The organism is Pseudomonas sp. D2002 (genome assembly GCF_013385735.1).
Classification (GTDB): domain Bacteria; phylum Pseudomonadota; class Gammaproteobacteria; order Pseudomonadales; family Pseudomonadaceae; genus Aquipseudomonas.
Genome location: NZ_JACAPL010000009.1, coordinates 156849 through 211751 on the forward strand (window position 1 = coordinate 156849; position 54903 = coordinate 211751).

Here is a 54903-nt window from a genome sequence, read left to right on the forward strand (position 1 = left end):
ACGAACAGCACCTTGGCGCCTTCGGTGGTAGTCCAGGTTTGCACGTCGAGCTTGCGGTTGGTCGGCGCCTTGCCGTCCAGCTCTGCCAGGGATTGCAGCTTGTTGGCCGATTCAGCTTTATCCAACGCCTGGCTGGCGACAGATTCGCTCGGGCGCAGCAAGTACACGGCACTGGCGGCGATCAGGGTAACGACGACCAGGCCAGGGAAGATCAGGCGGCTGCTTTTACGATCACTCATGAGCGGTCTCCTCAGGCAAAACATGGGCGACGCTCAAACGTTCGCGGGTGAAATAAGTACGTGCGGCCTTCTGGATATCTTCCGGGGTCACGCTTTGCAAGTCGGCCAGTTCGGTGTCCATCAGTTTCCAGGACAGCCCGACGGTTTCCAGGGAACCGATGGCCGTGGCCTGGCTAGTGATGGAATCACGCTGGTAGACCACGCCGGCAATCACCTGGGCGCGGATGCGCTCCAGTTCTTCGGTAGTGGGCGGCTTGGCCTTCAACTCATCGAGCAGGCGCCACAGCCCGGCTTCGGCTTGGGCAATGGTCTTTTTCTTCTGCTGATTCGGTGTGGCCGTCAGGGTGAACAGGCTGTCACCACGGGTGTAGGCGTCGTAGCTGGTGGAGGCGGCGGAAACCAGCTCTTCACCGCGTTCCAATTGCTCCGAAATACGCGCGCTGTAGCCGCCATCGAGCAGCGCCGAGAGCAGGCGCAAGGCCTGTACCGAGCGTTTGTCTTCGGCGGTGGCCAGGCCGGGCACGTTGAAGCCAAGGATCACGCTTGGCAGTTGGGTTTGCACGTGCATGGTCAGCAGGCGCTCGCCCGGCTCGGCGAGTTCCAGCGGGATCTTCGCTGGCGGTACGTCACGCTTGGGGATCGGGCCGAAGTAGCGCTGGGCGAGGTTTTTCACCTCGTCCGGGGTGACGTCGCCGACTACCACCAGGGTGGCGTTGTTCGGCACGTACCAGGATTGATACCAGTGGCGCAGCTCTTCGACTTTCATGCGCTCAAGGTCGGCCATCCAGCCGATGGTCGGCGTGTGGTAGCCGCTGGCCGGGTAGGCCATCGCCTTGAAGCGCTCGTAGGCCTTGGACATCGGGTTGTCGTCGGTGCGCAGGCGGCGCTCTTCTTTGATCACCTCGATCTCGCGGCTGAACTCGTCGGCCGGCAGGCGCAGGCTGGCCATGCGGTCGGCTTCCAGCTCAAAGGCGACGCCCAGGCGGTCACGTGCGAGCACTTGGTAATAGGCGGTGTAGTCATCGCTGGTGAACGCATTTTCTTCGGCGCCCAGGTCGCGCAGGATCAGCGAGGCTTCGCCGGGGCCGACCTTGGCGCTGCCCTTGAACATCATGTGTTCCAGGGCGTGGGACAAACCGGTCTGGCCCGGGGTTTCGTAGCTCGAACCCACCTTGTACCAGACCTGGGAAACCACCACCGGCGCGCGATGGTCTTCGCGCACGACCACTTTAAGGCCGTTATCCAGGGTGAATTCGTGGGTGGGTTGTGGGTCGGCAGCCAAAGCTGAAAGGGGCAGACAAACTGTGCTGAGCAGCAGGCCTGCAGCGCGGCGGGCTAGAGCATTCATTCGTTTTTAAACCTGTTGGGCTGCCCGCTTGGTCTTAGCGTCGGCGGGCGAGGAGGTGCTAGGATACTGATCCGATTTGGACACGGCCACTGCGGCGGTCATCTTGTTCCGGATCCAGTCGTAGGAATGTGGCAGTACAGGGTGGTTTTCCCCGACAATCTTCCACTTTTCGCCGATGTTATCGCTTCAGTCCTTTATTGAAACGATTTGTTGAGGCCTTTATTTACGCCTTACAAAATGTTGCGCATGAACAAGCGAGCGTTAAAGCAGTCTGTTCTGCATCGAATTTATTTACCGAGGCGCCCTGGCGCATCGCTACTTTGAGATAGCCGTCCTCCATGTTTGGTTCCAACGACGACAAGAAGAGCCCAGCTGCGGCTGGCGAGAAAAAAGGCCTGTTCGGATGGCTGCGCAAAAAGCCGCAGGAAACCGTCGTCGAACAGCCGCAGGTTCAGCCTGAACCTATCCCCGAGCCAATTGTAGAAGCCGAGCCGGTTGCTGAAACCCCGGCGCCGGTGATTTTGCCGATGGCTGAACCGGTGTTGCAGCCGGTGGCTGAGGTCGAGCCGGAACCTGAGCCCGAGCAAACGCCATGGCTCGAGCTGCCGGTGGCAGAGGAGCCCGTGGCACTGGTTGAAGATGTGCAGGCCGAGCACGTGGTGCCGCCGATTCCGGTCGTGGTTGAGCCCGTGGCCGTTGTGGTTGAAGCCCCGCCCGTCATCGAAACGCCTGCTCCGGTGGTTGTCGAGCCAACGCCAACGCCTGCGCCAGTCGTAGTTGCCGCTCCCGTCGTGATCGAGCCGCCTGTCGTGCAAGAGCCTGTTGCTGCGCCGGCTGAAACCAGCAAAACCGGCTTCTTCGCCCGCCTCAAGCAAGGCCTGAGCAAAACCAGCGCCAGCATCGGCGAAGGCATGGCCAGCCTGTTCCTGGGCAAGAAAGTCATCGATGACGAATTGCTGGAAGACATCGAAACCCGTCTGCTGACCGCTGATGTGGGCGTTGAAGCCACCGCCGTCATCATTCAGAGCCTGACCCAAAAGGTCGCGCGCAAGCAGCTGACCGATGCGGACGCTCTCTACAAGTCCCTGCAGGCCGAGCTGGCTGCCATGCTCAAGCCCGTCGAGGCGCCGCTGGTAATCACGCCGAAAAAACCGTTCGTGATCCTGGTTGTTGGCGTCAACGGCGCCGGTAAAACCACCACAATCGGCAAGCTGGCGAAAAAGCTGCAGTCGGAAGGCAAAAAAGTCATGCTCGCCGCTGGCGATACCTTCCGCGCGGCTGCCGTGGAGCAGTTGCAGGTCTGGGGTGAGCGTAACAAGATCCCGGTCATCGCCCAGCACACCGGTGCTGACTCCGCCTCGGTGATCTTCGATGCCGTGCAAGCCGCCAAGGCACGTAACATCGACGTGCTGATCGCCGATACCGCCGGTCGCCTGCACACCAAAGACAATTTGATGGAAGAGCTGAAGAAAGTCCGCCGCGTGATCGGCAAGCTCGACGCAGACGCGCCGCACGAAGTCTTGCTGGTGCTCGACGCCGGCACCGGCCAGAACGCCATCAGCCAGGCCAAACAATTCAACCAGACGGTGCAACTCACCGGCCTGGCATTGACTAAGCTCGACGGCACGGCCAAGGGCGGCGTGATCTTTGCCCTGGCCAAACAGTTCGGGTTGCCGATTCGTTATATCGGCGTCGGTGAAGGCATCGACGACCTGCGCACCTTTGAAGCCGAACCCTTTGTACAGGCACTCTTTGCCGAGCGGGAGCGTTCATGATTCGATTCGAACAGGTCGGTAAACGCTACGCCAACGGGCATGTGGGCTTGCATGAGCTGAGCTTTCGAGTGCGTCGCGGCGAATTCTTGTTCGTGACCGGTCACTCGGGCGCGGGCAAAAGTACCTTGTTGCGGCTGCTGCTGGCCATGGAGCGCCCGACCACCGGCAAGTTGCTGTTGGCGGGGCAGGATTTGGCCACTATCAGCAATGCACAGATTCCGTTCCTGCGCCGCCAGATCGGCGTGGTGTTCCAGAACCACCAGTTGCTGTTCGATCGCACGGTGTTCAACAACATTGCCTTGCCGTTGCAGATCCTTGGGCTGTCCAAGGCTGAGATCGTCAAGCGTGTGGATTCGGCCCTGGAGCGTGTGGCGCTGTCGGATAAAACCGATCTGTACCCCGGCGACCTGTCCACCGGCCAGCAACAGCGCGTCGGTATTGCCCGCGCCATCGTCCACCGCCCGGCCTTGCTGCTGGCGGACGAACCTACCGGTAACCTCGACCCGCGTTTGGCGGCCGAGATCATGGGCGTGTTCGAAGACATCAACCGCCTGGGCACCAGCGTGCTGATCGCCAGTCACGACCTGGCGCTGATCGCACGCATGCGCCATCGCATGCTGACGCTGCAACGCGGCCGCCTGATCGGTGACGGGGAGGCTGGCGTATGAGTGCAACACGCAGCCCTAAAGTCTCCGAGCGTGTGGCGCCGAAAGCCGCCGACCCGCAACCGCAGAAGAAAAAACGCGACGAAGACGACGGCCCGGACTTCGGCACGCTGCTGCGCGCCTGGATCGAAAGCCATCGCGCCAGCCTGCTCGACAGCCTGCGCCGCCTGGGCAAGCAGCCGGTCGGCAGCTTTTTCACCTGCCTGGTGATGGCTGTAGCGCTGAGCCTGCCGATGGGTTTGTCGCTGCTGCTTAATAATGTCGAGCGCCTGGGCGGTTCCTGGCAGCGCGCGGCACAGATTTCCCTGTACCTGAACCTCGACGCCAGCGCCAAAGACGGCGAAAACTTGCGCGATGACATCAAGAACCTGCCAGGCGTGGCGGATGCCGAGTACATCAGCCGCGATCAGGCGCTTGAGGAGTTCCAGCAGCAATCCGGCCTGGGTGAGGCGCTCAAGGAGCTGCCGCAGAACCCGCTGCCGGGCGTGGTGCTGGTGACGCCGAACGAAGTCGACAAGGCCGCCCTTGAGGCCCTGCGACAAAAACTCGCAGAGATGCCCAAGGTGCAACAGGCGCAGCTTGATCTAGTCTGGGTAGAGCGCCTGGCGGCGATTCTCAAGCTGGGCGACCGCTTTGTGTTCGGTCTGACGGTGTTGTTGGTGTCTGCATTACTTTTGGTGATAGGTAATACCATTCGTCTTCATATTGAAAACCGTCGCACCGAGATAGAAGTGATTAAACTGGTCGGCGGCACAGACAGCTATGTGCGTCGTCCCTTTCTGTACATGGGCGCGCTTTATGGCTTCGGTGCCGGGATTTTGTCCTGGGGCGTGCTGGCGTTTGGCCTGGACTGGCTGAACGACGCGGTGGTTGGGCTTGCCGGCTTGTACGGCAGTGATTTCGCCTTGGCTGGCGTGCCGGTTGCCGATGGTCTGTCACTCTTGCTTGGCGCGGTCTTGTTGGGGTATATCGGTGCTTGGATTGCGGTCGCACGGCATTTACGTGAGCTGGCGCCCAAGTAGTTAATGTCAGGGTAATGTGGTTTCGTTTGTATTGACCGTATCAGTGGTTTAGGGAACTTGTCCTACGGTTCCCGGTCAATTTTCGCAGTGCTGAACTGCACGAGTTATGTGAGTCGGAGGTTTTTTCGTATGACCACTTCTTTGCAACCTGCTTATGCCTTGGTCCCGGGTGCGAACCTGGAAGCCTATGTGCACACGGTTAACAGCATTCCATTGCTGACGCCCGAGCAGGAGCGTGAACTGGCCGAGAGTCTCTACTATGAGCAGGATTTGGGGGCGGCTCGGCAGATGGTGCTCGCCCACCTGCGTTTTGTCGTACATATCGCCCGTAGCTATAGCGGCTACGGTCTGGCCCAGGCCGACCTGATTCAGGAAGGCAATGTTGGCCTGATGAAGGCTGTAAAGCGCTTCAACCCGGAAATGGGTGTGCGCCTGGTGTCGTTTGCTGTGCACTGGATCAAGGCGGAAATTCACGAGTTCATCCTGCGCAACTGGCGCATTGTGAAAGTCGCGACCACCAAGGCTCAGCGCAAGCTGTTCTTCAACCTGCGCAGCCAAAAGAAACGCCTGGCGTGGCTGAACAACGAGGAAGTCCACCGCGTGGCTGAAAGCCTCGGGGTGGAGCCGCGTGAAGTGCGCGAGATGGAAAGCCGCCTGACCGGCCATGACATGGCCTTCGACCCGGCCGCTGAAGCGGACGACGACAGCGCCTTCCAATCGCCGGCCAACTACCTGGAAGACCACCGGTACGACCCGGCGCGTCAACTGGAAGACGCCGACTGGAGCGACAACTCCAATCACAACCTGCACGAAGCGCTGGAAGTTTTGGACGACCGTAGCCGTGACATCCTCTACCAGCGCTGGCTGGCAGAAGAAAAAGCCACGCTGCACGACCTCGCGCAAAAGTACAACGTGTCGGCCGAGCGGATTCGTCAGCTTGAGAAAAGCGCGATGAACAAGCTGAAGTTGTCGATCGCGGCCTAAAGCGCAGAGTTCGAAAACAACGCGATCGAATGTGGGAGCGGGCTTGCTCGCGAAAGCGGAGTGTCAGTCAACGGAAATGTTGATTGAAACATCGCATTCGCGAGCAAGCCCGCTCCCACATTTGTTTCTGTGTTCTTTCAGTTAGATCAACGCGTATTGCGGTGGTTTTTAAGAAAATTTCAAATCCAACCCGGTCCAATGTGGGAGCTGGCTTGCCTGCGATGAGGCCCTGTCAGTCAGCTCATTTGCAGGCTGACCCACAGCTCCCACATTTTGTCTTTTTTTGTGGTGTCAGTCGGACCACGGAGCCTTGCGCGAGTTGTTCAGCTCCACCAAGTAACCATCCCCACCCAACTGGCTCATCTGCTGACGAATCCACGCAGCCCGGCGTGCCACATACGCCGTCGGATGGCTGGCACTCCACACCCGCGGATTCGGCAACACCGCCGCCAAATAGCTGGCCTGCTGACGCGAAAGCCCCTTGGCACTCACCCCAAAGTGATGCCGCGCCGCTGCTTCGGCGCCAAACACGCCTTCATCCCATTCCACGCTGTTGAGGTACACCTCAAGAATCCGCTGCTTGGGCCAAAATATCTCGATCAACCCGGTAAACCAGGCCTCCAGCCCTTTGCGCAAATAGCTGCGGCCGGTCCACAGGAACAGGTTTTTCGACACCTGCTGGCTCAACGTACTGGCGCCTCGAATCGAGCCGCCGCGCTCGTTGTGCAGCAATGCCGCCTGAATCGCGCCAAAATCAAAGCCCCAGTGCTGCGGGAAGCGCTGGTCTTCACCGGCCATCACCGCCACTTTAAGGTCATCGGCGATCTCATCCCACGGCACCCACGTGCGTTGCAGGTCAATCGGCTCGCCGTCGACCCAGGATTCAACCTTGCGCTCCACCATCAACGCGGTGAACGGTGGCGGGATGACACGAAACAGCAGCACCAGCAGCACACTGCCGATGGCAAACCATTTCACGACTTTGAGAAAACGCTTGAAGAGGAGACGCAGCATAGAGATGGCTTGGCCGAACCCGTTGAGCGGGCCATTATACAGACCCGGCCCTTTGAGTCTGACTGGAGTTCCTCATGCTGCGTAGCTTTCTGATGCTGGCTGCCTTTTTCGGCTTCACCGGCGTCGCCCTCGGCGCCTTTGCTGCTCATGGCCTGAAAAACCGCCTGAGCGCCGAGTACCTGGCGATCTTCCACACCGGCGTGACCTACCAGCTGGTGCACGCCCTGGCGTTGTTCGGCGTGGCACTGCTGGCGGCGCATATTCCTGGCCGGCTGGTCAGCTGGGCGGGCATTTCCTTTACCGTCGGCATCCTGCTGTTTTCCGGCAGCTTGTATGCGCTGACCCTGACCGGCGTTAGCAAGCTCGGCATCATCACGCCGTTTGGTGGGCTGGCGTTCCTGCTCGGCTGGTTCTTTCTGGGGCTCACCGCCTGGCGCCTGCAGGTCATCTGACCGAGGGGCTTGGGCCGACAACGCCAATCGGGCTAGAATGCTGGCCCCTAAAAACGATGGCGGCCTGTGGCATGCGCATTCAGTTGAACGGCGACCCCTTTGAACTGCCCGACGGTGAAACCGTTGCGGCCCTGCTGACCCGTCTGGACTTGACCGGGCGTCGCGTCGCAGTGGAACTCAACCTGGATATCGTCCCGCGTAGCCAACATGCCGACACCGCGCTCACCGAAGGTGACCAGGTCGAAGTGGTCCACGCCATCGGCGGCGGCTAGCCATCCGGCGCTCAAGGGCGCCAACCCGCATTCTGCAGAACCTCACCCCAACTCGAGGATTTTCCATGAGCATCGTTCGTAGCGACAAGCCCTTCGTATTGGCCGGTCGTACCTACCAGTCCCGTTTGCTGGTCGGCACCGGCAAGTACCGCGACATGGAAGAAACCCGCCTGGCCATCGAGGCCTCGGGGGCCGAGATCGTCACCTTTGCCGTACGCCGCACCAACCTTGGCCAGATCGAAGGCGAGCCGAACCTGCTCGAAGTGCTGTCGCCGGATCGCTACACCTTCTTGCCGAACACTGCCGGTTGCTACGACGCCATCGAAGCCGTGCGCACCTGCCGCCTGGCCCGTGAGCTGCTCGACGGCCACAATCTGGTGAAGCTGGAAGTGCTGGCCGACCAGAAAACCCTGTTCCCCAACGTGATCGAAACCCTCAAGGCCGCCGAAACGCTGGTCAAGGAAGGCTTCGACGTGATGGTCTACACCAGTGATGACCCGATCATTGCCCGTCAATTGGCGGACATCGGCTGCATCGCGGTGATGCCGCTGGCGGGTCTGATCGGTTCCGGCCTGGGCATCTGCAACCCGTATAACCTGCAGATCATCCTTGAAGAAGCCAAGATTCCTGTGTTGGTGGACGCCGGTGTCGGTACTGCCTCCGACGCCACTATTGCGATGGAACTGGGCTGCGACGCGGTGCTGATGAACTCGGCCATCGCCCATGCCCAGCAACCGATCATGATGGCCGAAGCCATGAACCACGCCATCGTCGCGGGCCGCCTGGCCTACCTCGCCGGCCGCATGCCGAAAAAACTCTACGCCAGCGCCTCTTCGCCGCTGGATGGTCTGATCAAGTAAGAGCCATTGATGACTGAATCAAACGAAACGCCGAACACCGTGGAAGAAGGCGACGAGTCCAAGCACCGCCGCATCAAGAGTTTTGTGATGCGCGCCGGTCGCATGACCGAAGGCCAGCAAAAGGGCCTGGAACAAGGTACGCCGCTGTTCGTGTTGCCGCTGGCCGATGCGCCGGTGGACTACGACCAGGTGTTTGGCCGTTCCGCCCCGCGTTCCCTGGAAATCGGTTTTGGCATGGGCCACTCCCTGCTGGAAATGGCTGCGGCGTCGCCGGAGCAGGATTTCATTGGTGTGGAAGTGCACCGCCCAGGCGTCGGCGCGCTGCTCAATGGTGTGCTGACCCAAGGCCTGACGAACCTGCGCGTCTACGACTGCGACGCGATCGAAGTGCTCAACCGCTGCATCGCCGACAACAGCCTCGACCGCCTGATGCTGTTCTTCCCAGACCCATGGCACAAAGCCCGTCACCACAAGCGCCGCATCGTCCAGGCGTCCTTCGCGGAGCTGGTGCGCAGCAAGCTCAAAGTCGGCGGCATCCTGCACATGGCCACCGACTGGGAACCGTATGCCGAATACATGCTGGAAGTGATGAACGTCGCCCCTGGCTACCGCAACCTGGCCGAAGACGGCAAATGCGTGCCACGCCCGGCTGAGCGTCCGATCACCAAGTTCGAACGCCGCGGCGAGCGGTTGGGGCATGGGGTGTGGGATTTGAAGTTCGAGAAGCTGGCTTAAACAGCTAGAAATCTGAAATGCAATCAACTGTGGGAGCTGGCTTGCCCGCGATAGCATCACCTGGGTATCACTGATACACCGAGGTGTCTGCATCGCAGGCAAGCCAGCTCCCACATTTGTTTTGTGGTGTGCCGGAATTCAGCGGCGGTCGGCGACTACGCCAATCAACACCAGCACTACCACCAACACCGGCGCCAGGCTGTAGTTATTGAACTGGCTCAACCCCCGCACAATCCACGGCGTCGCGTAGATCAATGCCGCGCCGCTACCAATCATGCACACCAGCGCCATCAACGGTACGCGCAACGCCCCGGCGATGCTGCCCAGGCGGGCTTCGATCCAGCCTTTGATATCGGCGCCGAACAGCACCAGCAAGCAGCCGACAAGCGCCAGGGAGATTTCCGACAGGTTGCTACGGCTCCAGCGGGATACGGTGGCGAGCAGGTCGAGTACCAAATCCATTCGATTTCCTTAAGAGCGTCAGCTCAAAAACTTCTGCAACAGGTCATTGAGAAAGAGTTGCCCGCGGTCAGTCGCCGCCAGGCGTGACGGTTCGACCTGCATTAAGCCACTTTGTTCTGCCTCCTTGCGGCCTTCGTCCAGGCTCGCCAAGTCGAGGCCGGTGCGCTCGGCATAGAGCCTGGCGTCGACACCGTCGGTGAGGCGCAACGCGTTCATCAGGAACTCGAACGGCAGTTCTTCATTGGTCAGTTCTTTCGCCCCGGCCTGGAAACTTTTGGCCGGGTTGAGGTAGTCCTTCGGTGCACGCGTCTTCCACGTGCGCACGATGCGCCCGTCGGGGTGGCTCAGCTTGCCGTGGGCGCCCGCGCCGATGCCGATAAAGTCGCCGAAGCTCCAGTAATTGAGGTTATGCCGTGCCGGGCGGCCCGCTTGGGCATAGGCCGACACTTCATATTGCGCGTAACCGTGTTCGGCCAGCAGCGCCTGGCCGGCTTCCTGAATGTCCCACAGCGTGTCGTCTTCCGGCAGCGCGGGCGGCTGGTTCCAGAACACAGTGTTGGGCTCCAGGGTCAGCTGATACCAGGACAGGTGCGTCGGCTTCAGGGCGATGGCTTGGCGCAAGTCGCTCAAGGCATCGTCCAGGGATTGATCGGGCAAGCCGTGCATCAAGTCCAGGTTGAAGTTATCGAACCCGGCCTGGCGTGCCATGCCCGCCGCGCGTACGGCTTCGTCGCCGTTATGAATGCGGCCCAAGGCCTCAAGTTTTTGCTGCTGGAAGCTCTGGATACCGATGGACAGGCGATTGATCCCCAGCTTGCGGTACGCCACGAACTTCTCTTGCTCGAAGGTCCCGGGGTTGGCTTCCAGGGTGATCTCGATATCGCTGGCAAATGGGATGCGTGCTTCCACACCCTTGAGCAAGCGGCCCAACGCAGCGGCGCTGAACAGGCTCGGCGTGCCGCCACCGAAAAAGATCGAGCTGAGTTCACGGCCATAAACCGCGTGCAGGTCTTGATCAAGGTCAGCCAGCAGCGCGTCCACGTACTCTTCTTCCGGCAGCACTTTGCTCGCGGTGTGGGAGTTGAAGTCGCAATAAGGGCATTTGCGTACACACCACGGGATGTGGATGTACAGCGCCAGGGGCGGCAGCACAGGCAGGGCCGCCCGAGGTGTTTGCGCGCCGCCGTGGATCAGCGGCTGCGCAGAGGTGTTCTGGGTCATTTCAGGCTCAGGCGTTGGCGCAGCAAATCCATTGCGCGGGCGCGGTGGCTGATCTGGTTCTTGTCGGCCGGGCTCAGTTCGGCGCTGGAGACATTGCGCTCCGGCACCCAGAACAACGGGTCGTAGCCGAAACCATGCTCGCCGCTGGCCGCATGCAGGATGCGCCCGTGCCATAACCCTTCGCAGAGGATCGGCAGCGGGTCATCGGCATGCCGTACCAGCGCCAGCACGCAGACGAACTGCGCGCCGCGCATCGCGTCCGGCACATCCTTGAGCGCGTCCAACAGCTTGGCGTTGTTGGCCGCGTCGCCCTTGCCATCGGCGTAGCGTGCCGAGTAAATGCCAGGGGCGCCGCCGAGGAAGTCCACGGCCAGGCCCGAGTCATCCGCCAACGCCGGCAGGCCGGAAATGCGTGCGGCATTGCGCGCCTTGAGAATGGCGTTCTCGACGAACGACAGGCCGGTTTCTTCCGGCTCGACCTGGCTGAACTCGCCAATCGAGCGCAGTTGCACGGAGTCACCGAGCATGGCCTGCAGTTCTTTGAGTTTGCCGGCGTTATGGCTGGCCAGTACGAGTTGGGTGAGGTTCATCATTCAGCCGGGAAAAGTTCTTGGACAAAACTGAAGCCGTGGGCCTTGCCGCCGGTTTCAACGTTGATGGTGAAGGTCTTGAATTCCTGTTGCGGCACGGAGTAGGGCGCGAGGTAATTGGTCACACCTTTTTCGGTGATCTGCTTGAACGTCAGTACTTCACTCTTGCCGAGCGAGTCCTTGATGGTGCCGGTGACTTGCGCCACTACCGGTGTCACACCTTTAAACACCGATACGTTGATCAGCCCCTTGTTCTTGCTGCGTACCACGCCAACGGCCTGGGCCGTCTCGGGTTGCAGGAAGCTCGAGGTGAACGTGTTGTAGCGTACGGTGATATCACCAAATTCCTTGGTGCGGTTAGGGTCGATTACGTCGGCAGCCATAGCGTTTGCGCCAAGCAGTGCGGTCAATAAAAAAACAGCCAAACGACTCATGAGCGTCCCTCTTGAAAATGATTAGACGGCAATCTTGTGGTCGGTCAGGCCAGGACTGCTGACCCGGTAAATACCAATTTCGCCCAACAGGTTAGGCCATAGCTTACTCGCCCAGCCGTGGCGGTGCTGTTGATCGACAGCAAGGCGGTTGATCACCTTGGCCTCACGCTCTCCGCACAAGGCTTCGAAGTCTTCGAAGGTGCAGAAGTGGATGTTCGGCGTGTTGTACCACGTGTACGGCAGGAAATCGGACACCGGCATGCGACCCTTGGTGGCCAGGTACCAGCGGCAGCGCCAGTGGCCGAAGTTGGGGAACGTGATGATGCACTGGCGGCCTACACGCAGCATTTCGTCGAGGATGCGGTCCGGGTAGTGCACCGCTTGCAAGGCCTGGGTCATCACCACGATGTCGAAGCTGTTGCTGGCAAAGTTGCCCAGGCCCTTGTCCAGGTCCTGCTCGATCACGTTGATGCCTTTGGCAACACACTGGGCGATGTTGTCCGGGTCGTTTTCCAGGCCATAACCGGTGACTTGCTTGTTGTCGCGTAGCCAACTCAGCAGTTCGCCATCACCGCAGCCAAGGTCGAGCACGCGGCTGCCAGCGGGGATCCAGTCTTGGATGATTTCCAGGTCGGCTCTCATGGCGTTCTCACAGAGTAATTCGGTTCATGTAATTGCCGAACGCCTGCAGGTAACGCGGGATCGGAATCAGAAAGGCGTCATGGCCTTGCGGAGCATCGATCTCCAGGTAGCAGACGTCTTTGCGCGCGGCCATCAGGGCGTCCACCAGCTCACGGGAGCGCGCCGGCGAGAACCGCCAGTCGGTGGTGAACGACATCACGCAGAACTTGGCCGTGGCACCTTCGAAGGTTTTCGCCAGGTCGTCGTTGAAGTTGGCGGCCGGGTCGAAGTAGTCCAGCGCCTTGGTCATCAGCAGGTAGGTGTTGGCATCGAAACGCCCGGAAAATTCCTCGCCCTGATAACGCAGGTAGCTTTCGACCTGGAACTCGACGCTGTGGAAGTCGTAGTTGAGCTTTTCACTCTTGAGCCCACGGCCGAATTTCTCGCCCATGGAGTCATCGGACAGGTAGGTGATGTGCCCGACCATGCGCGCGAGCATCAAGCCGCGCTTGGGGATTACGCCAGCTTCCTGGAACGAACCGCCGTGGAACTCGGGGTCGGTGAGGATCGCCTGGCGCGCCACTTCGTTGAAGGCGATGTTCTGCGCCGACAGCTTGGGGGCCGAGGCGATGGCCAGGCAGTGGCGCACGCGGTCCGGGTAGGTGATGGTCCATTGCAACGCTTGCATGCCGCCGAGGCTGCCGCCGATCACGGCGGCCCATTGCTGGATGCCCAGCAGGTCGGCCAGGCGTGCCTGGCTGTGCACCCAGTCTTCCACGGTCAGCACCGGGAAGTCAGCGCCGAACGGCTTGCCGGTTTCCGGGTTGAGGCTGCTCGGGCCAGTGGAACCGTTGCAGCCGCCGAGGTTATTCAGGCTGACCACAAAGAACTTGTTGGTGTCGATGGGTTTGCCTGGGCCGATGCAGCTGTCCCACCAGCCGGGCTTGCGCTCGTCGGCACTGTGGAAACCTGCAGCATGGTGATGGCCGGACAGGGCGTGGCAGATCAGCACGGCGTTGCTCGCCGTGGCGTTCAGTTGGCCGTAGGTTTCATAGATCAGGTCATAGGCAGGCAGCGAACGGCCGCAGGCCAGGGCCAGCGGTTCGCTGAAGTGCGCCACTTGGGGCACGACCAGTCCAACAGAATCGGGGGGGAAGGCAGTTGGCATCGACCCTGCTCTCGTTTAAATGAGGCGTAAGTCTAAAGAGCGGTGACCCCAGCGGCAAGCAAACCCTGAGCCAGATGATCGTTCCTACGCTCCGCGTGGGAACGCAGCCGGTGACGCTCCGCGTCGCATCCTGCATGAGGGGACGCAGAGCGTCCCAAGAGGCGTTCCCACGCAGAGCGTGGGAACGATCATGCGGTCAGATCAGGCCAAACAGCTCTTTGGGCATGAACGCATAGTAAGCCAGACGCGGAATCACCCAGCTTTGCAGCAGCTGAATCGCGATGAACGCGAAGATCGGCGAGATATCCAGGCCGCCCAGGTTCGGGATCAACCGACGGAACGGCGCCAGCACCGGCTCGGTGATCTGGGTAACCAGCTCAGCGCCCGGGCTGCGGCTGCCGGGTGCGACCCACGACAGGATCACGCTGATGATCATCGACCAGAAGATGATCTTCAAAAACAGCGAGAAGATGCCGATCAGGCCCCATGGCAGCAGCAGTACGGTGAACGCCGCATAGCCGTTGAGCATCAGGATCACCACAAACAGCAGGATCTGCAGCAGCAGCGCCAGCACCAGCGACGACATGTCCAGCCCGAACAGGCTTGGGATCACGCGGCGCAACGGCTTGAGCAGCGGCTGGGTGGCCTTCACCACGAATTGGCAGAGCGGGTTGTAGAAGTTCGCCCGCACCAGTTGCAGGATAAAACGCATCAGCACGATCAGCAGGTACAGGCTGCCCAGGGTCTGGATGATGAAAATGGCAGCGTCATTGATTCCGAGCATGGTGTATTCCTATCTAACCCAGTTGCATGTAGGGGACGACTATTTGCCCAGTTGCTCGGCCATTTCAGCCGAACGCTGCGCCGCGGCGCCGAGGGCCTTTTCGACCAGAGCTTCAAAGCCTCCGGCCTGGAACGATTCGATGGCCGCTTGGGTAGTACCGCCCGGCGAAGTGACGCGGCGGCGCAGTTCTGCGGCGTCCACGTCGCTGCCCACGGCCATCTTCGCAGCGCCCAGCGCGGTTTGCTCGGCCAGTTGCTCAGCAACCTCGTGCGGCAACCCAAGCTTCACGCCGGCGGCGGTCATGGCTTCGATCAGCAGGAAGAAGTAGGCCGGGCCGCTGCCGGAAACGGCGGTGACCGCGTCCAGTTGCTGCTCTTGTTCCAGCCACACGGCAAGGCCCACGGCTGACAGCAGCTCCTGGGCCTGGCCGCGCTGTTCGGCGTTCACTTCGGCGGTGGCGTACAAGCCGCTTACGCCCTGACGCAACAGCGCCGGGGTGTTGGGCATGCAGCGCACGATGGGTTGGGCACCCAGCCAGTTGTTCATGCTGGCGCAAGTGATCCCGGCAGCGATGGAGACCACCAGCTGGTGCGGCTGCAGGCTTGGTCGCAGGCTCTCGCACACGGCTTTCATGGCCTGAGGTTTCACCGCCAGCACGATCACGTCGACGCCCTGGATGGCCTCGGCGTTGTCGGCGAAGGTTTCAATGCCGTGCTCGGCGCTGACGCGGGCACGGGTGTCGGCGCCTGGGTCGCTGGCGCGAATCCGGGTGGCTTCGAGGCCTTTGGCCCGCAGGCCGCCGATCAGGCTGGCCGCCATGTTACCGGCGCCGATAAAGGCAATACGCGTGTTGCTCATGACAGGTCCTTATTCAGAGGAAAGTCAGCCATTTCACGGCTGGCCGTAGTCGCGGGCACCAAACAGGGCGGTGCCGATCCGCACCCAGGTGGCGCCTTGGGCAATGGCCGACTCAAGGTCGTGGCTCATGCCCATGGAAAGTGTGTCGAGCCCCAGGTTCAGGCTGGCTTGCAGGTCGCGCACCGTGGCGAACGCGGCGTCTTGTGCGGCTCGGTCTTCAGTCGGCTCGGGGATCGCCATCAAACCGCGCAGTTTCAGGCGCGGCAAAGCGCTGATCGCATTGGCCAGGGCCGGCAGGTCGGCGGGCGTACAGCCGGACTTGCTGGCTTCGCCACTGACGTTGACCTGGATGCAGATGTTCAGCGGCGCCAGGTCGGCCGGGCGTTGTTCGGACAAGCGTTGAGCAATTTTCAAGCGGTCCACGGAATGTACCCAAGCGAAGTTCTCGGCGATCGCACGAGTCTTGTTCGATTGAATGGGGCCGATGAAGTGCCAACTCAAGGGCAGGTCGGTTAATTCGGCCTGTTTGCCCAAGGCTTCCTGCAGATAGTTCTCGCCAAAATCGCGCATCCCGGCAGCATAGGCATCGCGCACGGCTTGCGCAGGTTTGGTCTTGCTCACGGCCAGCAGGTGGATGCTGCTTTCGTCGCGTTGCACGGCGTGGGCCGCGGCACGGATCCGCTCGCTAACCTGGCCAATGTTGTCTGCTATCGTCGACATTCAAGATGCACCCGTGGATATGGAGTCCGCGGCATTCTACTGGAAATGGAAAGCCCTATGGATATCACTGAATTGCTGACGGCCAGCGTGCGCCGTGGCGCCTCCGACCTGCATTTGTCCGCCGGCCTGGCGCCGATGCTGCGTGTCGATGGCGAGGTCTGGCCAATGGATGGCCCGGCGCTTTTGCCCCCGCAAGTTGCGGATTTATTGAGCCCTTTGCTCAACCGATGCCAGCAAAAGGATTTCGAAACATCTCTTGAAACGGATTTTGCCTTCGAGCTGCCGAGTGTGGCGCGGTTCCGCGTGAATGTGTTCCAGCAGGATCGCGGCATGGGCGCGGTGTTTCGTACCATTCCTGAGCAAGTGCAGAGCCTGGAAAGCCTCGGGCTCGGCGAGGTATTCCAGCGTATCGCCCAGCTGCCGCGCGGCCTGGTGTTGGTGACCGGCCCGACCGGGTCCGGCAAGTCCACGACGCTGGCGGCGATGATCGACTACCTCAACGAGCATCGGCGCCAGCACATACTCACCCTGGAAGACCCCATTGAATTTATCCACAGGCCGAAAATGGCCTTGATCAACCAGCGCCAGGTGCACCGCGATACCCACAGCTTCGCCGCGGCGCTGCGGTCGGCCCTGCGCGAAGACCCGGATGTGATCCTGGTGGGCGAGTTGCGCGACCTGGAGACTATCCGCCTGGCCCTGACAGCCGCTGAGACCGGGCATCTGGTATTTGGCACCTTGCACACCACGTCGGCAGCCAAGACCGTGGACCGGCTGGTGGATGTGTTCCCGGCAGGGGAAAAGGCCATGGTGCGCTCGATGCTTTCGGAGTCGTTGCAGGCGGTGGTGTCGCAAGTGCTGGTGAAGAAGGTCGGCGGCGGGCGGGTGGCGGCTCACGAGATCATGCTGGGCACGCCAGCGATTCGTAACCTGATCCGCGAAGACAAGGTGGCGCAGATGGTCTCGGCGATTCAGACCGGCGGGGCGTTGGGGATGAAGACGTTGGATATGAGTTTGAAGGCGTTGGTCGGCGAGGGTGTGATCAGCCGGGAGGTGGCGCGGGGGCAGGCGAGGGTGCCTGGGGATATCTGAGGTATTGCGGGCACTGAAAATCAAATGTGGGAGCGGGCTTGCTCGCGAATGCGGTGGATCAGTCACCAGAGATGGCGACTGACACTGCGCATTCGCGAGCAAGCCCGCTCCCACATTTTTTACTGTATTTCAGCTAGGGCTTAGCGCTGAACAACCCGCAGGTTGTTGTTCTGCTCTTTCGGCAGAACCCGCTTGGCAATCACGTAGTTCTTGTCCCAGAACGGCTTTTTCAGCGTGTCGATGCTTACCGACTTGCCACGACGTGGCGCGTGGATAAAGCGGTCGTTGCCCAGGTAGATGGCAACGTGGTTGACCTGGCGGCTCTTCAATTTGAAGAACAACAGGTCGCCCGGCTTGAGGTCTTTGCGATCAACCTTCAGCCCGTGGCCGGCGGCCATGGCGTTGGAGGTGCGTGGCAAATCCACCGCTTTTACATCGTTAAACGCATATTTCACCAAACCACTGCAGTCGAACCCTTTACTTGGGCTGCTGCCGCCCCAACGATAAGGAGTACCGAGTACATTCACGGCGCGGCTGAGGACGTTGCTGCTTTGCTTGGTGTTGACTGCCATCAGGCCGGGCGTTGCTTTGCCGTGGTGGGCCTTGCTCAGTTGAGTCGGGCGGTTGACGGTCAGCTTTACCGATTTGGCGGTGCCTGGCGTGCTGTGAACTTTAGGGGTGAAACCGTTAACGTTAGGAAGACGTTGCTCACGATTGGTGGCGTGGGCGGCCAGTGGCATTAATAGGCAGATGGTTAGCCATGTCTTGAAAAATGGTCGCATTAGGCGTGGCTCTTTTAGGTTTGCGCGCAACTTTATAACAGCTTTTTGTGTCGTTCTTAGGCCGTTTGTCGACTGAACCCTGGGGTCAAATTCAGGAAAAACGCGACGAATTGCCGCTATTGTCCTGCAGAGGTCAGGTGGCATAAGGCTTTGCGGGAAGGAAGATACCATTTGCCGTGCGTCGGGCGCCCGTAAAAAAGTCACAAAGAAAATGAAAAATTTTATCTATCGAGGCAAAAGAGGTACTCCATGAACACCTATCGACAGGATGTGATGCAGCAGGACACCCACAGCAAGGTGATCGGTTACCTGTTGTGGATTTTCGGTTTTACCGGGGCTCACCGCTTCTATTACGGCAAGCCGGTGACCGGGACGATCTGGTTTTTCACCTTTGGTCTTTTCGGTATTGGTTGGCTGATCGACTTGTTCCTCATCCCGGCCATGGACCGTGAAGCGGACCTGCGTTTTACCGCCGGGCCGATCGAATACAACGTGGCCTGGATTCTGTTGGCGTTCCTGGGCGTGTTCGGTTTGCACCGCATGTACCAGGGCAAATGGATCACCGGCCTGATCTACCTGTTGACCGGTGGTTTGTTCCTGATTGGGGTGCTGTATGACTTCTGGACGTTGAATACGCAGGTTTCGATCCGCAATGCCGAGCGCAACAGCGGGCGCTGAGTTGATCGTTCCCACGCTCTGCGTGGGAATGCCGCCCTGGACGCTCCGCGTCCGCTCTTAAGGCCATGACGCAGAGCGTCACAGGATGCATTCCCACGCAGAGCGTGGGAACGATCATTACGCCTGGTAGCTGATCCGCCCATCCATCAAGGTGTAACGCACCGTCGCCGGCAGGCTATGGCCGATGAACGGGCAGTTTTCGCCCTTGGACAGCCAGTGCTCCCCGGCAACCGTGGAGCTGGCCGGGTCAAACAACACCAGATCCGCCGGCGAACCCACCGCCAACTTGCCCGCCGGCAGGCGCAAGGCCTCGGCCGGGCCGGCGCTGAGGCGCGCCAGCAAGGTCGGTAGGTCGAGCAAGCCGTCTTCCACCAACGTCATCGCCAGCGGCAGCAACAGCTCAACGCTGCTGATGCCCGGCTCTGTGGCGCCAAACGGCGCCAGCTTGGCGTCGCGCTCGTGGGGTTGGTGATGGCTGGAAATCGCCGACACCACACCCGACTTCACCGCCGCACGCAAACCTTCTCGGTCGGCCAGGGTGCGCAGCGGTGGCTGCACGTGGTACAGGCTGGAGAAATCGATCAGCGCTTCATCGGTCAAAATCAGCTGATACAGCGCCACGTCCGCCGTCACCGGCAGGCCGCGCGCTTGCGCCTGGGCGATCAACGCCACACCGCGCGCACTGGTCAACTGGCTGAAGTGCGCGCGCACGCCGCTTTGTTCCACCAGTAGCAGGTCACGGGCCAGGGCCACGGTTTCAGCGGTTTCCGGGATGCCCGGCAGGCCGAGGAAACTGGCCACGGCGCCTTCATGGGCCAGGCCGCCTTCGGCCAGGTCGCGGTCCTGGGAATGGAAGATCACCGTCAGGTCGAAGGTGGCCGCATATTCCAGGGCGCGGCACAGCGTGCGCGTGCTGCGAAAACTCTCCAGGCCGTTGCCGAACGCCACGCAACCGGCATCGCGCAGGGCGATCAGCTCGGCGAGCTGTTCGCCTTCCAGGCCTTTGCTCAAAGCGCCGATAGGGAACACTTTGCAATTGCCGGCTTCGCGGGCGCGGTCGAGGATCAGCTCGGTCACTGCCGAGGTGTCCAGCACCGGCTTGGTGTGCGGCGGGCAGCACAGGCTGGTGACGCCACCGGCGGCGGCGGCGCGGGTTTCACTGGCGATGGTGCCTTTGCGGCTGTAACCCGGCTCGCGCAGGGCGACGTTCAGGTCCACCAGGCCCGGCGCGGCCACCAGGCCTTTGGCGTCGATGGTCTGGCTGGCGCTGAAGCCCGCAGGCGCAGCGCCGATGGCGATGATTTTGCCGGCTTCCAGATGAAGGTCGGTAACGTTGTCCAGCCCACTGGCTGGATCGATGACTCGGGCGCCGAGAATGCTGAGCTTCACTGGGCGTTCTCCTGCTCGAATTGACGTTGCGCGGTTTGCCCGCTCATGGCCATGGACAACACCGCCATGCGCACGGCGATGCCGTAGGTCACCTGGTTGAGGATCACCGATTGGCTGCCGTCGGCCACCGCCGACTCAATCTCAACCCCACGGTTGATCGGGCCCGGGTGCATCACGATGGCATCCGGCTTGGCGCCGGCCAAACGCGCGGTGGTCAGGCCGAACAGGCGGTAGAACTCACCTTCGCTCGGCAGCAGGCCCCCGGCCATGCGCTCGCGTTGCAGGCGCAGCATGATCACCACGTCGACGTCCTTGAGGCCTTCGGTCATGTCGGTGTAGACCTTCACGCCGTATTGCTCGATGCCGATCGGCAGCAGGGTTTTTGGTGCGATCACGCGGATGTCCGGGCAACCCAGGGCTTTGAGGGCCAGCATGTTCGAGCGCGCGACCCGCGAGTGCAGGATGTCGCCGACAATGGCCACCGAGAGGTTTTCAAAGCCGCCCTTGTGCCGACGAATCGTCAGCATGTCGAGCATGCCCTGGGTCGGGTGGGCGTGACGGCCGTCACCGCCATTGATGATCGCCACATTCGGGCACACATGCTCGGCGATGAAGTGCGCGGCGCCGGAGTCGCCGTGGCGCACCACGAACATGTCGGCGGCCATGGCTTCCAGGTTGCGCAGGGTGTCGAGCAGGGTTTCGCCCTTGCTCGCCGACGAGGTCGACACGTTCAGCGTGATCACGTCGGCCGACAGCCGTTGGGCCGCCAGTTCAAAGGTGGTGCGGGTGCGGGTGGAGTTCTCGAAGAACACATTGCAGATGGTCTTGCCGCGCAACAGCGGGACCTTCTTCACCGCGCGGCCACCGACTTCGAGGAACGAGTCGGCGGTGTCGAGGATTTCAGTCAGCAGTTCGCGGGGCAAACCGTCGAGGGACAAGAAGTGTTGCAACTGGCCCTGAGCATTGAGCTGCAGCGGGCGCTTGGCATCTAGAGGCGTCATCGCGGGGACTCTGTACAAGGCGGTTTAAAGGGCAAGGTCTTGCAGTTCGAGTTCGAGCGGCGTGGGACCGGACAATTTTACCCGCTGGTGGGCTTCCAGGGACAGGGTTGCGCCAACCACATCCGGGCTGATCGGCAATTCGCCGGCGTCCAGGTCCAGCAGGCACACCAAGGTCACGCTGGCCGGGCGGCCGTAGTCGAACAACTCGTTCATGGCGGCGCGGATGGTGCGCCCGCTCATCAGCACGTCGTCGATCAGCACCAGGTGCTGGCCTTCGATCTCGAACGGCAGGGCCGAAGGGCGCACTTGCGGGTGCAAGCCGTTCTGGCTGAAGTCGTCGCGGTAGAAGGACACGTCCAGCGTGCCCAGCGGCGAATCGCTGCCCAGTTCTTCCAGCAACGCCTGGGCGACCCACACACCACCGGTGCGAATGCCGATAAAGCGCGGTTCGCTGATGGCACGGTGTTGCAAGTGCGCCCTGAGGCGAATCGCCATCTGGCTGATCAGTTCGGCGGGATTGGGCAGGCTCATGGTGGCTCCTTCAAGGTCTCGCGCAGGCAAGGTCCGGGCTCAAACGTAAAAAGACGCGGCAAGCCGCGTCAGTCAGGATTCAAATAAAGCGGTGTTTTCATCCAGCCAACCCTGCAACAGCAAGGCGGCGGCGATGGCGTCCACGGGGTTGTCGCGGTAGCTGCCTTTCTGCCCGCCACGGTCGCGGCGCTCACCCTTGGCTTCAAAGGTGGTCAGGCGCTCGTCGTGGGTATAGAAGGGCAGGTTGTAGCGGCCATTGAGGCGGCGGGCGAACTTTTCGGCGCGCAGGCACATGTCGCTGGGCGTGCCGTCCATATTCAGGGGCAGGCCGACCACGACTGCGTCGGGCTTCCACTCCTTGATCAGGGCTTCGACCTGGTTCCAGTCCGGCACGCCGTTCTGGGCTTTGAGGGTGCACAGCTCGCGGGCCTGGCCGGTAATCACCTGGCCCACCGCTACGCCGATCTGTTTGGTGCCGTAGTCAAAGCCGAGGATCAAACGCAAGGCCATCAGGCGTGCCCCGCCTGGCTGGTCAGCAGGCTGAGGTTGACCCGCAGCTTGGCCGCCGCCGCTTCCAGGCGTAGCTCGCTGGCGGTATTGAACAGAATGTCGGCGTCGAACGGGCAGGTCAGCCAGGCATTGCTGGCCAGCTCCGCCTCAAGCTGCCCGGCTTCCCAGCCGGCGTAGCCGAGGGTGATCACACTTTGCTCAGGCCCCACGCCGTCGGCGATGGCGAACAACACGTCCTGGGACGTGGACAGCGACACACCTTCAAGGTCAACCGTGGCCTGGAACTTCGGCCCAGTGGGGTGCAGCACAAAACCGCGATCGGTCTGCACCGGCCCGCCGATGTAGATCGGCACGCTCTGGCAACGGGCCGGCGGGTCGATCTCGGGGCGCAATTGCTCAAGAATGTCGGCCAGGTTCAGCTCTTGCGGGCGGTTCACCACCAGCCCCATGGCACCATTGGCCGTGTGCTCGACGATGTAGGTCAAGGTCTGCGCAAAGTTCGGGTCGGCCATATGGGGCATGGCGATCAGGAATTGGTGCTTGAGGTAGGTCGGGCTGACATTTTTCATGTCCACTAGTGTGGCGTTGGAGGGGCGAACTGACAAGCTGCGCTTATGAAGATCATTCCCACGCTCTGCGTGGGAATGCCGCCCTGGACGCTCTGCGTCCGCTTTTGTAGGCGTGACGCAGAGCGTCACAGGATTCATTCCCACGCAGAGCGTAGGAACGATCAGTTAACGATCAGTTACTGGACAGCCGATCACCCCGGGCAAACTTCCAGGTGCGGATGATTTCCAGGCGGTCGACGTCGTTCAGGTCGCCGGTAAATGGCGCGAAAGGCGCAGCCAGGCGCACGATGCGCTGGGCGGCCTGGTCCAGCAGCGGTTGGCCGGACGACTCCAGCACCTGCACTTCATAGAGCGTGCCATCACGGTTGATCGACACCAATAGACGCAAATTACCGTAAATCTGCTGGCGCCGCGCCTCATCCGGGTAGTTGAGGTTGCCGATGCGCTCGACCTTCTTGCGCCATTCGTCCTTATACCAGGCACCTTTGTCGCGCATGGTCGAAGCGGCGTTCAGGCGATAGATGCGCGGGCGCTTGGCGTACAGCTGTTGTTCGTTGGCCAGTTCCGCTTCAAGGCTGGAGATCTGGTCGGAAAGCTGCGAACTGTCAAAGGTCGGCGCCGGCTTCACGGGCTCGGGCTGCGGCTCGGTCTTGGTTTTTTCGCGCTGGTTCGGGGCTTTTTGCGGTTTTGGCGCCACGGTAGTCACGGCGGCCTTGGGCGCGGCCTGCTTGACCTCGGGCTTGGGCGTCGGCGGCGGGGTGACTTTATTCACCTTGTTGTCCTGGAACGGCGCCACTTCGGTGGTCTTGGGCACGGCTTTCTTGTCGAGGGTGCCGCTGCCTTGCTGGTTGTCCTGGGCGAGAAAGTCGGCCTTTTCAGGCTTTTTTTCGCTCTTGAACGTGGCGAGGGTGATTTCCAGGGTTTTGGTGATCTGCTTGGGTTCGGCGAAGGTAAAACCCAGGCCGAGCAGCAACGCGAGGTGGATCAAGGCGGCGAGGAACAGGGTAAATCCGAGCCGATCAGCCGGGCGCACGCCACTGTGGGAGAGTTCGGAGGGCAGATCGGGCGGGAGCGTCATGACAAAAAAACCAACATCGCGCGTTTCACAGGTGGCGCATGATAACGCAATGTTGGTGTGTGTCCGGCTGTTCTATGTCACTTGGCTTGTAGCTTGCGCTCAATGGCGGCCATCAGCATTTCGCCGATGTTCGTGCCAAATGCGTTGTCGATCTCGCGAATACAGGTCGGGCTGGTGACGTTGATTTCGGTGAGGTTTTCACCAATTACGTCTAGTCCTACGAAGAGCAGGCCTTTTTCCCGCAGGGTCGGGCCAACCTGGGAAGCAATCCAGCGGTCTTTGTCCGACAGTGGTCGCGCCTCACCACGACCGCCAGCGGCCAGGTTGCCACGAGTCTCGCCCGCCGCCGGGATACGCGCCAGGCAGTAATCCACCGGCTCACCGTCGATCATCAGGATGCGCTTGTCGCCGTCCTTGATCGCCGGAAGGTAAGCCTGGCCCATGATCTGCTGGGTGCCCAGCGCGGTCAGGGTTTCCAGGATCACCGACAGGTTAGGGTCGCCCGCGCGGTGGCGGAAGATCGACGTGCCGCCCATGCCGTCCAGCGGCTTGAGGATCACATCACCGTGTTTGGCGGCGAATTCACGCAGCACGTCGGCGCGGCGGCTGACAACCGTCGGCGGTGTGCATTGTGGGAAAAGGGTGGCGAACAGCTTTTCATTGCAGTCGCGCAGGCTTTGCGGCTTGTTGACGATCAACACGCCGGCGCGCTCGGCCTGCTCCAGCAGGTAGGTGGAGTAGACGAACTCCATGTCGAACGGCGGGTCCTTGCGCATCAGGATCACGTCCAGATCGCTCAAGGGGCTGTCGATCTCATCCGCCAGCTCGAACCACTTTTCAGGGTTGGCAAACACCTGCAGCGGGCGCATGCGTGCGCGGGCTTCGCCGTCGCCTTGGTAAAGATCGCGCTGCTCCATATAGAACAGGGTCCAGCCGCGGGCCTGGGCGGCCAGGAGCATGGCCAGCGAGCTGTCCTTTTTATAGGAAATGCTGGCGATAGGGTCCATGACAATGCCGACGCGAACGCTCATGGGGGATTTCCTCTAGCAAATTAGGGCGCATAAAAGTGGCGTCAGAGTGGCGCTGCGGCTGTTGTGGGTCAAGGAAAAACCACCTGGCCGGTCGCTCGATAGATTGCGCCCGGAGACTGTGCTAAAAAGACTGCCACAGTACAGCAGCCCTTGAATTCCAAGGCTTGCAGCGTTCATCCTGTGAGACATCAGGCAGTACACACCGAAAACCGATTCGCTGTGGCGATGGTAGAGCAGATATGGAACAGCATTCCAACGCCTTGAGAGTGATGGTGATCGACGATTCGAAAACGATCCGCCGCACCGCCGAAACCCTGTTGAAGAACGTGGGGTGCGATGTCATCACGGCCATCGACGGTTTCGATGCCCTGGCCCGAATTGTTGATCATCACCCGCACATTATCTTTGTCGACATCATGATGCCGCGCCTGGATGGCTATCAGACCTGCGCCCTGGTGAAGAACAACCCGGCGTTCAAGTCGATCCCGGTGATCATGCTGTCCTCCAAGGACGGCCTGTTCGACAAGGCCAAGGGGCGCATCGTGGGTGTCGATCAGTTTTTGACCAAGCCTTTCAGCAAGGAAGAACTGCTGAGTGCGATTAAGGCCTACGTGCCCGGCTTCGCCGCAGTAGAACAAGCACACTGACACCGCCTCACAAGGGCCGGCGTCCACCAATGTAGTGGGGAAAACCATGGCACGTGTTCTGATCGTCGACGATTCGCCGACCGAAATGTACAAACTGACCGGCATGCTGGAAAAGCACGGCCACCAGGTTCTCAAGGCCGAAAACGGCGCGGACGGCGTGGCCCTGGCCCGCCAGGAAAAACCCGACGCCGTGCTGATGGACATCGTGATGCCGGGCCTCAATGGCTTCCAGGCCACCCGCCAACTGTCCAAGGAGCCGGAAACCAACGGCATCCCGATCATCATCATCACCACCAAGGATCAGGAAACCGACAAAATCTGGGGCGCGCGCCAAGGCGCCAAGGATTACCTGACCAAGCCTGTGGACGAAGAAACCCTGATCGCCACCCTGAACAAGGTGCTGGCTCCCTGACGGCACGCCATCATGACCGAGTCGCAAACCGCCTTCGAGCTGCTGCTGGACATCGACCGCCGCTGCCGCCTGCTGGCCGCCGACCTGCCGTCCCAGGAAACCCGCCAGCAGCGTTGGAGCGGGATCGGCTTTCGCCTGGGGCCGTATTGGTACGTGGCGCCGATGGGCGAAGTCGCGGAAGTGTTGCATGAGCCGCGCTGTACCTTGATGCCTGGGGTCAAGCCCTGGGTCAAAGGCGTGGCCAACCTGCGCGGGCGTTTGCTGCCGGTGATGGACCTGGGCGGGTTTCTCGGCCTGGAATTGTCCAAGGCGCGCAAGCAGCGGCGGGTACTGGTGGTGGAATTCAACGACATGTTTGTCGGGCTGCTGGTGGACGAGGTGGTGGGCATGCAACATTTTGCACAAGACGCATTGCTGGCGAGCGTGCCGCCCGGCGCACCGTTTATCCAGGGCCAGTTCGACAGCGACCAACTGTGGCAGGTCTTCAGCCCCTTCGCTCTGGCCCAGGCCCCAGGCTTCATGGACGTTGCCGCATGACCACTGTCACCTCTCCCAAACCGCAAGCCGCGTCGCGCAGCCGTTCGCAGATCATCGTGCTGTTTATCGCACTGATCGTGTTCATCATGCTGTTGTTCGCCAACTTCGCGTACCTCAACACCCAGTCCACTTACGACAAGCAGTACATCGGCCACGCCGGTGAGCTGCGCGTGCTGTCGCAACGCATTGCCAAGAACGCCACCGAAGCCGCCGCCGGCAAGGCCGCGGCGTTCAAGCTGCTGGGCGATGCGCGCAACGACTTTGCCCAGCGTTGGGGCTACCTGAAAAAAGGTGACATCGAGACCGGCCTGCCCGCCGCGCCCAATGCGGTGCGCGCGGAAATGCGCGCGGTGCAGACCGACTGGGAAGCGCTGCTGAAAAACACCGACGCAATCCTCGCCAGCGAACAGACCGTGTTGTCGTTGCACCAAGTGGCCGCGACCCTGGCCGAAACCGTGCCGCAATTGCAGATGGAATCGGAAAAGGTCGTCGACATCCTGCTGCAACGCGGCGCGCCAGCCAGTCAGGTGGCCTTGGCCCAGCGCCAATCGCTGCTGGCTGAGCGTATTCTCGGCGCGGTCAACACCGTACTTGCCGGTGACGAAACCGCCGTGCAGGCCGCCGATGCCTTTGGTCGTGATGCCAACCGCTTCGGCGTGGTGCTCAACGGCATGCTGAACGGCAACCCGGGGCTGCGCATCACCCAGGTCGAAGACCACGACGCCCGCGCGCGCCTGGCCGAAATTGCCGAGCTGTTCGAGTTTGTCTCGGGCTCCGTGGATGAAATCCTCGAAACCTCTCCGCAGCTGTTTCAGGTGCGCGCCTCGGCGAGCAATATCTTCAACCTGTCGCAAACCCTGCTCGATGAAGCCTCGCACCTGGCCACCGGGTTTGAAAACCTCGCCAGCGGGCGCAGCTTCGACACCATCGGCGGCTACGTGCTGGGCCTGTTGGCGCTGACCTCGATCATCCTGATCGGCCTGGTGATGGTGCGCGAAACCAACCGCCAACTGCATGAAACCGCCGAGAAGAACGAGCGTAACCAGAACGCGATCATGCGCCTGCTCGACGAAATCGAAGACCTGGCCGATGGCGACTTGACCGTGACCGCCTCGGTCACCGAAGACTTCACCGGCACCATCGCCGACTCAATCAATTATTCGGTCGACCAACTGCGCGATCTGGTCGCCACCATCAACCTCACCGCCGGCCAAGTCGCCGGCGCGGTGCAGGAAACCCAGGCTACCGCCATGCATCTGGCCCAGGCCTCGGAGCATCAGGCCCAGCAAATTGCCGAAGCCTCTACCGCGATCAATGAGATGGCCCAGTCCATCGACCAAGTCTCGGCCAACGCTGCCGAATCCTCGGCAGTGGCCGAGCGCTCGGTGGAAATCGCCAACAAGGGCAACGAAGTGGTGCACAACACCATTCACGGCATGGACAACATTCGCGAGCAGATCCAGGACACCGCCAAACGCATCAAGCGCCTGGGCGAGTCGTCCCAGGAAATTGGCGACATCGTCAGCCTGATTGACGACATTGCCGACCAAACCAACATCCTCGCCCTCAACGCGGCGATCCAGGCAAGCATGGCCGGGGATGCCGGGCGTGGTTTTGCGGTGGTGGCCGATGAAGTGCAACGCCTGGCCGAGCGTTCGTCAGCCGCCACGCGGCAGATTGAAACCTTGGTGCGGGCGATCCAGGCCGACACCAATGAAGCGGTGATTTCCATGGAACAGACCACCACCGAAGTGGTGCGTGGCGCGCGGCTGGCGCAAGACGCCGGAGTGGCGCTGGAAGAGATCGAAGGCGTGTCGAAAACCCTGGCGGCGTTGATCCAGAGTATTTCCAATGCCGCGCAGCTACAGACCTCGTCGGCCGGGCAGATTTCCCTGACGATGAACGTGATCCAGCAGATCACCACACAGACCTCGTCGGGCTCGACCGCCACGGCGGAAAGCATCGGCAACCTGGCGAAGATGGCCAGCCAGTTGCGCAGGTCGGTGTCGGGTTTCACCCTGCCACCGCCTAAACAGCTTGAGGATTGAAATGCTATCTGAAGAACACCACAGTCCAACTGTGGGAGCTGGCTTGCCTGCGATAGCGGACTGTCAGTTGGTCCATCTGCAGCTGACCCACCGCGATCGCAGGCAAGCCAGCTCCCACAGTGGAACTCCATTGTTCTTGGCAACACACGCAATTCACGAATTCTAAGCGGAGCAGTTATGGTTGATCGGCACGACTACGTGGCCCTCGAATGGGTCAAGGGCGACATTGCCGAAACCCTGAAACAGGCCCGTTCGGCGCTGGACGCGTTTGTCGAAACCAGTGACAGCGACGCCATCGCCGAGTGCCTGGCCGGCATCCACCAAGTGCATGGCGCGCTGCAAATGGTCGAGTTCTACGGCGCAGCGCTGCTGGCCGAAGAAATCGAAGCACTGGCCCTGGCCCTGCAAGCCGAGCGTGTCAGCCAGCGCGATGAAAGCATCCGCCTGCTGCAACAGGCCCTTGGCCAATTGCCGCTGTACCTCGACCGCGTGCACAGCGCCCGCCGCGACCTGCCGCTGGTGGTGTTGCCGCTGCTCAACGACCTGCGCAGCGCGCGCGGCGAAAGCCTGCTGTCGGAAACCAGCCTGTTCAGCCCGCAATTGCTGTCGATTGCGCCATTGCCCGACGAGGCCCTGGCCCAGCGCATGCAGCCTGACCTTCACGATCAGCTGCGCCAATGGCATCAACTGCTGCAACAGGCCCTGGCCGGTTTGCTGCGTGAAGACCACGGCCCGAGCAACCTGGAAGACATGGCGCGGGTGTTCGCGCGCCTCGAATCGTTGTGCCAGGGCGCGCCGTTGCTGCCGTTGTGGCAAGTCACCTCGGCGCTGGTCGAAGGCATGCTCACCGGCGTAATCGCCAACAGCCCGGCGCTGCGCAGCCTGCTCAAGGCCAGCGACAAGCAACTCAAGCGCCTGCTGGTCCAGGGCATCGGCGGCATCAACCAGCCTGCGCCGGATGAACTGCTCAAAAGCCTGCTGTTCTACGTGGCCAAGGTCACCCGGCCGACGCCGCGCATGCAAAGCCTCAAAGAACGTTACGGCCTGGATGAAGCCTTGCCCGACAGCGCCGTGGTCGATGCCGAACGCGCGCGCCTGGCCGGGCCGGACCGTAATGCCATGGGCTCGGTGCTCGGCGCCTTGTGCGAGGAACTGGTGCGGGTCAAAGAGCGTCTCGACTTGTTCGTGCGCAGCGACCGTCAACACACCAGCGACCTCGATGCCTTGCTGGCGCCGCTGCGGCAGATCGCGGATACCCTGGCGGTGCTGGGTTTCGGCCAGCCGCGCAAAGTCATCATCGACCAACTCGCCGTGGTGCTGAGCCTGGTCCAGGGCCAGCGCGAACCCAATGACGCGGTGTTGATGGACGTCGCCGGCGCCTTGCTTTACGTCGAAGCCACGCTGGCCGGCATGGTCGGCACCGTCGAGCCGGAAAGCCGCGAAGAAAGCCGCCTGCCCACCACCGACCTGACCCAGATTCATCAATTGGTGATCCGCGAATCCTGCCAGTGCCTGAGGCAAGCCAAGGAGCTGGTCATCGACTGCGTTGAAGCGCACTGGGACCGCCAGCGCCTGGAGTCGCTGCCCGAGTTGCTCAGCCAGGTGCGTGGCGCGTTGGCGATGATTCCCCTGCCACGCGCGGCGAGCCTGATGCGCGGCTGCACCGATTATGTCGACGAACAGCTGATGGTGAACGAGGCCGCGCCTTCCGAGGCGCAGTTGGGGCACTTTGCCGACGTGATCAGCAGCCTGGAGTACTACCTCGAGCGCATGCTCCAGGACGCCGATGCTGCGGGCGAACGGGTGCTGGAATTGGCCACCCGAGGCCTGACTGCACTCGGCTATTTGCCTGCCGAAAAACCGTGGCGCCAGGCCCTGGCTGCGCCGGATGGCGCCCTGTCGACAGAGGCCGCGCCGAGCCAATCCCAATTCGATGCATTAGCCAACCCCACGTCACGTCTGAACCCGCCGGCCCAGCACCGTCCGGGCAGCCTCCTGCCGCCGCCCGCGGGCGAAGAGCCTGTCGACGATGAGCTGCGCGAGGTCTTCCTCGAAGAAACCGATGAAGTCCTTGAAGTGCTGCACCGCTATTTGCCCAACAGCACCGACAAAACTGCCCAGGGCGAAATGCGCCGCGCCTTCCATACCTTGAAAGGCAGCGGCCGTATGGTTCGCGCCCTGGTACTGGCCGAGCTGGCCTGGGCGGTGGAAAACCTGCTGAACCGCGTGCTCGAACGCAGCGTGGCCCTCAGCCCTGAGGTGCAGCACGTGTTGGACGAAGCCGTGGCGCTGCTGCCGGAATTGATCGCCGACTTCGCCGCCGACGACCAACGCCAACGCGACGAAGTCGACGCCCTGGCTGCCCGCGCGCACGCTTTGGCCAGCGGCACTGGCGCGTCGGTCGCAGAGCCTTATGACCCGATGCTGCTGGAGATTTTTCGCAACGAAGCCCAGAGCCACCTCGAAAGCCTCAACCATTTCCTGCAACAGGCTGCCGAGCACGTGCCGTTGCAAGTCAGCGATGAGCTGCAACGCGCCCTGCACACCCTCAAGGGCAGCGCCTACATGGCCGGCGTGCTGCCGATTGCCGAGCTGGCGCGGCCGCTCGATCACCTGACCCGCGAGTACAAGGCCCACCGCCTGCCGCTGGACCTGGACGAAGTGGAGTTGCTGCTGGAAGCCGAAGGCCTGTTCCAGCGCGGCTTGCGCCAACTCGACGGCGACCCGCTGGTGCCGATCAAAGGCGCGCCGGACCTGATCAGCCGCACCCAAAGCCTGCTCGACCAACAGCTGCAAGCCTTGCTCGACGCGCCCAGCACCGGCCTGCGGATCAAGCGCGACCCGCAGCTGATCGCCAACTTCCTGGCCCAGGGCATGGACATCCTGCTGGACGCCGAAAGCCTGCTGCGCCGTTGGCAGCAACACCCCGGCGAACGCCAGGAGCTGACCGCGCTGCTGGATGAATTGACCACCTTGGGTGAGGGCGCGCACATCGCCGACCTGCACGCCATCGACGAACTTTGCGAAGCCTTGCTCGACCTGTATGGCGCCGTTGAAGAGAGCAGCCTGGCAGTCAGCGAGCGGTTTTTCCATGAGGCCGAACAGGCCCATGAAGCGCTGATCAACATGCTCGACCAACTGGCGGCCGGCCAGGAAATCAACCCGGCACCGGCGCGGGTGCAAGCCTTGCGCGAACTGCTCGATGAAGCCCTCGACCCGTCCGCCACCGGCCTGGTCAAAAGCGACGGCAGCCGTGCGTTGAGCATCTCCGAATTGGGTGCCGCCACAGCACAGTTGGAGCAGGACACGGCGATGGACGACGAGATCGTCGAGATCTTCCTGGAAGAGGCGGTAGATATCCTCGACAGCGCCGGGCAATCGCTTAAACGCTGGCTGCTGGAACCGGACAGCGCGGCGCCGTTGTCGTCGTTGCAGCGGGATTTGCACACCCTCAAGGGCGGTGCGCGCATGGCCGAAATCGGCCCGATTGGCGACCTGGCCCATGAGCTGGAATGCCTGTACGAAGGCTTGGTGGACCGCCGCTACAACTACTCGCCCGAATTGTCCCACGTGTTGATGGCCAGCCATGAACGGCTGGCCTTGCAGTTGGATGAATTGCAGGACCACCAGCCCCTGAGCGATTCCAGCGACTTGGTCGCCCAGCTGCGTGCGTTGCGCCAGAGCAACGCGCCCGCTACCCCTGCCGCTGACCCGGAAACCGCCGCGGCTGATCCCGAGCTGCTGGATATTTTCCTTGAAGAAGCCGCCGACATTCTCGACAGCTCAAGCAGCGCACTGCTGCGCTGGCAGGCCGAGCCGAGCAACCGCCAGGAAGTGGAAACCCTGCTGCGCGACCTGCACACCCTCAAGGGCGGCGCGCGCATGGTCGAGATCGGGCCGATTGGCGATTTGGCCCATGAGCTGGAGTTTCTCTACGAGGGGCTGTCGGCGGGTTTACTCGCGCCGTCGGCGGAGCTGTTCGCGTTGCTGCAAGGCTGCCACGACCGCCTGGCGCAGATGATCGACGCGGTGGCGGGCGGGTTGCCGGTGGGCTCGGTGGATAAACTCATCGAGCGCATCAAAAGCCTGGTGCATCCCAGCGATGAGCCGGTAGCGCCGGTCGCCTTGCCCGTCGGTAAAGCTGAGGCAGCGGTTGATCCCGCCGCCGACATGGTGAAAATTTCCGCTGATTTGCTCGACGACCTGGTCAACCTGGCCGGTGAAACCTCGATCTTCCGGGGCCGTATCGAACAACAGGTCAACGACGCGCGCATCGCGCTCAACGAAGTCGAAACCACCATCGAGCGCATGCGCGACCAACTGCGCCGCCTCGACACCGAAACCCAGGGCCGCATCCTCAGCCGCCAGCAGGCCGAGGCCGAGCGCCTGGGTTATGAAGAATTCGACCCGTTGGAAATGGACCGCCATTCGCAGTTGCAGCAGTTGTCGCGCGCGTTGTCCGAATCGGCTTCCGACCTGCTGGACCTGAAGGAAACCCTCGACCGCCGCAACGCGGATGCGCATAACCTGTTGCAGCAACAGGCACGTATCAACACCGAGTTGCAAGAAGGCCTGATGCGCACGCGCATGGTGCCGTTTGAGCGCATGCTGCCGCGCCTCAAGCGCATCGTGCGCCAAGTGGCGGAGGAGTTGGGCAAGGACGTCGAATTTGTGGTCGGCAATGCCGAAGGCGAGATGGACCGCAACGTGCTGGAACGCATGGTGGCGCCGCTGGAACACATGCTGCGTAATGCCGTCGACCACGGCCTGGAGTCCCGCGAGGCGCGGCTGCTGGCGGGCAAGCCTGCGAGAGGGCGTATCAGCCTGGACCTGACGCACGAAGGCGGCGATATCGTCTTCGACATGCGCGACGACGGTGCCGGCGTGCCGCTGGACGCGGTGCGGCGCAAGGCGATCAAGCGCGGCTTGCTCGCGCCTGATCAAGACATGAGCGACCGCGACGTGTTGCAGTTCATCCTGCAGCCGGGCTTTTCCACCGCTGAAAAAATCACCCAGATTTCCGGGCGCGGCGTGGGCATGGACGTGGTGCACGAAGAAGTGCGCCAGCTCGGCGGCTCGATGTTCATCGACTCGACGGCGGGCGCGGGCGTGCACTTTCGCATTCGCCTGCCGTTTACCGTGTCGGTTAACCGCGCGTTGATGGTGCAATGTGCGGACGATCAATACGCGATCCCGCTCAATACCATCGAAGGCCTGGTGCGCGTGCTGCCCCACGAGCTGGCCGGGCACTATCAACAAGACCCGCCGCGCTACGAATACGCGGGTCAACGCTACGAGTTGTTCTACCTGGGCGACTTGCTGCACACCGTCGCCCGTCCCAAACTGCTCGGCCAATACCAGCCGGTGCCGGTGCTGTTGGTGCAATGCAACGAGCGGCGCGTGGCGGTGCAGGTGGACGCCATGGCCGGTACGCGCGAGATTGTGGTCAAGGGCCTGGGGCCGCAGTTTGCCGGGGTGCAGGGCTTGTCCGGGGCGACCATCCTCGGCGATGGCCGCGTGGTGCTGATCATCGACTTGCTGGCGCACATTCGCGCCCGCCAACCGGCGTTGCCGGCGCAGTCGGTCGACGCGCCGCTGATCCTCAACGACCCGCTGAAGAAACGCCCGCTGCTGGTGCTGGTGGTGGACGACTCGGTCACCGTGCGCAAAGTCACCAGCCGCCTGCTGGAACGCAACGGCATGAACGTGCTCACCGCCAAAGACGGTATCGACGCCATCGCCCTGCTCGAAGAGCACACCCCGGACCTGATGCTGCTCGACATCGAAATGCCGCGCATGGACGGCTTCGAAGTGGCGATCCAGGTGCGCAACGACCCACGGCTGATGCGCCTGCCGATCATCATGATCACCTCACGCACCGGCCAGAAACACCGCGACCGCGCCATGGCCATCGGCGTCAACGACTACCTCGGCAAGCCGTACCAAGAGTCGGTGCTGCTGGAAAGCATCGCCTACTGGAGCAAGTCCCATGCTTGACCACCGCACCAGCCAACTCACCGGCCTGCTGCTGCCCCTGGCCGACCGCCACTTGGTGCTGCCCAACGTCGCCATCGCCGAACTCATCGACTACCAACGCGGCGAACCCGCCAGCGACGCGCCGCCGTGGTATCTGCGGCAAGTGACATGGCGTGATCGGCAGTTGCCGTTGATCAGCTTTGAAGCCGTGTGCGGTGAGGCCAGCGTGACCGGCGAGCGCTCGCGGATAGTGGTGCTGAACGCGCTGGGCGGGCGGCCGACGTTGAAGTTTATTGCGATGGTGATTCAGGGAATTCCGCGTTCGTACAAGTTGGATAGCCAACTGAGTTACGTCGACGTGCCGCTGTGCCCGCTGGAGCTGGCGGCGGTGCAAGTGGGGGAACATGTGGCGAAAGTGCCTGACCTTATGGGGCTTGAAGCCTTGTTGGTTGAATCCGGCCTGGCCTGACTGCGATGATCGTTCCTACGCTCCGCGTTGCTGATCGTTCCCACGCTCCGCGTGGGAATGCATCCCGTGACGCTCCGCGTCACCCGTGCGCAGGACTTGAGCCTTACGCTGTCTGGCGGGACGCAGAGCATCCCAGGCGGCATTCCCACGCGGAGCGTGGGAACGATCAAAAGGCAGCATTCGTTCTCTTTTGGGACTTGCAGACCATCGTCTAACCCTGAGCAGTATCGGTAAAGCTTCACGTGATGCTGCCGATAATCGGGAACTAGTTTAAGGACGGAGTGACGCCTGCGTGAAGGAGCTTTGGGTTGGGATAATGAGTAATTTTACATTTCTCCACGACGCGATTGTGTGGATCTTGTTTCTGTGGTTCTTAGCAGTGGCTTTTACGGCGATAGCAGTCAGAGCGGGAGGCAAAGGGCGCGGACCGTTGTGGGGAGCTGGAATTTCTTTATTAGGTGCCGTAATTATTTTGTTATGTCTCGAGTTGGCGGGAGGCGCTTTAGAAATAAAAGAGATACTAAGCAGCTTCATAACAATGAGCTTGGGCGGACTAGGATCAGGTCTTCTAGCTGTTGCGTTAATAGAGGACACAAACGAGACGCAAGCGTTGAGGTTCAGGGACGGGTTATTCAGTGTTCTCGATTACGCTTTTGTATGGATAGGATTGTCCTCTCTATCGATGCTGTTCTTTTTCCTACTCTCGAAACTATCCGGACAATTCATCGCAACCAATTATGTACTCGAGGTGATGGCAGTCATTTTCAGCGGAGCTTTCTTGAGTCTCGTCGTTCTTGAAAGGCGCGACAAACTTGGGCGTTTGGGAGAAGGGGTTGGGCTGGTCCTTTTTCTCTTTCTGGTGGCTCTTTCAATACTCTATGGAAAAACGCTGGATTACGTATGGGCGCAGGCATGGGCTTGGATTCTGGTCGTAAATGGTTTACTGGTTCTAGCGATGGGTGGTGTCTGGTGGTACTACCGGAAGCCAAACATTAAACCGTTATTCCAGCCGTAGCGTTCCGCGTGGGAATGCATCTCGTGACGCTCCGCGTCACCCGTGCGCAGGACTTGAGCCTTGCGCTGGCTGGCGGGACGCGGAGCGTCCCAGGCGGCATTCCCACGCAGAGCATGGGAACGATCAAGGTGGGGGCGCGTCGGATTTTTCCTGCAAGATTTCGGGCTGTGCATGAACTTGTTGCGGGTAGCCATGGCGGCTAGTCTTCGTTCCGTCATCGAAAAAACGGTGACACGGACGTGCAAGTCCGACGAAACTGTTTAGGCGTACAAACGCCCAGCCAACCACGGGCGTTTTTTGTGCTCGCTGCTTTATGGCGGCTGCGCGCAGGAGGTCTTCGGACCTGCTGGGTGTCCTAAACAGGCCCGGTCTTGCACACCTGCGCACGGTCGCCACCCTCATTCGCGTGCAAGCGAACGGTGGCGCTCCTTACTCACTGTTTAGGAGTTTCATCATGGTCAAACCTACCCCTAATCCGCCTCTCTTCACCGTCAACCCACACCAAAACACCGAAGCTCTACTGGTCAACGCCAGCGAAACCTTATCGTCGCTAAACGCCATGACCTGCAATCTGGCCTTCAACCTGGACACCTCCCAGCGCGCAATCATGCTCGGCATTCAGCAAATGGCCGAGTTGAGTCAGTTGCTGGTCGATAGAGCGCTGGAACAAGTCAGCCCTGCACCGGAAGGTTAAATCGGTCCCAAAAAGGGACTGATCGGTCCCTTTTTGGGACCGCTATCTAACACCCACCACCGAACAAATGTGGGAGCGGGCTTGCCCGCGAATGCAGGGTGTCAGTCGGTAAATGTGCAACTGACCCACCGCATTCGCGAGCAAGCCCGCTCCCACATTTTGATCTTCATTCGGCTCGAGTCCAGTTGATCGTTCCCACGCTCCGCGTGGAAATGCATCTTGTGACGCTCCGCGTCACCTCCGTTCACGACTCGAGAATTGCACTGACTGGCGGAGCGCGGAGCGCCCCAAGCGGCATTCCCACGCAGAGCGTGGGAACGATCAAAACTTGATCGTTCCCAAAAAGGGACCTATCGTTCCCTTTTTGGGACTCTTTGGCCGCAGCCATGCAAACCTTGCCGCTCAGCACTGCACTCTTCACCAACACTCAGCAGAAAGTGCTGGGCCTGCTTTTCGGCAGGCCCGATCAAAGTTTCTTCACCAATGAAATCGCGCGCTGGGCCCAGGTGGGCAAGGGCAGCCTTACCCGCGAGCTTGAGCGGTTGCAGCTGGCGGGCATCTTGAGCATGACGCGCCAAGGTAATCAGACCCATTACCAGGCCAACCCCCACTGCCCGATTTACTCGGAGTTGTTGGCCATCGTGCGCAAAACCCTGAGCCTGGACGAACCCTTGCGCAATGCATTGGCACCGTTCGCCGAGCAGATAACCTGGGCCTTTATCTACGGCTCTATCGCCAAGGGTGAGGCGCACTCATCCAGTGACATAGATCTGATGCTGATCGGCCAAAGCCTCAACTACAGTGAAGTCATGGAGCAGCTCATACCGCTGGAAGAGCAACTGGGCCGCACCATCAACCCGACGCTTTACACCCCTGAAGACTGGATCGGCAAATGGAATGCCGGGAACAGTTTTGTGCAGCGGGTCGTGCAGCAAGCCAAGATCAATCTGATTGGGGGCAACCCCTTGGAATCCATGGATGGACAGCAAGGCAAATCTGGAGAACCTGCAACGTAGCGGTGGCTTGAAGGCTGAGCCGCCGGATCGCAAGGAGTGTGATGGGCTGATGCGCTCGGCGCGGGATCGGTTAAGGGATGCCAGTAATTCACAGTTATCGTTCGCCAGTCGTTTCGACCTGGCCTACAACGCCGCCCACGCTAGTGCACTCACAGCTTTACGCCTGCATGGGTATCGTTCTGACAAACGCTATTGGGTGTTTCAATGTTTGATTCACACCGCCGACGTGAGCAAGGTGCAGGTGAGGTTACTGGCGCTGTGTCATGAGCGCCGAAACCTGGCGGAATATGAAGGGTATATGGATGAGGATGAGGCGTTGCTTGGGCAGTTGATGGATGGCGCGACAGTACTGCTGAATGAAGTGGAAAACTTGTTGGCTGACCATTGGTGACAATGATGCGATTTCCCTGAACACCACCGAACAAATGTGGGAGCGGGCTTGCTCGCGAATGCAGGGTGTCAGTCGGTAAATGTGCAACTGACCCACCGCATTCGCGAGCAAGCCCGCTCCCACATTTTGAGCTTCATTCGGCTCGAATCCAGTTGATCGTTCCCACGCAGAGCGTGGGAACGATCAATTCTTCGCAACACCTCCAATCAAATGTGGGAGCTGGCTTGAGTCCGCGTTTGCTGATGCTCTGTTACTCCAACCGTAACGATCCGCCGTTGGGCTTGATTGATACCCCCCACTTTCACTCCTAAGGTAAGCCCACGACAGCAAACCCCGTGGAGCGACCATGACAACAACCATCACCCCCGACTCGCGCTGGACGCGGCGGCGCGACGAGAAGCAGCGGCGCCTCGGGCTGGTCAAGCAATACGCAGACGGGGCGGTGCTGCCCAGTGACAGAATCGTCGAGGCGCTGGAAGCCCTGATTCTTCCCGGCGACCGCGTGGTGCTGGAGGGCAATAACCAGAAACAAGCCGACTTCCTCTCGCGTTCCCTGGCCAAGGCCGACCCGGCCAAGCTCCACGATTTGCACATGATCATGCCCAGTGTCGGCCGTTCCGAGCACCTGGATCTGTTTGAAAAGGGCATCGCGCGCAAGCTGGATTTCTCCTTCGCCGGCACCCAATCCCTGCGCATCAGCCAGTTGCTCGAAGACGGCCTGCTGGAAATTGGCGCGATCCATACCTACATCGAACTCTACGCGCGGCTGGTGGTGGACCTGATCCCCAACGTCGTGCTCTCGGCCGGTTTCATGGCCGACCGCGCCGGCAATATCTACACCGGCGCCAGCACTGAAGACACCCCGGCGTTGATCGAGCCTGCCGCGTTCAGCGACGGCATCGTGATCGTGCAGGTCAACCAGTTGGTGGATGACGTCTCCGATTTGCCCCGCGTCGACATTCCCGCGAGCTGGGTGGATTTTGTGGTGGTGGCCGACAAGCCGTTCTACATCGAGCCGCTGTTTACCCGCGACCCGCGCCATATCAAGCCGGTGCATGTGTTGATGGCGATGATGGCGATCCGTGGCATCTACGAAAAACACAATGTGCAGTCGCTGAACCATGGCATCGGCTTCAACACCGCCGCCATCGAGTTGATCCTGCCTACTTACGGCGAATCTCTCGGTCTGAAGGGCAAAATCTGCCGCAACTGGACCCTCAACCCACACCCAACCCTGATCCCCGCCATCGAAAGTGGCTGGGTCGAAAGCGTGCATTGCTTCGGCACCGAATTGGGCATGGAAAACTACATCGCCGCCCGCCCGGATGTGTTCTTCACCGGCCGCGACGGCTCGATGCGCTCCAACCGGATGTTCTGCCAGCTCGCTGGCCAATACGCGGTGGACCTGTTTATCGGCGCCACGCTGCAGGTGGATGGCGACGGGCATTCCAGTACCGTCACTCGTGGGCGCCTCGCCGGATTTGGTGGCGCGCCAAACATGGGCCACGACCCGCGCGGCCGTCGCCATGGCACCCCGGCATGGCTGGATATGCGCCACGACGACGCGCCGGAAGCCTTGCTCGAACGCGGCAAAAAACTCGTGGTGCAGATGGTCGAGACCTTCCAGGAAGGCGGCAAACCGACCTTCGTCGAGACCCTCGACGCCGTAGAAGTGGCGCGCAAAAGCGGCATGCCGCTGGCGCCGATCATGATCTACGGCGACGACGTCACCCACTTGCTCACCGAAGAAGGCATCGCCTACCTGTACAAGGCGCGCTCGCTCGAAGAGCGCCAGGCGATGATCGCCGCCGTCGCTGGCGTCACCGCCATCGGCCTGCGCCACAACCCCAAGGACACCGCGCGCATGCGCCGCGAGGGTCTGATCGCTTTGCCTGAAGACCTCGGCATTCGCCGCACCGACGCCACCCGCGAGCTGTTGGCCGCCAAGAGCGTGGCCGACCTGGTGGAGTGGTCCGGTGGCTTGTACAACCCGCCCGCCAAGTTCAGGAGCTGGTAAATGCGCGCCCTTAAACTGCACGAACTGAGCCTGGCTGATCGCCTGGCGGACATGGCCGTCGATGCGTTGATCGATGAGGCCGACTTGTCGCCCAAACCCGCCTTGGTGGACCGCCGCGGCAATGGCGCCCACAGCGATTTGCACCTGGGGTTGATGCACGCTTCGGCGTTGTCGCTGTGGCCGATGTTCAAGGAAATGGCTGAGGCCGCGCTTGAATTCGGCGAAGTGGGTTTGCCTTTGCGCGAAGCCCTCGGGCGCATCGGCCGGGAAGGCGAGCAGGCGATGCTCACCACCACCAAGGGTGTGAACACCCATCGCGGCGCAATCTGGGCCCTCGGTTTGCTCACCGCTGCGGCGGCGCTGGAGCCGCGGGCCGTCACGCTGACGGCGGCAAAGTTGGCCCTGCTTAACGACCGCTACGCGCCGCAGCCGATGAGCCACGGCGCCCAAGTCGCCCAGCGCTACGGCGCGCGCGGTGCCCGTGAAGAAGCACAACTGGGCTTCCCGTCCGTGATGCAACGCGGCCTGCCGCAACTGCACAAAAGCCGCCTGCAAAACGCTGGCGAACAGAACGCGCGCCTGGACGCTTTGCTCGCGATCATGACTGACCTCGCCGACACTTGCGTGCTCTACCGCGCCGGCACCGAAGGCCTGCACGCCATGCAACGCGGCGCCCAAGCCGTGCTGGACGCAGGCGGCAGCGCAAGCCTCGCCGGTCGCCGCCAACTGCACGAACTCGACGACCAATTGCTGGCCCTGAATGCCTCCCCCGGCGGTGCCGCCGACCTGTTGGCCGCCTGCCTGTTTATCGACCGCCTCGACGGAGCGTTTTGATGGAAACCTTATCCTTTGAATTCCCCGCCGGGCAGCCGCCAAAAGGCCGTGCGCTGGTGGGTTGCGTCGGCTCCGGCGACCTGGAAGTGCTGCTGGAACCGGGCACGCCTGGCACCCTGACCATTCAGGTGCAGACCTCGGTGAATGGCGCCGAACAGCGCTGGCAGCATCTGTTTGAACGGATTTTCCAGGAGCACACACCTCCGGCCTTGAAGATCGATATCCACGATTTCGGTGCCACGCCCGGCGTGGTGCGTTTGCGCCTGGAGCAGGGTTTCGAGGAGATCGGCCATGACTGACTTGCTCAGCAAACACAGCTTCGTGGAACTCGGTGCACGGCAGCGGGCCAAGGCGTTGCTGGACGCCGGCACGTATCGCGAACTGATCGACCCGTTCCAACGCGTGATGTCGCCCTGGCTCAGCCGCCAAGGTGTGGTGCCCCAAGCCGATGACGGCGTGGTGATCGCCAAAGGCAGCATCGCCGGAAAGCCTGTGGTGGTGGCCGCTATCGAAGGCAACTTTCAGGGCGGCAGCCTCGGTGAAGTCGGCGGCGCGAAAATCGCCGGTGCCTTGGAACTGGCGGCTGAAGACAACCGCAAGGGCGTCCCGACGCGCGCGGTACTGCTGCTGGAGACTGGCGGCGTGCGCCTGCAGGAAGCCAACCTCGGCCTGGCGGCGATTGCCGACATCCACGCGGCGATTGTCGATCTGCGCCAGTACCAGCCGGTGGTGGGCGTGGTGGCGGGCAGTGTCGGTTGCTTTGGCGGCATGTCCATCGCCGCTGGGCTGTGCAGCTATCTGGTGGTGACCCGCGAAGCGCGCCTGGGCCTGAATGGTCCGCAAGTGATCGAGCAGGAAGCCGGGCTGGACGAATACGACTCCCGCGACCGCCCGTTTATCTGGAGCCTCACGGGCGGCGAGCAACGTTTCAACAGCGGCTTGGCCGACCGCTACGTGGCGGACGATGTGGCGCAGATTCAGCAGACCGTTACCGAGCTGCTGCAACAAGGCTTGCCCACACAACAACGCAGCCGTCAGGTCGAGTTCTACCTGGCGCGCCTGGCCGAGCTGGATGCCACGCCGCAGATCGACGCAGCGACGGTTCGCGACCTGTATCAAGGAGAGCGCTCATGAGAGGCTTGCAGTGGTTCAACGCTTTGAGCGCCGGCGCCACGCCGGTGGACGGTTTGCCGGCCTCGCTGAAAGTCGCCGACGGCGTCTTGGGTGAACAGCCCGTGCGCTTCATCGCCGTGGTCACCGATGCACAAAACCGCTTCCCGCGTGCGCGTAATGGCGAAGTCGGCCTGCTGGAAGGCTGGGGCCTGGCCAAAGCCGTGGACGACGCCATCGCTCGCGGCGACAAGCGCCCGATCATCGCCATCGTCGACGTGCCCAGCCAAGCCTATGGCCGGCGCGAAGAAGCCCTGGGCATTCATCAGGCCCTGGCCGCCGCCGCCGACAGTTACGCTCGCGCGCGGTTGGCCGGGCACCCGGTGATCGCGCTGCTGGTGGGCAAGGCCATGTCCGGCGCGTTCCTCGCCCACGGCTACCAGGCCAACCGTTTGATCGCCCTGCGTGACCCCGGCGTGATGGTGCACGCCATGGGCAAGGCCTCGGCGGCGCGGGTGACCTTGCGCAGCGTCGAAGAGCTGGAAGCCCTGGCTGCCAGCGTGCCGCCGATGGCTTATGACATCGACAGTTATGCCAGCCTTGGTTTGCTCTGGGAAACCCTGTCGGTGACCCAGATTGAACAGCCGACGGCGGACGATGTGGTGCGGGTCAGCGATTGCCTGGTCAGCGCAATCAAGGATGTCAGCGGCCAGGATTTGAGCGGGCGGCTGGGCGCTACCAACCGCGCCGCCTCCAGCCACGTGCGCCAACTGCTGCGGGAACAATGGTGAACGCCCACGACTTGCTCTGGGGCATGACCCCGGCGCATTTGCCCGCCGATGCACCGGCCTGGGCGGTGGACGCGATCAGCGCCGGCCACCCGGTGGTGGTGCGCCGCGCCATCGCTGAGCCCGGCCAAGTGGCGGTCGGCGTGCGCGGGCGTTTGCGTGAGCAACGCCTGGCGGCAGTGATGCCTGTTGCGGCCGTGCAGCGGCGAGTGACGCCGGAAGCCTTGCGCAGCGTGATCTCGTCACGGGATTTAGCGGCATTGCGCGCGCTCGATCTACTGCGGCCGGTGCTGGCGCAAGCGACGTGGGGTATCACCGGCAGCGCAGGTTTCGAGTTGGCCAGCGGCATTGAGGCGCTGCATGAGCAGAGCGATCTGGACTTGATCCTGCGCACGCCCCAGCGTCTTGGGCGCGGCGATGCCGAGGACCTGCTGGCGATTCTGGACACCGCGCCCTGTACCGTAGACCTGCAACTGCAAACCCCGTTTGGCGCCGTGGCCTTGCGCGAATGGGCGCGCGGCTCACGCCGTGTGCTGCTCAAAACCGGCAGCGGCGCGCACCTTGTACTCGACCCTTGGCAGGCCGTGGCATGAGCAGCCTGCTGGTGTTTCCGGGGCAGGGCGCCCAGCGCACGGGCATGCTCCAGGCGCTGTCGGCGCAGGTGCTGGAAGAAGCCAGTGATGCCTTGGGGGAAGATGTTCGCCAGCTCGATTCGGCGCAGGCTCTAGCGAGTACGCGCGCCGTTCAGCTGTGCCTGCTGATCGTCGGCGTGGCCCATGCCCGCCAGTTGCAACACACGCCTGATTACGTGGCCGGCTTGTCCATCGGCGCTTATCCGGCAGCCGTCATCGCCGGTGCGCTGGAGTTTGCCGACGCGGTAAAACTGGTGAGCCTGCGCGGCGAATTGATGCAAAGCGCTTATCCACAAGGCTTTGGGATGACCGCGCTGATCGGCCCGGAGTTATCCACAGTGGAAAAATTATTGGCCGAAATCCACAGCCCGGAAACCCCGGTGTACTTGGCCAACATCAACGCCGATAACCAAACTGTTATCGCCGGCAGCGATGCGGCAATGAAGCGCGTCGCAGCCCGCATCAAGGGCAACGGCGTGGCCAAGCGCCTGGCCGTCAGCGTGCCGTCCCATTGCGCATTGCTGGAGGCGCCTGCACAGGCGCTGGCCGAAGCATTCGTCACGCTCAAGGCGCCGCGCATCACTTACCTGAGCAGCACCCGCGCACGGCCGATTCATAACCCTGAACAACTGCGCGACGACCTGGCTTTCAACATGTGCCGCATCGTTGACTGGCGCGGCACCGTGCAAAGCGCCTACGAGCGTGGCGTGCGCCTGCAAATCGAACTGCCGCCGGGCGCGGTGCTCACCGGCCTGTCACGCCGTGTATTCGAACAAGGCACGGTGATCGCCTGCGAAGGCGCACGCCTGGACACCTTGCAGGCCCTGCTGCAAGAGGAGGAACGCCGCCACCGATAAAGCACCACCCAAGGCTTTCGAAGCACAAAAACAACAATTTCGATGAAGCACTTTGAGGACAACAACGATGATTATTTATGGTGTGGCCTTGTTGGCGATCTGCATGTTGGCGGGTGTGATCCTGGGCGACATGCTCGGCGTGTTGCTGGGCGTCAAATCCAATGTGGGCGGCGTCGGGATCGCCATGATCCTGCTGATCTGCGCGCGTTTGTGGATGCAAAAACGCGGTGGCATGACCAAGGACTGCGAAATGGGCGTGGGCTTCTGGGGCGCCATGTACATCCCGGTGGTGGTCGCGATGGCCGCGCAACAAAACGTAGTGACAGCGCTGCACGGCGGCCCGGTGGCTGTGCTGGCCGCCATCGGTTCAGTGGTGGTTTGTGGCTGCACCATTGCATTGATCAGCCGCACCCACAAGGGCGAACCCTTGCCCGCCGAAGAGCCGTTGATCGCTGCTGCGGGAGGTCGCTGATATGTGGCCTCTGATCGAAAAAGGTTTGGAAAATAACAGCCTGGTCACCGCTTTTGCTTTCGTCGGCGTGGTGATGTGGATTTCCGTGGTGCTGTCCAAGCGCCTGACATTCGGGCGCATTCATGGCTCGGCGATTGCCATAGTGATCGGGCTGGTGTTGGCCTGGGTCGGCGGCACGCTCACCGGCGGGCAAAAGGGCCTGGCAGACATGGCGCTGTTCTCTGGTATCGGCTTGATGGGCGGCGCAATGCTGCGCGACTTCGCCATCGTCGCCACCGCGTTTGAAGTGCAGGCCACCGAGGCGCGCAAAGCCGGGTTGATTGGCGCGATTGCGCTGCTGCTGGGCACGATTTTGCCGTTTATCGTCGGCGCGAGCATGGCGTGGGTGTTCGGCTATCGCGATGCGATCAGCATGACCACCATTGGCGCGGGTGCGGTGACTTACATTGTTGGGCCGGTGACCGGTGCGGCGATTGGCGCGACGTCGGATGTGATGGCGCTGTCGATTGCGACAGGGTTGATCAAGGCGATTCTGGTGATGGTCGGCACGCCGGTGGCAGCGCGTTGGATGGGCCTGGATAACCCGCGTTCGGCGATGGTGTTTGGCGGGTTGGCCGGCACGGTGAGTGGGGTGACGGCGGGGCTGGCGGCGACGGATCGGCGGTTGGTGCCGTATGGCGCGTTGACGGCTACTTTCCATACTGGGCTGGGGTGTTTGCTTGGGCCTTCGTTGCTGTACTTCATTGTGCGTGGTTTAGTCGGCTAACGCCGTAACCCGATCGTTCCCACGCACCGCGTGGGAATGCAGTCCTGGACGCTCCGCGTCCGCTCCCAAAGGCGTGACGCGGAGCGTCACAGTAGGCATTCCCACGCGGAGCGTGGGAACGATCATGGATCAGAGTTAGGCCTGACGGTTGGCATACATTCGACATTCGGCCAACAGCGCCAGCAAATTCGGATCACGCTCCTTGGCCTTCAAAAACACCACGCCAATCTGCTGCTGCAACCGATACCGGGCTTGCAGCGGTATCAGCTTGACGCGGTTCTCATACACCGCCGCAATCCGCCCCGGCAGCAGCGCATAGCCTACGCCTGAGCTGACCATGCTCAACAGCGTGAAGATGTCATTCACCTGCATCGCCACCTTCGGCTCGAACCCCGCCTGCTTGAACACGCGGTTGCCATCCTGGTGCGTGGCGAAGCCTTGGGTGAGGGTAATAAACGTGGCGTCGCGCACATCCGCCAGGTCGATTTCCTGCTCGCGGTCGAAGGGTGAATCGGCTGGGGTGGCGAGGAAGATGTCGTCGGTGAACAGCGCGATCTGCTCGCAATCAGGGTCGTTGGCGCGTTCGTCGAGGGAGATCAGGATCGCGTCGACTTCCATGTTCTTGAGCTTGTAGAGCAGGTCGAAGTTGGAGCCCAGGATCAAGTCGATATTGAGTTCGCTGCGCCTGATTTTCAGGCCCATGATCAGCTGCGGCACAGTTTTGACCGTCAGCGAATACAGCGAGCCGAGTTTGAAGCGCTCGGCGGAGAACCCCGCGGCTTCGCGGGTCAGGCGCACGCTGTCGACCACATCGGCTACCAGCTTTTGCGCGCGCTCTTCCAGCACGTAGGCGCTTTCCAGCGGCGTGAGGTTGCGTCCCTCGTGTTTGAACAGCGGGCAGCGCAGCGCGTTTTCCAGCGAGTGGATGGCGCGGTGCACGCTGACGTTGCTGGTTTGCAGCTCGGCGGCGGCGCGGGCCAGGTTGCCGGTGCGCATAAACGCCAGGAAGATCTCGAGCTTCTTGAGGGTGAATTCTTCGTCGATCAGCATGGCCGTGGCTCTTGTTCGAATACCCTCGATTGTGCCCCTAAAACCAGTTCACTCCCAGCCATGCACTGCCCAGGCCCAGCAACACGCCGACGATGATCAGCCAGATCGCGTTGAGCCGCGTGTAATAGACCACGGCGGCGCTGGCCAGGGTCAGCACCAGGCTGGTCGCGTTGTTTTCCAGGCTGTTCATCAGGATGTAGGTTGAGGCGAGGATCAGGCCGATGGAGATCGGCAGCAGGCTGCGTTTGACCCGCTGCACCCACGGCGTTTGGGTATGCCGCTCCAGCCAGCCGGCGCCGACGTACGCCAGCATCGAGCAGGGCACCAACTTGGCCAGCAGCGCCACCAGCGCGCCGGGCAACCCTGCCGCCTGCTGGCCGATAAACACCAGGAACATGCCGTTGGGCCCCGGCAATGCCTGGGACAGGGCGAAGAACGCGACGAATTGCGCGTCGGTGATCCAATGCATATCGACCACGGTGTAGCGATGGATATCGCCGATGGCCACGGTGTTGCCGCCAATCGCCATCAACGACCACAGCGCGCATTGGATCATCAGGTGCAGCAGGACAGTCTGCATCAGCCGGCCACCTTGTTCGCGCCAATAAAGCTCAAGGCCAGCGAGCTTGGAATGCAGACCAGCAGCACCATCCACAGCGGCAACACGAAGACGGCCATCAACACGAAGGTCAGCACGAAGGCGCTGTAGTTGGCGAGCGTGCGCGGCATGGCCTTGAGCAGGCGCAGGGTGGTGCCGAGCATCAGGCCGGTGGCAATCGGCATCACTGCGCCGAAGACCTGCTGCACCACGTCGTGGCTCCACCACTTGGCATAGGCAAAACCGGCGAGCACGGTGATCAATGAGGGGAACAGGTACAGCCCACAGACGGTCACAACCGCACCCGGCAAGCCATGCAGGCGCCGGCCGTAGATGATGCCGACGTTGGCGATGTTGGGCCCGGGGAAGAACTGGCCGGTGGTCAGCAGCTCATTGAAACTTTGCTCGCTGACCCAACGGCGGCGGTCGACCATCATCTGCCGCGCCCAGGGCATGACGCCGCCAAAGCCGAACAGGCCGACCATGGCAAAGTTGTAAAACAGTTGCCATAGGCTGGGATGAGGACGGGCGGGTTCAAGCTCGGGCATGGCAATTACCGATAGGACGCTTTTATGTGGGAGCTGGCTTGCCTGCGATAGCGGCGTAACAGTCGATGGAAATGTTGAATGTTAGGCCCTTATCGCAGGCAAGCCAGCTCCCACAGGATGAAGCGAATCATCTATGGACGTGTGTATTTGAGCAAATGAAGAAAGGGTGTTACCTGATAGGGGTTGGGTGGCGTCAGAATGCTCAAGGTGATGACGGTTATTCGAGGTGAGTGACACATGTATCACGGGGAACGATTCAACGCCTGGAGCCATTTGGTCGGGGCGGTAGCCGCTTTTGTCGGCGCAGTGTGGATGCTGGTGGTGGCGAGCCTGGACGGCAGCCCCTGGAAGATCGTCAGCGTGGCGATTTACGGTTTTACGCTGCTGGTGCTGTACAGCGCGTCGACCGTGTACCACAGCGTGCGCGGGCGGCGAAAAGCGATCATGCAGAAGGTTGATCACTTTTCGATCTACTTGCTGATCGCCGGCAGTTACACGCCGTTTTGCCTGGTGACACTGCGCGGGCCGTGGGGCTGGACGCTGTTCGGGATTGTGTGGGGGCTGGCGGTGATCGGCATCCTGCAAGAGATCAAGCCGCGTTCCGAGGCACGCATTTTGTCGATTGTGATCTATGCGGTGATGGGCTGGATCGTGCTGGTGGCGGTCAAGCCGCTGCTCGCTGCGCTGGGCACGGCCGGGTTTGTGTGGCTGGCCTCGGGAGGGGTGTTGTACACCGTCGGCATCATCTTTTTTGCCCTGGAAGATCGCCTGCGCCATTCCCATGGGATCTGGCACTTGTTTGTGATCGGCGGCAGTTTGCTGCACTTTGTGGCGATCATGCATTACGTGCTTTAAAGGGCGATGCGGTCAAAAAAATGTGGGAGCGGGCTTGCTCGCGAATGCGGTGTGTCAGTGACAGATTAAGTGGCTGACACTGCGCCTTCGCGAGCAAGCCCGCTCCCACAGTGGTTTTGTGGTGTTCTTACAAGCGATCGAGCAGATCGCGGGCGCGAGCGCCAAAGATCTCCACCAGGTTCGCCAACATATGGGGCGGCGGCTCATCCGCGCGGGTCAGGGCATACAGGGTGATCGGCAGCGGCGGGCTGAGCGTGCGGATGCACGTGGTGGCCGTTGAGGCGCCCAAGGCCGTAAACGGGTCGATCACGGTCAAGCCGGCGCCGGATTCCACCATCGCCCGGGCCAGGGAATAGGTCTGTACGGAAATGCTCACCCGTGGCGGCGGGTCGACGTTTTCCAGGTAGCTGTCGAGCTTGGCCGCCAACGGGTCAGCGCTGGACAAGCCAATCAACGGCGCGCCTGCCAAGTCATCCAACGGCAAGGGTTTGCTCATCTCGGACGCTGGCCAATAACCTGTTGACGCCAACGCCACCAACCCCCCATTGGCCAACACTTGCGTGGTCAAGCCGGGGTGGCCGGAGAAGTTGAGGGTCAGCGCCAGGTCAATCTCGCGCATCAACAGCTTTTGCACCAACTCGCGGCTATGGTCGCTGGACAGCTCGCAGGCGATGTCCGGGTAATCGCGCTTCCACTCCAGGACCGCTGGCGGCAGCAACGACAGGGCCAGCGCCGGAATGGCGCCTATGCGCACACTTTGCCCAGGCTCACGACGCAAGCTCTTGGCCAGGCGCCGCACGCCTTGCAGGCTCTGGGTGACTTTCTCGACTTCGCTTTCCAGCGCCAGGGCTTCCGGGGTGGGCTGCAATTTTCCGCGTACGCGCAGAAACAGCGGGAAACCCAGTTGCAGCTCGGCGTGCTGCAACACCTTGGTCACCGCCGGTTGCGAGACGTGCAGCAGCTGCGCGGCGGCGCTGATTGAGCCGGTTTGGCGGATGGCCTGGAAGATTTCGATATGACGTAAGCGCATGGCTTGCCCATAACCTTTGTTTATAGGTGACCAAGCTTTATTCATTATTCAGCGTTTGTCACTTAACCCTACTCTTGAATTGGTATCAATAAATGTGAGGTTTTCTTGTGACAAAGCAGGTTTGTATCATCGGTGGCGGCGTCATCGGCTTGGCTAGCGCTTATGCGTTGGTGCGCGCAGGCATGGACGTGACTGTGATCGAAGCGCAAAACACTTTGGGCAGTGCGACCAGTTTCGCGAACGGTGGCCAACTGTCCTATCGCTATGTCGCGCCTTTGGCTGACGCCGGCGTTCCATTGAAAGCCCTCGGTTGGTTACTGCGTTCCGAGTCGCCGCTAAGGATCAAACCTCGCCTGGACCCATTGCAATGGCGATGGATGGCAGCCTTTGTGGGCGCTTGCCGCTCCTCGGTTAATCGCATAAACGGCGAACACTTGCTTCGCCTGGCGCTGATGAGCCAGGAGACCTTGAAGTGCTGGCGTCAGGAGGACAGCCTGGGCGGCTTTGACTGGAAACAAAACGGAAAACTGGTGACCTTTCGTTCCGCTGACAGTTTTGAACATGCGCGGCGAAAAGTGATGGACCCCCTGTATAAACAGGTGTTATCGGCCGACGAATGTCGCCAGCTGGAGCCTTCCCTGACCGAGGGCGCCTTTGTCGGGGGCATTTACACCCCGACCGAAGAAGTTGCTGATTGCTACGCCTTCTGCCAACGGCTTGCGGCGCGTCTGGAGGCAACGGGGCGGTGTCGGTTCCTGCTCGGGCGCAAGGTGCTGCGTATCCACGAGGCCTTTGGTCGTGCGGTGGCCGTGGAGTTGCAGGATGAAGTCTTACCGGTAGAGAACGTGGTTCTGGCGGCAGGCCACAGAAGCTTGCGCATGGGTCTGTCAGACTTGCGTCTGCCGCTTTATCCCCTCAAGGGCTACAGCCTGAGTGTGCCCATCAGCGAGCAGCACAACGCCCCGCAAATCAACGTCACCGACTATGACCGCAGAACCGTGTACGCCCGTATCGGCGAGCAGTTGCGCGTTGCTGCAATGGTCGACATCGTGGGTTTCAACAGCGCTGCGGATCCTGGTCGTCTGGCAGTGATAAAACGGATGGCGCGTCAGACTTTCCCGATGGCGGGTAATTACGACGCTGCGGTTGAATGGGCTGGTATGCGTCCGGCGACGCCCACTGGTGTACCCCTGATTGGCCCCAGTGCTTATCGCAATCTTTGGCTCAACCTTGGGCATGGTGCCCTTGGCTTCACGCTTGCCTGCGCCAGCGGGCAGCTATTGGCCGAAATGATTGGAGCGAAGCCGACGTCTATCGACACCCAGGCGTTTCTTCCCAAGGCTGCCTGACCTTAGATATCAGAGCGTAACATCGATGAGCATTGATCGAGTCCAAAGCAGTCAGCAACTTTGTCGGGCCACTACGTTGGCCTCGGCTGAGGTAAATGTGATCAGCGGCCCTCGCGAGCAACCGCTATGACACGGTTCGTATTTAGAACCTGTGCCTTCGTTTCCCTGGTGCTGGGCGGGCATTTGGCGATGGCAGATGAGTCCAGTGGAACACTCAGGAAGATCACGACCAATCAGCAGATTACCCTTGGCTACCGAGATGCTTCAGTACCGTTCTCCTATGTGGGGGACCACAGTGGCAAGCCGATGGGCTATTCAGTGGACCTGGCGAACAAAATCGTCGAGCGCATCCAGACAAAAACCGGCGTTGCAAACCTCAAGGTGAAGTACAACCTGGTGACGTCACAGACGCGTATTCCGCTGGTGCAAAACGGCACAGTGGACCTGGAGTGCGGTTCCACTGCCGTGACTGCCGAGCGGCAGAAACAGGTAGCGTTTTCCTACGGTTTTATTTTCGTGAAGGGGCAGTTGCTGACGGCTAAAGACAGTGGCATCCATGGCTTTGAAGACCTCAAGGGCAAGAAAGTGGTGACCACCGCTGGCACCACTAATGAGCGGTATATCAAGCGCTACAACGCAGAGCACAACAGCGATATATCGGTGATCGTCGCCAAAGACCACGGAGAAGCGTTCAAGATGCTGGAGACTGGCCGGGCGGCGGCGTTTTACATGGATGACGCGCTGCTCTACGGTGAGCGCGCCAAGGCCCGTGACCCGCAACGCTGGGTGGTGGTGGGCGAGCAGCAATCGCGGGAGATCTACAGCTGCATGGTGCGCAAGGACGACCCGCAGTTTCTTGCAGTGGTCAACGAGACACTTGGCGATCTGTACCGCTCAGGAGAAATCAACGGCATTTACCAGCGCTGGTTTGAACAGCCGATTCCGCCCAAAGGTTTGAACCTGGAATTCCCGATGACGGCTGAGTTGAAGGCGATTATTGCCAAGCCTGTCAGCGACCCGGTGGATTGATAGCCCATCCAAAATGTGGGAGCGGGCTTGCTCGCGAAGGCAGTGTGTCAGTTGATAAATAAGCTGACTGATCCACCGCATTCGCGAGCAAGCCCGCTCCCACAGTTTATTGGGTTTGCAAAAAGGGTTAGAAGTCGCCCCAGAGTTGCTGGGCTACTGCCAGCGCCACCACTGGTGCCGTCTCGGTGCGCAACACGCGCGGGCCGAGACGGGCGGCATGGAAGCCGGCGCCTTGGGCGGTGTCGACTTCGTTATCGGTCAAACCACCTTCAGGCCCGATCAGGAACGCCAGGCTGGCAGGCTTGGCATGGCTGATCATCGGCTCGGCCACGGGGTGCAGCACCAGCTTCAAATCTGCCTCGACCTGCTTCAACCAGTCCGCCAGCAGCAGCGGCGGGTGAATCACCGGCACGGTGGAGCGCCCGCATTGCTCGCAGGCGCTGATCGCCACCTGGCGCCAGTGCAGCAGGCGTTTGTCGGCGCGTTCGTCCTTGAGGCGTACTTCGCAGCGGTCGCTGAAAATCGGCGTGATCGCATTCACGCCCAACTCGGTGGCTTTCTGAATCGCCCAGTCCATGCGCTCGCCACGCGACAAGCCCTGGCCGAGGTGAATGTGCAGGGGCGATTCCGTCTGGCCTGCAAAGCGTTCCGTGAGTTGCACGCTGACGCGTTTTTTACCGACTTCCAGCAACGTGCCCAAAAACTCCTGGCCGGAGCCGTCGAACAGTTGCACGGCGTCGCCTTCGCCCATGCGCAAGACGCGGCTGATGTAGTGCGCCTGAGCTTCGGGCAACTCGTGGTCGCCGAGGCTCAGCGGGGTGTCGGTGAAAAAGCGGGACAGTCTCATGTGTGTTCTCTGGAAATAATGTGCAGAGCGGACGCGGAGCGTCCAGGGCTGCATTCCCACGCAGAGCGTGGGAACGATCATTGAGGTAGGTGTTATCAGCCGGGATCGCGGAAGCCTGGGTGAAAGTCCTTCGGCACTGCAACGCTGACTTTATCGTTGGTGGCGATATCGATGCCTTCGCTGGCCACTTCGGCCAGAAAGTCGATCTGCTCCGGCGTAATCACATACGGCGGCAGGAAATACACCACGCTGCCCAACGGCCGCAACAGTGCGCCGCGTTCCAGGGCGTGTTCGAACACCTTCAGGCCACGGCGCTCCTGCCACGGGTAGGCGGTCTTGGTGGCTTTGTCCTGGACCATCTCGATGGCCAGTACCATGCCGGTCTGGCGCACTTCGGACACGTGCGGGTGGTCCACGAGGTGCGCGGTGGCGGTGGCCATGCACTGGGTCAGGGCCTTGTTGTTTTCGATGACGTTGTCTTCTTCGAAAATATCCAGCGTCGCCAGGGCTGCCGCGCACGCCAGCGGGTTACCGGTGTAGCTGTGGGAGTGCAGGAAGGCGCGCAGGGTCGGGTAGTCGTCGTAGAAGGCGTCGTAGACATCGTCGGTGGTGACCACCGCCGCCAACGGCAGGTAGCCGCCGGTGAGGGCCTTGGACAGGCACAGGAAATCCGGGCGGATGCCGGCTTGTTCACAGGCGAACATCGTGCCGGTGCGGCCAAAGCCCACGGCGATTTCGTCGTGGATCAGGTGCACGCCGTATTTGTCGCAGGCTTCGCGCAGCAGCTTGAGGTACACCGGGTGATACATGCGCATGCCACCGGCGCCCTGGATCAACGGTTCGACGATTACGGCGGCGACGCTGTCGTGGTGCTCGGCCAGGGTCTGTTCCATGGCCAGGAACATCGTGCGCGAATGCTCTTCCCAGCTCACGCCCGCAGGGCGCAGGTAGCAATCCGGGCTGGGCACCTTGATGGTGTCGAGCAGCAGCGCCTTGTAGGTCTCGGTAAACAGCGGCACGTCGCCCACCGACATCGCGGCGATGGTTTCGCCGTGGTAGCTGTTGGTCAGGGTGACGAAGCGCTTTTTGTTCGGCATGCCGCGGTTGAGCCAGTAGTGGAAGCTCATTTTCAACGCGACTTCGATGCACGACGAACCGTTGTCGGCGTAGAAGCAGCGCGTCAGGCCTTCCGGGGTCATCTTGACCAGGCGTTCGGACAGCTCGATCACCGGCTGGTGGCTGAAACCGGCGAGGATCACGTGTTCCAGTTGGTCGACCTGGTCCTTGATGCGCTGGTTGATGCGTGGGTTGGCGTGGCCGAACACGTTAACCCACCAGGAGCTGACGGCGTCGAGGTAGCGCTTGCCTTCGAAGTCTTCCAGCCACACGCCTTCACCACGTTTTATCGGGATCAGCGGCAGTTGCTGGTGGTCTTTCATCTGGGTGCAGGGATGCCACAGCACCGCGAGGTCACGTTGCATCCACTGGTTGTTCAAGCCCATCGTTGTATCTCCTCGAAGCGGTCCTGCGGCGGGCGCAGGCGAAACAATCGCGCAAGCCTATGCAAAGCCAGGCGGTGTCACAACCCATTACGGATGAATTGGCAGTAAACGCGGGACGGTCTGTCACGTTTCTCAGGAATAGTCCTTAATCAATTGTTAACGTACTGTGCATAACCTCTTGATCGTATTTCTCGATATTTCAAAGCGAAATTTTCCGCTTTAATTCGATAGGTAAATCGCTAGTCTTGGGCACAGCTCTTACGGGATTTGGGACATGCAGCTACGTAATTCATCGGCCCGCTATGGTTGGGTCAGCATGGTTTTGCACTGGGGTGTGGCCCTGGTGGTGTTCGGTTTGTTCGCTCTGGGCCTGTGGATGGTCGGTCTCGACTACTACAGCACCTGGCGCAAAGACGCGCCTGACCTGCACAAGAGCATTGGCATCACGCTGTTTGCCGTCATGCTGGTGCGCATCGTCTGGCGCTTGGTCAGCCCGCCACCACCACCGCTGGCCAGCTACAGCCGCTTG

Annotated in this window: 59 protein-coding genes (2 of these 59 running past the window's edge); 33 read left to right on the forward strand and 26 right to left on the reverse strand. The window is 61.4% G+C overall.

The window, feature by feature from the left end; all coding sequences use genetic code 11:
- Both HX783_RS18440 and HX783_RS18445 read right to left on the reverse strand, forming a co-directional pair.
- A protein-coding gene (locus HX783_RS18440; RefSeq protein WP_177017836.1) for a pitrilysin family protein crosses the window boundary here: on the reverse strand, positions 1 to 239 show its start. The gene continues 1252 nt to the left of window position 1, outside the view; only the first 239 of its 1491 coding nucleotides appear in the window; its start codon is at positions 237 to 239; the stop codon falls past the left edge of the window.
- Complete coding sequence (locus tag HX783_RS18445; protein WP_119737435.1) at positions 232 to 1587, reverse strand: pitrilysin family protein; 1356 nt, start codon at positions 1585 to 1587, stop codon at positions 232 to 234. Before HX783_RS18445 ends, HX783_RS18440 begins: the two co-directional genes overlap by 8 nt.
- A gap of 338 nt (positions 1588 to 1925) precedes the next feature.
- Here HX783_RS18445 and ftsY point away from each other — a divergent pair, with 338 nt between their 5' ends.
- The 4 genes from ftsY (at position 1926) to rpoH (ending at position 6033) form a co-directional block, all read left to right on the forward strand.
- A complete protein-coding gene (gene ftsY / locus HX783_RS18450) occupies positions 1926 to 3362 on the forward strand; it encodes a signal recognition particle-docking protein FtsY (RefSeq protein ID WP_177017837.1) in 1437 nt (478 codons plus the stop codon).
- Positions 3359 to 4030, forward strand: a complete 672-nt coding sequence (gene ftsE / locus HX783_RS18455; RefSeq protein WP_003213784.1) for a cell division ATP-binding protein FtsE — start codon at positions 3359 to 3361, stop codon at positions 4028 to 4030. Before ftsY ends, ftsE begins: the two co-directional genes overlap by 4 nt.
- On the forward strand, positions 4027 to 5049 hold the full coding sequence (gene ftsX / locus HX783_RS18460; protein ID WP_159960676.1) for a permease-like cell division protein FtsX: 1023 nt from the start codon (positions 4027 to 4029) through the stop codon (positions 5047 to 5049). Before ftsE ends, ftsX begins: the two co-directional genes overlap by 4 nt.
- A gap of 129 nt (positions 5050 to 5178) precedes the next feature.
- Positions 5179 to 6033: an RNA polymerase sigma factor RpoH gene (gene rpoH / locus HX783_RS18465; RefSeq protein WP_003176698.1), complete on the forward strand. Its 855-nt coding sequence runs from the start codon at positions 5179 to 5181 to the stop codon at positions 6031 to 6033.
- A gap of 291 nt (positions 6034 to 6324) precedes the next feature.
- Here the strand turns inward: rpoH and mtgA are convergent, their stop codons facing one another.
- A complete protein-coding gene (gene mtgA, locus HX783_RS18470; protein ID WP_177017838.1) occupies positions 6325 to 7047 on the reverse strand; it encodes a monofunctional biosynthetic peptidoglycan transglycosylase in 723 nt (240 codons plus the stop codon).
- A 74-nt stretch (positions 7048 to 7121) separates the two neighbouring features.
- Here mtgA and HX783_RS18475 point away from each other — a divergent pair, with 74 nt between their 5' ends.
- The 4 genes from HX783_RS18475 (at position 7122) to trmB (ending at position 9366) form a co-directional block, all read left to right on the forward strand.
- Positions 7122 to 7499 carry a DUF423 domain-containing protein gene (locus HX783_RS18475; RefSeq protein ID WP_177017839.1) on the forward strand — a complete coding sequence of 126 codons (378 nt, stop codon included), beginning with the start codon at positions 7122 to 7124 and terminating at the stop codon, positions 7497 to 7499.
- A 71-nt stretch (positions 7500 to 7570) separates the two neighbouring features.
- Positions 7571 to 7771 (forward strand): sulfur carrier protein ThiS, encoded by a 201-nt coding sequence (gene thiS, locus HX783_RS18480; RefSeq protein WP_159960670.1) that lies wholly within the window; start codon positions 7571 to 7573, stop codon positions 7769 to 7771.
- Positions 7772 to 7836: 65 nt separating this feature from the next.
- Positions 7837 to 8631, forward strand: coding sequence for a thiazole synthase (locus HX783_RS18485; protein ID WP_177017840.1), 795 nt, complete (start codon positions 7837 to 7839; stop codon positions 8629 to 8631).
- A 9-nt stretch (positions 8632 to 8640) separates the two neighbouring features.
- A complete protein-coding gene (trmB, locus tag HX783_RS18490) occupies positions 8641 to 9366 on the forward strand; it encodes a tRNA (guanosine(46)-N7)-methyltransferase TrmB (protein ID WP_060753471.1) in 726 nt (241 codons plus the stop codon).
- Positions 9367 to 9504: 138 nt separating this feature from the next.
- Here the strand turns inward: trmB and HX783_RS18495 are convergent, their stop codons facing one another.
- From HX783_RS18495 to HX783_RS18535, 9 genes are all read right to left on the reverse strand, one after another.
- Positions 9505 to 9828: a DUF3392 domain-containing protein gene (locus HX783_RS18495; RefSeq protein ID WP_122716594.1), complete on the reverse strand. Its 324-nt coding sequence runs from the start codon at positions 9826 to 9828 to the stop codon at positions 9505 to 9507.
- 18 nt (positions 9829 to 9846) lie between these two features.
- Entirely contained in the window at positions 9847 to 11049 is a 1203-nt protein-coding gene (gene hemW, locus HX783_RS18500; protein WP_256347212.1) for a radical SAM family heme chaperone HemW, read from the reverse strand.
- Entirely contained in the window at positions 11046 to 11642 is a 597-nt protein-coding gene (gene rdgB, locus HX783_RS18505) for an RdgB/HAM1 family non-canonical purine NTP pyrophosphatase (protein WP_049711104.1), read from the reverse strand. Before rdgB ends, hemW begins: the two co-directional genes overlap by 4 nt.
- Positions 11639 to 12073 (reverse strand): DUF4426 domain-containing protein, encoded by a 435-nt coding sequence (locus tag HX783_RS18510; RefSeq protein WP_159960660.1) that lies wholly within the window; start codon positions 12071 to 12073, stop codon positions 11639 to 11641. The genes rdgB and HX783_RS18510 overlap by 4 nt, the downstream gene beginning before the upstream one ends.
- Positions 12074 to 12094: 21 nt before the next feature.
- Positions 12095 to 12715: a methionine biosynthesis protein MetW gene (gene metW, locus HX783_RS18515; RefSeq protein ID WP_016972957.1), complete on the reverse strand. Its 621-nt coding sequence runs from the start codon at positions 12713 to 12715 to the stop codon at positions 12095 to 12097.
- A 7-nt stretch (positions 12716 to 12722) separates the two neighbouring features.
- Entirely contained in the window at positions 12723 to 13862 is a 1140-nt protein-coding gene (locus HX783_RS18520) for a homoserine O-acetyltransferase (protein WP_159960657.1), read from the reverse strand.
- 196 nt (positions 13863 to 14058) lie between these two features.
- On the reverse strand, positions 14059 to 14646 hold the full coding sequence (locus HX783_RS18525; protein ID WP_159960655.1) for a YggT family protein: 588 nt from the start codon (positions 14644 to 14646) through the stop codon (positions 14059 to 14061).
- Between the two features lie 39 nt (positions 14647 to 14685).
- Positions 14686 to 15504: a pyrroline-5-carboxylate reductase gene (proC, locus tag HX783_RS18530; RefSeq protein ID WP_159960653.1), complete on the reverse strand. Its 819-nt coding sequence runs from the start codon at positions 15502 to 15504 to the stop codon at positions 14686 to 14688.
- 33 nt (positions 15505 to 15537) lie between these two features.
- A complete protein-coding gene (locus HX783_RS18535; RefSeq protein WP_159960651.1) occupies positions 15538 to 16224 on the reverse strand; it encodes a YggS family pyridoxal phosphate-dependent enzyme in 687 nt (228 codons plus the stop codon).
- A gap of 57 nt (positions 16225 to 16281) precedes the next feature.
- On the opposite strand from HX783_RS18535, the gene HX783_RS18540 reads away from it, so the two are divergent.
- Complete coding sequence (locus HX783_RS18540; RefSeq protein ID WP_177017841.1) at positions 16282 to 17316, forward strand: type IV pilus twitching motility protein PilT; 1035 nt, start codon at positions 16282 to 16284, stop codon at positions 17314 to 17316.
- A 140-nt stretch (positions 17317 to 17456) separates the two neighbouring features.
- Here the strand turns inward: HX783_RS18540 and HX783_RS18545 are convergent, their stop codons facing one another.
- On the reverse strand, positions 17457 to 18098 hold the full coding sequence (locus HX783_RS18545) for a C40 family peptidase (protein ID WP_177017842.1): 642 nt from the start codon (positions 18096 to 18098) through the stop codon (positions 17457 to 17459).
- A 249-nt stretch (positions 18099 to 18347) separates the two neighbouring features.
- Between HX783_RS18545 and HX783_RS18550 the strand changes: the two genes are divergently transcribed.
- Entirely contained in the window at positions 18348 to 18776 is a 429-nt protein-coding gene (locus tag HX783_RS18550) for a TM2 domain-containing protein (RefSeq protein ID WP_177017843.1), read from the forward strand.
- Positions 18777 to 18893: 117 nt separating this feature from the next.
- Here the strand turns inward: HX783_RS18550 and HX783_RS18555 are convergent, their stop codons facing one another.
- From HX783_RS18555 to gshB, 7 genes are all read right to left on the reverse strand, one after another.
- Positions 18894 to 20165, reverse strand: a complete 1272-nt coding sequence (locus HX783_RS18555; protein ID WP_177017844.1) for a dihydroorotase — start codon at positions 20163 to 20165, stop codon at positions 18894 to 18896.
- Complete coding sequence (locus HX783_RS18560) at positions 20162 to 21166, reverse strand: aspartate carbamoyltransferase catalytic subunit (protein WP_159960639.1); 1005 nt, start codon at positions 21164 to 21166, stop codon at positions 20162 to 20164. The genes HX783_RS18555 and HX783_RS18560 overlap by 4 nt, the downstream gene beginning before the upstream one ends.
- 24 nt (positions 21167 to 21190) lie before the next feature.
- A complete protein-coding gene (gene pyrR, locus HX783_RS18565; RefSeq protein ID WP_159960637.1) occupies positions 21191 to 21697 on the reverse strand; it encodes a bifunctional pyr operon transcriptional regulator/uracil phosphoribosyltransferase PyrR in 507 nt (168 codons plus the stop codon).
- Between the two features lie 72 nt (positions 21698 to 21769).
- A complete protein-coding gene (ruvX, locus tag HX783_RS18570; protein ID WP_003195067.1) occupies positions 21770 to 22207 on the reverse strand; it encodes a Holliday junction resolvase RuvX in 438 nt (145 codons plus the stop codon).
- Positions 22207 to 22776 carry a YqgE/AlgH family protein gene (locus HX783_RS18575; RefSeq protein WP_078739562.1) on the reverse strand — a complete coding sequence of 190 codons (570 nt, stop codon included), beginning with the start codon at positions 22774 to 22776 and terminating at the stop codon, positions 22207 to 22209. The genes ruvX and HX783_RS18575 overlap by 1 nt, the downstream gene beginning before the upstream one ends.
- Before the next feature lie 172 nt (positions 22777 to 22948).
- Positions 22949 to 23854, reverse strand: a complete 906-nt coding sequence (locus tag HX783_RS18580; RefSeq protein WP_177017845.1) for an energy transducer TonB — start codon at positions 23852 to 23854, stop codon at positions 22949 to 22951.
- A gap of 77 nt (positions 23855 to 23931) precedes the next feature.
- Positions 23932 to 24885, reverse strand: a complete 954-nt coding sequence (gene gshB, locus HX783_RS18585) for a glutathione synthase (RefSeq protein WP_159960633.1) — start codon at positions 24883 to 24885, stop codon at positions 23932 to 23934.
- Positions 24886 to 25124: 239 nt separating this feature from the next.
- On the opposite strand from gshB, the gene pilG reads away from it, so the two are divergent.
- From pilG to madM, 19 genes are all read left to right on the forward strand, one after another.
- A complete protein-coding gene (gene pilG, locus HX783_RS18590; protein WP_003176671.1) occupies positions 25125 to 25532 on the forward strand; it encodes a twitching motility response regulator PilG in 408 nt (135 codons plus the stop codon).
- A 46-nt stretch (positions 25533 to 25578) separates the two neighbouring features.
- Positions 25579 to 25944, forward strand: coding sequence for a twitching motility response regulator PilH (gene pilH, locus HX783_RS18595; protein ID WP_159960631.1), 366 nt, complete (start codon positions 25579 to 25581; stop codon positions 25942 to 25944).
- Between the two features lie 12 nt (positions 25945 to 25956).
- Positions 25957 to 26481: a chemotaxis protein CheW gene (locus HX783_RS18600; protein ID WP_177017846.1), complete on the forward strand. Its 525-nt coding sequence runs from the start codon at positions 25957 to 25959 to the stop codon at positions 26479 to 26481.
- A complete protein-coding gene (locus HX783_RS18605; protein WP_177017847.1) occupies positions 26478 to 28529 on the forward strand; it encodes a methyl-accepting chemotaxis protein in 2052 nt (683 codons plus the stop codon). The genes HX783_RS18600 and HX783_RS18605 overlap by 4 nt, the downstream gene beginning before the upstream one ends.
- 177 nt (positions 28530 to 28706) lie before the next feature.
- The gene (locus tag HX783_RS18610; protein WP_177017848.1) at positions 28707 to 34526 is read left to right on the forward strand and encodes an Hpt domain-containing protein; all 5820 of its coding nucleotides are present in this window, start codon (positions 28707 to 28709) and stop codon (positions 34524 to 34526) included.
- The gene (locus HX783_RS18615) at positions 34519 to 34974 is read left to right on the forward strand and encodes a chemotaxis protein CheW (protein WP_159960623.1); all 456 of its coding nucleotides are present in this window, start codon (positions 34519 to 34521) and stop codon (positions 34972 to 34974) included. Before HX783_RS18610 ends, HX783_RS18615 begins: the two co-directional genes overlap by 8 nt.
- A 292-nt stretch (positions 34975 to 35266) precedes the next feature.
- Positions 35267 to 35989, forward strand: coding sequence for a hypothetical protein (locus tag HX783_RS18620; RefSeq protein WP_177017849.1), 723 nt, complete (start codon positions 35267 to 35269; stop codon positions 35987 to 35989).
- 454 nt (positions 35990 to 36443) lie between these two features.
- Positions 36444 to 36683, forward strand: a complete 240-nt coding sequence (locus HX783_RS18625) for a DUF6124 family protein (RefSeq protein WP_177017850.1) — start codon at positions 36444 to 36446, stop codon at positions 36681 to 36683.
- A 386-nt stretch (positions 36684 to 37069) separates the two neighbouring features.
- The gene (locus HX783_RS18630; protein ID WP_177017851.1) at positions 37070 to 37699 is read left to right on the forward strand and encodes a nucleotidyltransferase domain-containing protein; all 630 of its coding nucleotides are present in this window, start codon (positions 37070 to 37072) and stop codon (positions 37697 to 37699) included.
- The gene (locus HX783_RS18635) at positions 37662 to 38090 is read left to right on the forward strand and encodes a hypothetical protein (RefSeq protein ID WP_177017852.1); all 429 of its coding nucleotides are present in this window, start codon (positions 37662 to 37664) and stop codon (positions 38088 to 38090) included. The genes HX783_RS18630 and HX783_RS18635 overlap by 38 nt, the downstream gene beginning before the upstream one ends.
- Positions 38091 to 38436: 346 nt before the next feature.
- Entirely contained in the window at positions 38437 to 40107 is a 1671-nt protein-coding gene (mdcA, locus tag HX783_RS18640) for a malonate decarboxylase subunit alpha (protein ID WP_177017853.1), read from the forward strand.
- Positions 40108 to 40941, forward strand: a complete 834-nt coding sequence (locus HX783_RS18645) for a triphosphoribosyl-dephospho-CoA synthase (RefSeq protein WP_177017854.1) — start codon at positions 40108 to 40110, stop codon at positions 40939 to 40941.
- Positions 40941 to 41240 (forward strand): malonate decarboxylase subunit delta, encoded by a 300-nt coding sequence (locus HX783_RS18650; protein ID WP_056857713.1) that lies wholly within the window; start codon positions 40941 to 40943, stop codon positions 41238 to 41240. The genes HX783_RS18645 and HX783_RS18650 overlap by 1 nt, the downstream gene beginning before the upstream one ends.
- Positions 41233 to 42075, forward strand: coding sequence for a biotin-independent malonate decarboxylase subunit beta (locus HX783_RS18655; protein WP_177017855.1), 843 nt, complete (start codon positions 41233 to 41235; stop codon positions 42073 to 42075). The genes HX783_RS18650 and HX783_RS18655 overlap by 8 nt, the downstream gene beginning before the upstream one ends.
- On the forward strand, positions 42072 to 42842 hold the full coding sequence (gene mdcE / locus HX783_RS18660; protein ID WP_177017856.1) for a biotin-independent malonate decarboxylase subunit gamma: 771 nt from the start codon (positions 42072 to 42074) through the stop codon (positions 42840 to 42842). Before HX783_RS18655 ends, mdcE begins: the two co-directional genes overlap by 4 nt.
- Positions 42836 to 43432 (forward strand): malonate decarboxylase holo-ACP synthase, encoded by a 597-nt coding sequence (locus tag HX783_RS18665; protein WP_177017857.1) that lies wholly within the window; start codon positions 42836 to 42838, stop codon positions 43430 to 43432. Before mdcE ends, HX783_RS18665 begins: the two co-directional genes overlap by 7 nt.
- Complete coding sequence (gene mdcH, locus HX783_RS18670; protein ID WP_177017858.1) at positions 43429 to 44328, forward strand: malonate decarboxylase subunit epsilon; 900 nt, start codon at positions 43429 to 43431, stop codon at positions 44326 to 44328. The genes HX783_RS18665 and mdcH overlap by 4 nt, the downstream gene beginning before the upstream one ends.
- A 67-nt stretch (positions 44329 to 44395) precedes the next feature.
- Positions 44396 to 44800 (forward strand): malonate transporter subunit MadL, encoded by a 405-nt coding sequence (gene madL, locus HX783_RS18675; protein ID WP_159960602.1) that lies wholly within the window; start codon positions 44396 to 44398, stop codon positions 44798 to 44800.
- Position 44801: 1 nt separating this feature from the next.
- A complete protein-coding gene (gene madM / locus HX783_RS18680) occupies positions 44802 to 45566 on the forward strand; it encodes a malonate transporter subunit MadM (protein WP_159960600.1) in 765 nt (254 codons plus the stop codon).
- A gap of 135 nt (positions 45567 to 45701) precedes the next feature.
- Here the strand turns inward: madM and HX783_RS18685 are convergent, their stop codons facing one another.
- From HX783_RS18685 to HX783_RS18695, 3 genes are read right to left on the reverse strand one after another with little or no spacing between them, the layout of a single operon-like run.
- Entirely contained in the window at positions 45702 to 46616 is a 915-nt protein-coding gene (locus HX783_RS18685) for a LysR substrate-binding domain-containing protein (protein WP_177017859.1), read from the reverse strand.
- Positions 46617 to 46653: 37 nt separating this feature from the next.
- A complete protein-coding gene (locus tag HX783_RS18690) occupies positions 46654 to 47196 on the reverse strand; it encodes a chromate transporter (RefSeq protein WP_159960596.1) in 543 nt (180 codons plus the stop codon).
- Complete coding sequence (locus HX783_RS18695; protein WP_177017860.1) at positions 47196 to 47762, reverse strand: chromate transporter; 567 nt, start codon at positions 47760 to 47762, stop codon at positions 47196 to 47198. Before HX783_RS18695 ends, HX783_RS18690 begins: the two co-directional genes overlap by 1 nt.
- Positions 47763 to 47999: 237 nt before the next feature.
- Here HX783_RS18695 and HX783_RS18700 point away from each other — a divergent pair, with 237 nt between their 5' ends.
- Positions 48000 to 48617 (forward strand): hemolysin III family protein, encoded by a 618-nt coding sequence (locus HX783_RS18700; RefSeq protein WP_159960592.1) that lies wholly within the window; start codon positions 48000 to 48002, stop codon positions 48615 to 48617.
- Between the two features lie 127 nt (positions 48618 to 48744).
- Here HX783_RS18700 and HX783_RS18705 read toward each other — a convergent pair whose 3' ends face one another.
- Positions 48745 to 49647 carry a LysR family transcriptional regulator gene (locus HX783_RS18705; protein ID WP_177017861.1) on the reverse strand — a complete coding sequence of 301 codons (903 nt, stop codon included), beginning with the start codon at positions 49645 to 49647 and terminating at the stop codon, positions 48745 to 48747.
- Positions 49648 to 49754: 107 nt separating this feature from the next.
- Here HX783_RS18705 and HX783_RS18710 point away from each other — a divergent pair, with 107 nt between their 5' ends.
- Positions 49755 to 50996 carry a D-amino acid dehydrogenase gene (locus HX783_RS18710; protein WP_177017862.1) on the forward strand — a complete coding sequence of 414 codons (1242 nt, stop codon included), beginning with the start codon at positions 49755 to 49757 and terminating at the stop codon, positions 50994 to 50996.
- A gap of 126 nt (positions 50997 to 51122) precedes the next feature.
- Positions 51123 to 52025, forward strand: coding sequence for a transporter substrate-binding domain-containing protein (locus tag HX783_RS18715; protein ID WP_177017863.1), 903 nt, complete (start codon positions 51123 to 51125; stop codon positions 52023 to 52025).
- A 127-nt stretch (positions 52026 to 52152) separates the two neighbouring features.
- Here HX783_RS18715 and HX783_RS18720 read toward each other — a convergent pair whose 3' ends face one another.
- Positions 52153 to 52872, reverse strand: coding sequence for a 16S rRNA (uracil(1498)-N(3))-methyltransferase (locus HX783_RS18720; protein ID WP_159960584.1), 720 nt, complete (start codon positions 52870 to 52872; stop codon positions 52153 to 52155).
- A 95-nt stretch (positions 52873 to 52967) separates the two neighbouring features.
- Complete coding sequence (locus tag HX783_RS18725) at positions 52968 to 54374, reverse strand: adenosylmethionine--8-amino-7-oxononanoate transaminase (protein WP_177017864.1); 1407 nt, start codon at positions 54372 to 54374, stop codon at positions 52968 to 52970.
- Between the two features lie 274 nt (positions 54375 to 54648).
- Here HX783_RS18725 and HX783_RS18730 point away from each other — a divergent pair, with 274 nt between their 5' ends.
- Positions 54649 to 54903, forward strand: the start of a protein-coding gene (locus tag HX783_RS18730; protein ID WP_177017865.1) for a cytochrome b. 297 nt of this gene lie beyond the right edge of the window; the window shows 255 of its 552 coding nt (coding positions 1-255); its start codon is at positions 54649 to 54651; its stop codon lies off the right edge, out of view.

Excerpts from the sequence above, each read along its gene's own strand:
- madL (WP_159960602.1), top strand. The coding sequence starts at position 44,396 with ATGATTATTTATGGTGTGGCCTTGTTGGCGATCTGCATGTTGGCGGGT.
- HX783_RS18700 (WP_159960592.1), top strand. The coding sequence starts at position 48,000 with ATGTATCACGGGGAACGATTCAACGCCTGGAGCCATTTGGTCGGGGCG.
- trmB (WP_060753471.1), top strand. The coding sequence starts at position 8,641 with ATGACTGAATCAAACGAAACGCCGAACACCGTGGAAGAAGGCGACGAG.
- pyrR (WP_159960637.1), bottom strand. The coding sequence starts at position 21,697 with ATGAGCCTGCCCAATCCCGCCGAACTGATCAGCCAGATGGCGATTCGC.
- HX783_RS18635 (WP_177017852.1), top strand. The coding sequence starts at position 37,662 with ATGGACAGCAAGGCAAATCTGGAGAACCTGCAACGTAGCGGTGGCTTG.
- HX783_RS18655 (WP_177017855.1), top strand. The coding sequence starts at position 41,233 with ATGACTGACTTGCTCAGCAAACACAGCTTCGTGGAACTCGGTGCACGG.
- HX783_RS18540 (WP_177017841.1), top strand. The coding sequence starts at position 16,282 with ATGGATATCACTGAATTGCTGACGGCCAGCGTGCGCCGTGGCGCCTCC.
- HX783_RS18725 (WP_177017864.1), bottom strand. The coding sequence starts at position 54,374 with ATGGGCTTGAACAACCAGTGGATGCAACGTGACCTCGCGGTGCTGTGG.
- HX783_RS18685 (WP_177017859.1), bottom strand. The coding sequence starts at position 46,616 with ATGCTGATCGACGAAGAATTCACCCTCAAGAAGCTCGAGATCTTCCTG.
- HX783_RS18525 (WP_159960655.1), bottom strand. The coding sequence starts at position 14,646 with ATGCTCGGAATCAATGACGCTGCCATTTTCATCATCCAGACCCTGGGC.
- mdcE (WP_177017856.1), top strand. The coding sequence starts at position 42,072 with ATGAGAGGCTTGCAGTGGTTCAACGCTTTGAGCGCCGGCGCCACGCCG.
- rpoH (WP_003176698.1), top strand. The coding sequence starts at position 5,179 with ATGACCACTTCTTTGCAACCTGCTTATGCCTTGGTCCCGGGTGCGAAC.
- HX783_RS18605 (WP_177017847.1), top strand. The coding sequence starts at position 26,478 with ATGACCACTGTCACCTCTCCCAAACCGCAAGCCGCGTCGCGCAGCCGT.
- HX783_RS18645 (WP_177017854.1), top strand. The coding sequence starts at position 40,108 with ATGCGCGCCCTTAAACTGCACGAACTGAGCCTGGCTGATCGCCTGGCG.
- mdcA (WP_177017853.1), top strand. The coding sequence starts at position 38,437 with ATGACAACAACCATCACCCCCGACTCGCGCTGGACGCGGCGGCGCGAC.
- HX783_RS18580 (WP_177017845.1), bottom strand. The coding sequence starts at position 23,854 with ATGACGCTCCCGCCCGATCTGCCCTCCGAACTCTCCCACAGTGGCGTG.
- HX783_RS18690 (WP_159960596.1), bottom strand. The coding sequence starts at position 47,196 with ATGCAGACTGTCCTGCTGCACCTGATGATCCAATGCGCGCTGTGGTCG.
- HX783_RS18495 (WP_122716594.1), bottom strand. The coding sequence starts at position 9,828 with ATGGATTTGGTACTCGACCTGCTCGCCACCGTATCCCGCTGGAGCCGT.
- HX783_RS18695 (WP_177017860.1), bottom strand. The coding sequence starts at position 47,762 with ATGCCCGAGCTTGAACCCGCCCGTCCTCATCCCAGCCTATGGCAACTG.
- HX783_RS18630 (WP_177017851.1), top strand. The coding sequence starts at position 37,070 with ATGCAAACCTTGCCGCTCAGCACTGCACTCTTCACCAACACTCAGCAG.
- rdgB (WP_049711104.1), bottom strand. The coding sequence starts at position 11,642 with ATGATGAACCTCACCCAACTCGTACTGGCCAGCCATAACGCCGGCAAA.
- HX783_RS18510 (WP_159960660.1), bottom strand. The coding sequence starts at position 12,073 with ATGAGTCGTTTGGCTGTTTTTTTATTGACCGCACTGCTTGGCGCAAAC.
- HX783_RS18520 (WP_159960657.1), bottom strand. The coding sequence starts at position 13,862 with ATGCCAACTGCCTTCCCCCCCGATTCTGTTGGACTGGTCGTGCCCCAA.
- HX783_RS18720 (WP_159960584.1), bottom strand. The coding sequence starts at position 52,872 with ATGAGACTGTCCCGCTTTTTCACCGACACCCCGCTGAGCCTCGGCGAC.
- pilH (WP_159960631.1), top strand. The coding sequence starts at position 25,579 with ATGGCACGTGTTCTGATCGTCGACGATTCGCCGACCGAAATGTACAAA.
- madM (WP_159960600.1), top strand. The coding sequence starts at position 44,802 with ATGTGGCCTCTGATCGAAAAAGGTTTGGAAAATAACAGCCTGGTCACC.
- proC (WP_159960653.1), bottom strand. The coding sequence starts at position 15,504 with ATGAGCAACACGCGTATTGCCTTTATCGGCGCCGGTAACATGGCGGCC.
- HX783_RS18705 (WP_177017861.1), bottom strand. The coding sequence starts at position 49,647 with ATGCGCTTACGTCATATCGAAATCTTCCAGGCCATCCGCCAAACCGGC.
- mtgA (WP_177017838.1), bottom strand. The coding sequence starts at position 7,047 with ATGCTGCGTCTCCTCTTCAAGCGTTTTCTCAAAGTCGTGAAATGGTTT.
- HX783_RS18560 (WP_159960639.1), bottom strand. The coding sequence starts at position 21,166 with ATGACGCCTCTAGATGCCAAGCGCCCGCTGCAGCTCAATGCTCAGGGC.
- HX783_RS18610 (WP_177017848.1), top strand. The coding sequence starts at position 28,707 with ATGGTTGATCGGCACGACTACGTGGCCCTCGAATGGGTCAAGGGCGAC.
- HX783_RS18485 (WP_177017840.1), top strand. The coding sequence starts at position 7,837 with ATGAGCATCGTTCGTAGCGACAAGCCCTTCGTATTGGCCGGTCGTACC.
- hemW (WP_256347212.1), bottom strand. The coding sequence starts at position 11,049 with ATGACCCAGAACACCTCTGCGCAGCCGCTGATCCACGGCGGCGCGCAA.
- metW (WP_016972957.1), bottom strand. The coding sequence starts at position 12,715 with ATGAGAGCCGACCTGGAAATCATCCAAGACTGGATCCCCGCTGGCAGC.
- HX783_RS18625 (WP_177017850.1), top strand. The coding sequence starts at position 36,444 with ATGGTCAAACCTACCCCTAATCCGCCTCTCTTCACCGTCAACCCACAC.
- HX783_RS18475 (WP_177017839.1), top strand. The coding sequence starts at position 7,122 with ATGCTGCGTAGCTTTCTGATGCTGGCTGCCTTTTTCGGCTTCACCGGC.
- HX783_RS18665 (WP_177017857.1), top strand. The coding sequence starts at position 42,836 with ATGGTGAACGCCCACGACTTGCTCTGGGGCATGACCCCGGCGCATTTG.
- thiS (WP_159960670.1), top strand. The coding sequence starts at position 7,571 with ATGCGCATTCAGTTGAACGGCGACCCCTTTGAACTGCCCGACGGTGAA.
- ftsY (WP_177017837.1), top strand. The coding sequence starts at position 1,926 with ATGTTTGGTTCCAACGACGACAAGAAGAGCCCAGCTGCGGCTGGCGAG.
- gshB (WP_159960633.1), bottom strand. The coding sequence starts at position 24,885 with ATGAGCGTTCGCGTCGGCATTGTCATGGACCCTATCGCCAGCATTTCC.
- ftsX (WP_159960676.1), top strand. The coding sequence starts at position 4,027 with ATGAGTGCAACACGCAGCCCTAAAGTCTCCGAGCGTGTGGCGCCGAAA.
- HX783_RS18615 (WP_159960623.1), top strand. The coding sequence starts at position 34,519 with ATGCTTGACCACCGCACCAGCCAACTCACCGGCCTGCTGCTGCCCCTG.
- ruvX (WP_003195067.1), bottom strand. The coding sequence starts at position 22,207 with ATGGCCTTGCGTTTGATCCTCGGCTTTGACTACGGCACCAAACAGATC.
- HX783_RS18545 (WP_177017842.1), bottom strand. The coding sequence starts at position 18,098 with ATGCGACCATTTTTCAAGACATGGCTAACCATCTGCCTATTAATGCCA.
- HX783_RS18715 (WP_177017863.1), top strand. The coding sequence starts at position 51,123 with ATGACACGGTTCGTATTTAGAACCTGTGCCTTCGTTTCCCTGGTGCTG.
- HX783_RS18535 (WP_159960651.1), bottom strand. The coding sequence starts at position 16,224 with ATGTCGACGATAGCAGACAACATTGGCCAGGTTAGCGAGCGGATCCGT.
- ftsE (WP_003213784.1), top strand. The coding sequence starts at position 3,359 with ATGATTCGATTCGAACAGGTCGGTAAACGCTACGCCAACGGGCATGTG.
- HX783_RS18575 (WP_078739562.1), bottom strand. The coding sequence starts at position 22,776 with ATGAAAAATGTCAGCCCGACCTACCTCAAGCACCAATTCCTGATCGCC.
- pilG (WP_003176671.1), top strand. The coding sequence starts at position 25,125 with ATGGAACAGCATTCCAACGCCTTGAGAGTGATGGTGATCGACGATTCG.
- HX783_RS18600 (WP_177017846.1), top strand. The coding sequence starts at position 25,957 with ATGACCGAGTCGCAAACCGCCTTCGAGCTGCTGCTGGACATCGACCGC.
- HX783_RS18650 (WP_056857713.1), top strand. The coding sequence starts at position 40,941 with ATGGAAACCTTATCCTTTGAATTCCCCGCCGGGCAGCCGCCAAAAGGC.
- HX783_RS18550 (WP_177017843.1), top strand. The coding sequence starts at position 18,348 with ATGAACACCTATCGACAGGATGTGATGCAGCAGGACACCCACAGCAAG.
- HX783_RS18445 (WP_119737435.1), bottom strand. The coding sequence starts at position 1,587 with ATGAATGCTCTAGCCCGCCGCGCTGCAGGCCTGCTGCTCAGCACAGTT.
- mdcH (WP_177017858.1), top strand. The coding sequence starts at position 43,429 with ATGAGCAGCCTGCTGGTGTTTCCGGGGCAGGGCGCCCAGCGCACGGGC.